This is a genomic window from Bradyrhizobium sp. NBAIM14 (assembly GCF_020193895.1).
Taxonomy (GTDB): domain Bacteria; phylum Pseudomonadota; class Alphaproteobacteria; order Rhizobiales; family Xanthobacteraceae; genus Bradyrhizobium; species Bradyrhizobium yuanmingense.
This window is the reverse complement of record NZ_JADYVQ010000014.1, coordinates 115,344-173,014: the sequence shown is the minus strand read 5'-3', so window position 1 is coordinate 173,014 and position 57,671 is coordinate 115,344. Positions and strand designations below refer to the sequence as shown.

Sequence of the window (57,671 nt, the reverse complement as noted above, 5' to 3'; positions counted from 1 at the left end):
CTGGCGCGAAAGCCAGCAATACGCAGAACGTAAACGCCGGATCGTGTCCCATCGCTGCGGCAAAGAAGAAGACGTAGGCAGAAACAGCGAATATAGACATAAGGGCTGCTTCACTATGTCGTGGATTTCGAGGCGGCGATGGGCTTGTCCTGTATCGGCCTTCTTTGAATGCGGGCATGCTCAGGAGTCAAGATCTTCGGTGAGGAACTGATTGAGCGAGATGATCGCGAAAGAGCAGCCGGAGGATATCTCACGACCGATCGCGCCGGGTCTGTTCGTTCGGGCAGTCTTTGAGCGGACTTGCATGGTGTTGGCTCTCGAGGTCGGCGGCGCAGCGGACTTTGGTCTGACACAGGCCACACACGCGTTGCAGATCGCAGTCTCGATTGCGGCAGCAAGCGCATTCTCGGAAACACCGCCAAGTGCGAGGCGCTTGCTCAAGAGTTCAGGAGAGCCCGGTCTTTGCGCCATGGTTCGAAAGGCGGATACGGACAGACTAAGGTCACGTGCGATCGCATCGATGTCCTGCGAGCTCAACTAAGCCGGTTCGGATGTCTGGGACAGGCCCGCGCGTAACCGGCTGAGGAGATGTCTAAACCGTCAAGGATATGTGTGCAGATTGGACAACCAAGCCTAACCCTTCGAAACAGCCATAGCTGCCGGAGGCAGACTTGTTTTTGACATTGGATCAAACAAGACCGACTTGTGGGAGCAGGTCCTTCGATCCGGATGGCCCTGCCGGTACGATGCTTGGCGGAGCGCTGCAGACCCCATTGAACGGCAGGCGGCAAACCGTCCAGCGAGGTCCGCTTAGGTGTGGTGAGACAACAGGGTGCCCGCCGAATTGACGAAAGCATCACCAGTTGTTCTCTCGAATCGACGGTCGACACGACCCTGTCCGGGATCACGCTTAGATTACAGATTGACCCCACAACTCAATTCGCAGACTTCTCGCCAAACTCAAGCTAACCAGCCTATGCCGGCGGCAATGCAGGCGGGGTTCGAAGCTCGATCACATCGGCGAAGACTGTCCAATCGCGGACACTCTTTTGCTTGCAGAAATCGGTCTCCGCCTGCTGTGCAGCAGCACTTAGCGAGGCGGCATCGATCTTAAACGCTGCCTGACAGGCACGATGTTCGTGACCGGTATCGTCACAAACGGTCTTAATGAACCGAACGTTAAATGAAGGCATGGCCCCCTCTTCTTGTGGGTTTGCTTATCCACCATCCTGCCATTGGCGCCTCAAGAGTATTTGATCTGCCTCAAGCAGCACCCCCAAGAGGTTTGGTTGTCCGCTGCTCCGTCGAGATAAAGTCGAGACTTTGGCAGCGCGGCCCGCGCGCTCCTGTTGTCCCGCAAGCCGCGCTATCTCTATCTGTCTAGCTTTGCAGATCGCACTCTGTTTGAGCCGAGGGACAGCGTCTTCTGGTCTGCTCAAGCCCTCGACCAACAAATTGGGGTGACGATGAATTGGGGAATGTCTCGAAGAGAGGATCGAGAGCAGCATGCGCCGTCACGCCCGAGATGCCGGCTATTGATCTCTATCGATCGCGATCTCGGGGGAGCGTTACAATTTTGCACCTTGAACTCCCATACTCAACCGCTGGCAATATGGAGGCTCGAGACGCCGCGAACCTTACACGCGATATTTGGTGGTCTCACGAGGCATTGCCGCAAACACCAGGTCATTGCGCCAATGACCGGGCAGAGGCATTTCTGAGGCGTGCCGGCGGCCAGGACTATCGACGGCGAGACTACGCGCACGTGATCGCGGGCCAATGAGGCGAACCGCCCCGACCTTCTGACGGTCCGCCCTGCCGCCCCGACAGCAAAGCCGATGATCAGGCTTGTCGCAGCCAACGTTTGATAAGGCCAAGATTCCGGACTTCAGCGCCAAAGATTATCTGGGATCAGCGCCGGCAAGGCTGCCGACAATGCGAAGCGAGCGATCAATTGACTATCTGCTTGCTGGCTATCGCAGCATTGAGGACAGATGCTGTCGTGGCCCATCGCGAGGGATGCGCCTCAAATCAACTCGGCTACACGCTGGCGTGTTGCAGACCAACGCGGGACCCTGGCGGATCGCCCGAGTTGAGACATGTCGCCTGCCAACGCAGGCCTGTCGGGCTCGCAGCAGCCGCTCGAGCTTGGCCGTTTTGGACGCGCATCAGCTCTTTTTGACCTGTATCAATTCTGCGGCGACTGCCTACTGATAGAAGTGAGCTTCCAGTCCAAGGTCACACACATGGCAGACAGAAAGACTTGGCGCCCCATCATCTTTTCATGTCCAGATACCGGCGACCGAGTTCAAGGACTGCTGCCGGACGCACCCGAACCGCGTGCCGATGACCTGCACAGAATAACCTGCGCTGCGTGCGATGGCGTCCACTTCATCGACCTGCGGACGGGCGCGATGATCAGCGCCGAGCGCAACTAGGCCCATCCGAATGGTGTCAAGAAAATTCCCGCGCCTTCCCGTTCTCGATTGGGGATGCCGCTTCGCTCGTAAGGGCGCGGCTGACGTCATCACAACCCAACGCCCCGCGCTGACGTCGTGGGACAAGGAGATTTTCACCAACGGAGGATGTTTCGGCATGACAGACTACGGCGACATTTGTCGCGGCGCCGGCCAGATCGTCGCAGCGCAGTCCAGTTTAACTTCTGCAGAACAGCGATGAATACCAACCGCCGCGGGCTTGAGCTGATTCAGATCGATTCGACCGAAGCCCGGGAGTTGTTTCGCAGCGCCAATCCTAATATTTCGGTTAGCGAGCGGATCATGTCCCGGCACGATAGGTTCAACGGCGCCACGGCCGATAAAATCCCGGCCGCGGCCGACCCCATCGAGAGCACGCGCCGCCTAGGTTATACCGAGTTGAGCCTGTTCGCGCGGCACACCAAGCGATCTCGTCCGTAGTGTTCAGAAGGTTGCCTGAATTTGTCAGCCCGCAGCGATGAACTCCGTCCAGGATCTAGTGGCGACCTGACCTGGGAGCGGCTCGAAACTGCGCCGCCCTTTGATCGGGATCTGGAGATTGCCGTGATCGAGGGTAACACTATTCACCGGGTGGTCTTTCCTTGCCGCCGGATCTTCGACGGCTGGATTAAGGCAAAGACCGGAGAACGCGTCGCCGTGCAGCCGACGCACTGGCGCATCTGGCCCGGATAGCGGCGACCATCCTGCGCAATAGATTGGCGTGAGTTGAGGCCGGGACTGCCTCGGGGTGGCCTCTCGTGGTAAACAATTTAGAGTTGATCAATGAGAGGGCCTGCCAGAAACATGTCGGACCACATCAGGTACGACTATGGGCCTGGCGCGGCAGACGCCGCGTTGGCTCTCGTGCTGCGACGGGCGTTAGTCCGCATCTTCAGGACCGCACGGGCACGATCATCTACCTTCCGGTCGTTTTTCCCGCTTTCGCCGCGGCCGCGGACTGGGGGAGCTTCGCTACCCTGCTCTGCATCAGCGACGGCCGGTTCCAGCCCATTGTCACGTCTAACACGCATGGCATGGGTGTGGGGCTATCGATCTGCTGGACGATCATCGAGCCACGAGGAATCCGGGCGGCGACAGGATCTTTCAGTTCACCGCGCGATTGCGGAGCTTAGTGAAGACACATGACTGGGCGGCGCATTCTCGTGATCGACGATGACGCCGCTATGCGGGACTCGCTCGCGTTTCTGCTTGATGTTAATGGTTTCTACGTAGCAACCTATGAGACGGCGACCGCGTTTCTCAATGACGTCGCAAGCGGTCCGGTTGACTGCATTGTGTCAGACATCTGTCTGCCGGCTATGAGCGGTCTCGAACTCGTCAGAAAAGTGAAAGCCGATCGCGCCGACTGCCCCGTCCTCTTAATAACTGGTCATGGCGACGTATCGCTCGCAGTCGAAGCGATGAAAGCGGGTGCGGTCGACTTCATCGAGAAGCCGTTCGAGGAGGAGGTGCTATTGCGTGCGATCAATAGTGCTTTGGAAGCGCGGCCAACAAAGCCAGCCGACGCAGCGAAACTGCAGGCGGAAGCCCGCCTCGCGGATCTCTCGTCGCGCGAACGCGACGTCCTGCAGGGACTATTAGCCGGCAAGATTAACAAAGTGATAGCCCATGATCTCGGCATCAGTCCGCGGACAGTCGAGGTTTACCGTGCGAACCTGATGGCCAAGACTAATGTCCGCAGCATGTCCGAGTTGATGCGGATCGCCATTACCGCGGGACTCTAGCAGCAGCGCAAAATAGCGTGAATGGCTTATTCATGCATCAAGCTGACGAACGGCGGGTTTCGCGCGCACCGAGCCGATCATGTTTTCGGTGACGCCTGCCGATGCAACACACCCAGGCCGGCCGTTGCGCCAGGTCAATATGTCACGCGAGCCGAGACCTATGATCCGGGCTAGACCCCAACTCGGTCCACATGCGTACTTATCGCATGATCATCAAGCACGTCACCACGCCAGCGTACATCGATCAGGATGCCGTCAACATCGGCCCCGTCACCTCCGCGGCCGACCGATGCTGACGAGGATCAAAGTCAAGGCGCCGAACAAGACTTCCTGCGGCGAGCCGAAAGTGGCGATGGACGACAACGTTTCGGCTGGCTGGAGCTCTTCAGGGGTACGGCAGTGCGCGACCGACGAAGCCAGCATGCAGCTTCGTAATCCGATTTGAGCATGTTTGAGCAACCAAGTGACCGCGCCGCCCCATACACGCCCCGCTCATGGACTTACGTGTAAATACTTAGGGGCTTCTACCTAGGGAAAACATCCAAATTTCCAATTCGTCAGGAGCAGCCAATCTGCGTCGAATCGACGTTGGTAAGATAGGGTCCGCCATGCACGCCCAGGCCGCCAGTTCTAGCGAGACGAGACGCCATCCGACCAGCGTCTTGCGTGGGCGACCTCATCGTCGTGAACCATTTGGCATAATTCCGAGACCGAAGCGTCTCACTCCCAATAGCGAGATCTACCGCGAAGACGAGGCAGCCCAATACCTCTATCAGGTGGTTTCGTGCGCTGTGCGGTCGTGCTGCGTAACGACGGACTGCCCAGGAGCTTTGTGCAACACTTCAGCTAAGTTGATTTACGCCAGCTCAAATTGAAGCGCGCTACTTTTTGCGTCGAATGGCGCGGACAAATCGCAGCCCCGCGAAGGACACCGAATTCGGCTTGGGCAGTCTTGCAAATGGCAGAAATCGCTTCCAGCCTAGATTGTGCCTCCAGGAACACCGCAATGATCATCGATCTTCTGCTTCGAGAGCATCGCAACATTGATCTTCTTCTGGTCGCTCTTCAACGCGAATTGGAGATTTTTGAGAAGGGGATCCGCCCCGATTATGAGGTCATTCGCGCGATTATCAGCTATTTCGAGGTTTACCCCGAGGTGTACCATCATCCACAGGAAGACTTGATTTTTTTCAAGCTCAAGTCTCGCGATCCGGAGGCAGCTGCAATCGTCGGCGATCTCGCGCTTGAACACCAGGAAGTTGTCGACCGTTTGCACCACTTCGCGCGAGCTATTGACGCTATCCTCGCGGATCGTGACCTCTTTCGGCAAGACGTCGGCAATATCATACGCGACTTTATAGTACGCGAGCGGCACCACATGATGTGGGAAGAACGAGATTTCTTTCCCGCCGCTCTGAAGGCTCTCTCGGCTAAGGATTGGACCGAAATCGCTTCCGCCCTCACCAATGATGGAGATCCGCTGTTCAGCGAGACAGCGGCAGCGACTTCCGATGCGCTAAGAGCGCATATTCTGCAATTGGAGCAAGAAGCTGAGGCCGAACGGAGCTCGGTCGCGTTGTCGTCCGCCAAGGCCGGCAATCCGTGACACAGCGCCGAGACGGACGGGCCGTATTGATCGCGGCCGTTTGACAGCAGGAAGTGGACCTCATGCTCATTCTGTCGAAAGAAAATGGGGGTGCTCGCGGGCACGTAGGCTGCCGCCCCCCCAAAATGGCTTCTGCGCAACGTGATCGCTTCCTCGACCCCGGCGCAAACAGCATGGCGGAGCCTAGCTGAGCTCTGGTTCCGGCACCACAATGTAAACCTCGCAGGTCTGTCAGTTGCGCAGTGATATCGCGCGAAACGGACGCCTCTCGTGTCCGCCGACCGATGAGGACGGACGATTGCCGCCGCGCGGGTGCGGCGAAGCACTCCCACTCCTTGAGCCCCGCCCCATACGCTCTGAGACATCCGGCCGCAGCCGGTCCTACTCACTGCACGCGAATGCGAGGCACTGCCAGTCCCGGGTACGTTCAGCACCAACAGCAAGGCGCTGGACGTGGATCGCCACGACCAGTTCTGGCGCAATTGGATTTCAACAACCTATGGGGATCCGCATCGTAAATGATGCTCGTTCCTGACGCGTGACCGCTTCATCGCGATCCTACATACGTGTATGCGGCGTGCAGCATGCCCTCCCATTGGCCTTGGAGCGGCCATAGGCATCGGCGACACTCCGTAATCAGGTCCAGAAACCTCTGTTTGAGATCTATGAGCGGACCATGCGGAGGGTGTCACGAGCTTGATGATGCCGCGGTGCCGATAGGGTGCTCCTCAGCGCCCAAGCCGAAACCCGACTATCGGGTGGAACCGGTCGACCAAGGACTGCCTTAAGCAAGGTTCAAATTTAGCAACCGCTTATGCATTGGATAAGCTTGCGAGATCCATGGAGCCGGGCTTACGTCGCCCTGATCGAACATAAGGCTCCAGGCAGGAAAGCGCACCGAGTTTGCTGTCCTGCGGCGACCGCCCGGCATGCCCCCTCGCTGCTGTCGTAATCGTGCCGACGTGCTCATGAGCGACAAACCTTGGTGTAGATTCTAACTCTCAGGCTATACGGTCGCATACCACGGCATAATTGAGCTACGCTGAGCTTGTGCTTCAACTCGGCTCAGATTTTCGGCGAATGTCCTCCCGTGATCGAACCGGCGGCTGGCCTCCCTCCGCCGATGGAAGTCCGCGCGAATGCGTCAGCGTCGCTCCTCCCAGACTTTCGCCCGGCCCGCTAAGCGGGGCCGGGGATTTTTTTGGGTTCCTAAGGCTCCCGCGCAAATGACCACAAGCGGATCAGCTTTGTCGAAAAGAGACCGAAGCCCGGATCAACGGCCTCGCGGATCGAATGCAGCGCGCAGTTCGCGGGCGGCAGTGACCATGTTCGCTAGCGCTGGCCGAACCTCCTCCCATTTGCGCGTCTTCAGGCCGCAGTCTGGATTGATCCAGAGCTGCGAATCCTGCAGCCGCGTCCGAGCCAACACCATCAGCTCCTTCATTTCGCTCGTCTCGGGAACGCGTGGAGAGTGGATGTCGTACACGCCCGGCCCGATCTGATTTGGATATTCGTAGTTCCTGAACGCGTCGAGTAGTTCCATTTTCGAGCGCGATGTCTCGATCGAGATGACATCCGCGTCCATTGCAGCGATCGCACCAATGATGTCGTTGAACTCCGAGTAGCACATATGCGTATGAATTTGCGTTTGATCGGCGACGCCCGATGAACAGATGCGGAAGCAATCGACGGCCCAGTCGAGATAAGCCGCCCACTCCGATCGACGCAACGGCAATCCTTCGCGGACTGCAGCTTCGTCGATCTGGATCATGGTCGCACCAGCATTCTCGAGATCGCGGACTTCGTCTCGGATCGCGAGCGCAATCTGGCGGCAGACCTCGCTTCTGGGAATATCATCCCGAACAAAGGACCAGTTCAAGATCGTCACCGGTCCGGTCAACATCGCTTTCATCGGCTTCCTTGTTAGTGATTGCGCGTAGCGCCACCAGTCCACGGTGATAGGCTTCGGCCGTGCTACATCGCCAAACAGGATCGGTGGCCTGACGCAGCGCGAGCCGTAGGACTGCACCCATCCGCTCTTGGTAAATACGAAGCCGGCGAGTTGCTCGCCGAAGTACTGCACCATGTCATTGCGCTCAAACTCGCCGTGCACGAGGACGTCAAGACCGATGTCCTCCTGCCAACGTACGGCGCGCGCAGTCTCCTCCTTGAGGAACTTGTCGTATTGCTCGTCGCTTATCGCACCTCGCGCATGCGCCGCACGGGCATTCCGGATCTCTGTGGTCTGCGGAAATGATCCGATCGTCGTGGTAGGAAAAGCCGGTAGTCCGAATCGATTGCTTTGGATCTCGGCCCGACGGGCAAATGGGCTCGCGCGCCGACACATGGTCTGGTCGATCGCTCTCATCCGGACAGCGACATTGGCATCACGGATTTTCGGCGAAGTCCGGCGGACAGTCGCGGCACCTTCCGACTCGGCAAGAGCTAACGCAACATTCTGGTCGCCTGCGAGTGCACGCGCTAGGATCGCAAGCTCCCGCATCTTCTGGACCGAGAAAGCAAGCCAGCTCTTGACGTCGGAAGCGAGCCCGGTCTCGAGTTCAACATCGACCGGCACATGAAGCAGCGAGCAGGATGGGGCGATCTGTACACGATCCTTGCCGAGCTTCGCAATCGCGGGTTCGAGCCGCTGGCGCAGCGACGACAAATTCGACCGCCATACATTCCGACCGTCGACGACACCGAGCGACATGACGAGATCACTTCGGCCGCCAGCGATGATCTGGTGCAACAACTGTGGCGCTCGAACCAGATCGAGGTGCAGCCCGGCAACTGGCAGGCTCAAGGCGGTGTCCAGATTGTCGCCGAGGTCGCCGAAATAGCTGGCAACCATGATCTTGATCGCCGGCCCCTCCTTGGCGAGCCGGTCATAGGCATGTCGCAAAGATTTTCGCGTCCCCTCATCCAGATCAAGAACTAGGCTGGGCTCGTCGAACTGAACCCAATTTGCCCCACGTTTGGCCAATTCCTGCATAACCTCGATATAGGGCGGTATCAGTTCATCCAGCAGTGAGAGTGGCTGGAACGTGGGATCGGGACTCTTGCCGAGCTTTAGGAATGTGACCGGCCCGATCAGGACGGGGCGGGTCTGAAAGCCAAGGGCCTTGGCTTCCTCATACTCCTCGATCGGCTTGCGAGAGCATAGCCTGAAAGTCTGTCCCCTGTGAAACTCGGGGACCATATAGTGATAGTTGGTGTCGAACCACTTGGTCATCTCCTGTGCGGGTGCGCCAAATCCGCGCGGTCCGTGACCGCAACTCGCTTCCTGGTCGTCGCATTGTGAACCGCGGGCCATGGCGAAGTATGTCTTGAGCGAAACGGATTCGGCTTTCGAGGCGTAGATCTCCGGGATGGCGCCAACCATGACACTTGTGTCGAGCACCTGGTCATACAGCGAGAAATCGTTCGATGGAATGACCGTGACGCCGATAGATTTCTGACGGGCCCAATTCGCGGCACGCAGGCCAGCTGCGTCCTCGAGCAGCTGCTGTTCGCTGCTTTTTCCGGCCCAGTAGCTTTCTAGAGCGACTTTGAGCTCGCGCCTTGGACCGATGCGTGGCGTTCCGAGCGTGGCAACAGGGAGGGAGAGAAGAGACATAGCGTTAACCCATGTTGGGGGCAAAGGCCATGGCGGACGCAGGCAGGGGAAGTCGCGGTGCGACGGCTGCTTGGCGCACCACCGGGACACCCCGCCCGTGGACGAATATAGTGTCGGGGCAGGTCTCCTGGCTCGCAGGTCATCGCTGCTGTCCGGCCTTCCCGAAGCCGCGCAGGCTTCAGTGACGTCGTTGGACAGCGGCTCGCCGCTCACAGTTGCGGGGGCAGCGCCGGCATTTTCACCGGCTTCCCTCTTAGCTCCGGATCAAATGGAAACCGGAGAACCTCGACGACTTGGATTATCGGCAAGAGCAGTCTTCCGTCAACCTCTCAGATCATGTCTCAAGCTGATGCTGCGACATCTGCTACGCGAATGACCGCGCATCTCTAGCATTGAGATGATGTAGCAGTGCTCTCCAATCAGCGATACCGCAATGAGCATCGCAGTTGCCCGCGGGTTGCACGCCAGATCGGTGGAAAGGACAAATGCGGCTTGCGCGGTCGGGGCCGCTGCCTCGAGCAGAACGCATTTGTCGCCAGTCCCAGCTTCCCAGCGGTTTTTCGAGCACGCGCGCCATCCAGCCACCTTCTCGACCAACAGGATCAGTGTTGAATAGGCCAAGACACCTGGCTAAGCCAGCAACTTACAACTTACCCGGGCAGCACGTTTGATTTGCGGTGCCAGCCACACCCCAAATGCTCGGCGAAGATCGGCTTGCCGTCGTTCGCCATCGAGTACAAAGCGCGCCTGACTGAGGCTGTTCTCGACTTCCGGAGCGCCGGACGTCGCGAAAGGAGCGCCAAACGCGCCATGGCCCCTTGGCCGAAAGTGCCCGAAGGCATGGCAGCGATCAAAAGCCCACATTCCGGCAACGATAACCGAACCACACGGTTCAATGACGGCAAACGTGCTGCCACTTCTCATCAGGAACTTGGCACCGAGGCGTTCCGCTGTGCCGTCGAACATCCGGTGCGTGACGGGGATGCATAAGCCGTGCTGGAGAGGTTGAACGGAAACATCGAGACATGCGCCAGTCGGAAAGTCGACAAAGAGGACACAAAACCGGTGCGAATTGCCGTCTATTATCTGGCACGAAGAATGCACGTCCTCTGCCTGCCCAGTCCTCCTGCTGGGCATGTCCAGCACAGCAAATTGAGGCTGTCGGTGGCAGTGAAGTTAGCGGCGCGTGACATAGAGGGGAGCGCCTGCTCGCACGGGAAAACCAGTGGTCGCCCCGTCGCGTCGCCGCTAACTTCTTGCGCTCGCGCATAACAGGTTGAAGGTTGCCTGCTCTGGAATGACGTGTGGATGAGACCGGATAGGCCGACGGTTATGAAGAAAACGTCAGGAAGACGCGCGCTATGGCTTTGGCTCGGTCGATCCCTGATCTGCCTGGCCGGGCTGGCTGCGACGAGCAACACTGTTCGCGCTAACGACAGCCCCCTTGTCGAAAGAGTCAAGTCAACGTGGCGAGCGCAAGACGGTGAGACAATAGAACAAGTTATCTCCAACGTCTCGAAGGTGGCACAGTTCGTCCCTCGGATGTGGGGCGTCGCTGAACTTGACCAAAATGAATATGTTTTTGTTTCTTGGACCAGGCACCGGGATGATAAATCAGACGAAGAGTACGTTATCACCTGGAAGGTCGCGCTCGACGGGACGATTGAACTTGCGTCGACCTATGCGAAGCCAATGGAATTGGGCTGGCGCGCCTTCGCGCTCTCGTTGATCGCCAGTGAAGTCAAGGATGGCGAAAGGGACGCAAATCTTGGCTTTCTGCATGACCCGGCCAACTTCAACTTTGTGACGACCATGCAAGGTCGGCTCGGTGATCTTCTGCGGCAGGGCAGCTGCACTATCGTTGATCCTGTTGGAGTGGACTACTTGCCGAAGCAGAATGACAAGCCGACCGAGAAAGGTGATCTGTGGCGCGTTTTGCTTGTGGTGAACTGTAATATCCCAGGGCCCCGCTATTTTACATACAACGGGGTCATCACTTTCGAGAAGAGCGAAGGACAAGATTGGGAGCCGCAATCCTCCTTTGCCAAGCGTATCGCGGCTTTTCCTCCTGGCTCCTGGTTCGCTCGCATGGAGCCAAAGGAACGGGAGGATTAGAAGGGAGCTAAAGGCCTCGGTAAATGATCGCGCAGAGCAAGATCGCGCCGTAGCTCCTGCAGGGCCGAACGCCTCAGAGCAACGGCAAGACTATCAGCTCTAAACTCTCCGGTGTTTACACCTTGAACAGTCGCGAGCTTTCCCGCGGCCTTCAGCCGGCCATCGAGAAAATGGGGCAGCACGATTACCTCCGATTCTTTCTGCGAGGAGTCGAGCTCAGCGGCGCGTGCCGCCTTGCGAGAGGCGGCTTGACCTCGGCGCACCCCACGCAGTGGAAGGACACCATTTGCGAGAGAACCAGCTCTCCATGCCATTCTTCACGGGACTGGGCCTGCAGATGCCTCGGGCCCAAGCCCGATCCGGCGTGCGAACCGCGCATCGCGCGACTGACTGGCACCCGCAAGAGCGTGACCATTCCGAGGCCGAGGTGGCACGCGGGATCGACTGCTGCGACGAAACCGGTTAATAGGGTAATGGGGCAGTGTTAGCGGCCCCGGCTTGACCACCGGTCCTTCGAGTGCCCCCAACGAGGAGCCGGAGCCGTGCGCGAGGCATCGAAGACCGGACTGAGTCGCCCGCTAGATTTCCTCGCACGCATTCGTCTGCGCATCGTAGATCCGGATTTGAAGCATGGGAAAGCGCTTCTTTAGTTCTGCTCCACCTGCCCTGGCGCCGTCTTTGGTTGCGAATTCAGCTCTGAGTCGGCCATCCACTTCAAGCGCGTAAGAAGAGACGGGCAATTCCCGGGGGGCTGAAACCATTTCATTTCCATTGGGTAGTGAGGTGGCTCAGAATGATGTGTAGCTTGAGTCGGCCATACCACACCAGAGCTACCTGCTCGGATGCCGCGATGGGCCTACCCATGTTGTGGATTGACGCCTCGCACCGAATGGCATCAGGACGGCACTCGCGATCGTCCGAACACGCGGGCGGCTTACCCCTCGCCGGTGCGTATACGAAGTAGCCACGGCTCCACATGGTTGTCCTTAAATTTTCCCGGCGCAAACGCATGCCCTCATGCCGTGCTGGGTAACTCTCAACACGTGAGTACGGGGAAGCGCACAACGAAAGAGCGGCCGCCAGTCGCGCCGACCGGGTCATGAAAAATCCTGGCCTTCTCCGAACGGGGCCGCGGCACCACCCGACCATCCCGGCTGGCTCTCAAGAGAGCTCCTGGTTTTCCGCGGTTTGCGCAAACGATACCGATTCACTTGCGCTGCGAGCGTTGAGCTGGACTCCGTGGCGCCTTTCGTCCAAATCTCTGATAGGACGCGAGACCAGATTTCTTTCGAACGTCGGTCTTTCCGTGGCAAGAACTTAAAATGTCATCGCTCTCGCCGAAACCGTCGGCAGCCTTCTGTGTGCCGATGGGGGTTGGCACAAAGCATAGCCAGGTTGCTGTCCTCCACGCCTGACTTCCACTCGACTGTCACAATTCACAGGCGCTTTTCTTCTTCAATCGCGTGAGAAACAGCGTTCCGAGGCTCGGCTTTCTCCCGCATGCCGAGTTGGCGGCTGAGCGATGGGGATCTCCTCCTCAGGCCGAGAGAGGGTGCTGTGCGCGCCCACTGAGTGAGACCGGTGAGGCTCGAAGGATACCGCGATACGCACACCGGAAGAAATCGCTTGAACCTCACGCAGCGTCAGGTCGTAGCTTGGAAATGAGGGCCAAGCTTTCATAAAGCAAACGTCGAAAGATGCGGCCCGATAACGGACATAGTGCGTTTAAGCGTCGAACGCGGCGCCGGATCGCACGTGAACATGAATCAAGACGAAAGGCTATTGTCGGAATGAAACACCGCGTAATGATGGTCGCATTGTTGGCTGTCATCACATCTCCGGTCTGCGCGGCGAAGCTCAGCGGCCCTCCGCGCATCCTCGACGGCAATACGATCGAGCTCGAGAAAACCACGCTTCGGCTCTCAGGCATCGACGCTCCTGAGACTGACCAGATTTGCCTCGACGCCCACGGCCGGAAATGGGCTTGCGGCGTGGCTGCTCGCGACGAGCTTATCAAGCATTCGAACGGACGAACGTGGGATTGTCATACCACAGGAGTTGATGAATACGGCAGGTCGCGTGGCCGTTGCTTCATCGAAGGCGAGGACGTGAACGCCTGGATGGTACGCTCCGGCTGGGCACTATCGTCGCCTTCTGCCAATACGTACGTTATCTATGAGGTTGTGGCGAGCAAAGCCTATGCGGGGCTGTGGTCGGGGGCGTTCATCGCGCCCTGGGACTGGCGTCGCCGCAACAAGGGGACGATCATCATCGGCGCGAGCTCGGTTCCGATCGACGCTCAGGAGCTCCTGCTCGGATCCGCTTTGCTATCGGACCCGCCCTCGTCAGAGTGTCTGATAAAAGGCACCGTGGGCCACAACGGCGAGCGACTTTATCACTTGCCCGGGCAATTCGGTTACGAACAAATCGACATGACGAAGAAGCCCGGTGAACGCTGGCTCTGCAGCGAATCGGAAGCCGAAGCGACCGGGTGGCGCAAAGCCGCGCGATGAGGTGAGATGCATGCATGCAGGCCATTATCCGAATATGTCCTATCTGACCAAGATCGCGCCTTCGCGCCGCTCGCTGTTGCTGTTCGCTGTTTCGGCGGCTTGCCTGCGGCTTGACAACAACATTGTCGATGCGAAGGAAGCAAAAACGCCGCCCAAGCCGGATAACCTGCTCTCGCCGGATGCTGCCCTGAAGCGGCTGATGGAAGGTAACGATCGTTATGTCCATGGCGTATCACGAGGCGACGATTTCAAGCGCGAGCGCTCTGTTTTGGTGGATGGGCAAAATCCATATGCCGCGGTTCTGAGCTGCGCCGATTCTCGCGTGGCGCCTGAACTTGTCTTCGGCAGCGGACTCGGTGATCTGTTTGTCTGCCGCCTCGCCGGCAACTTCGCCAACGATGACACGGTCGCCAGTATGGAATATGCGGTCGCCGTGCTGAATACGCCGCTGATCCTGGTACTTGGCCACGATCATTGCGGTGCGATAGACGCCACGATCAAGTCGCTCCACGACGATAAGCCGCCGCCGGGGCACATTTCATCCCTCATCGCTGCGCTTGCGCCTGCAGTAACAGCATCTCGCCAGAAAACAGGTGACACGTTCGCAGAAGCAACCCGACAAAATGTAGTCGATAATGTCAACAAACTTAGATCGACGGGGCCGATTCTCAACGCGGCAGTTGAGCAGAACAGACTGAAGGTCGTCGGGGGGCTATATCGGCTCGACACCGGCAGGGTCGAATTGCTGAGCTGACGCTGGCACCTTCGCGCGGCCAGCTGGTCGTTTGCCGCCTGATACAGGGCTTCGTCGAGTTCCGCGCAATTCGCTCGTGCATCGGCTGCATCAACTGCACCGAGTACAATCAGCTCCACAATTGTTATAGCTTCGGGAAGCTTTATGGTATGCGCGGCCTCTTAATCCTCCTTGTGTTCTACGCGCTCATGTTGGCAACGCGAGGCCAGCACCAAGAAACACTCATATCGCGGCCAACAGTATTCAAGCCTGCACCTTAATGCGCGAGGCGGGCCGAGGGGGGTCAAGCGGCAGATCGCGGTGCGAGGCATGCAGGGTCTGAGCTCTCGGCCCCCGGAACAAGCGACAATTCCGGCAGACTCTCACTCCCGATCCGGCAAGCCATCTATGGTCCTGCTTATGATCACCAGGCTCAGCCAGGGCCGAAGATCAAATAGAGCAGGATTACGACCGCCATGACTAACCAGCCGACTGACGTAAAGAAATAGCTACTCGCGTAGGCATCGGACGTCTCTCTGCATCAGCCATTTGGGAGACCACAAGTGTCGGAAAGCAGCCTTGTTGCATCTGTCTTGGGCCTAGCTTGGATCAGCATAAACAGAAACTTGTCGCGCGCACGACGATGGCGACCATCGGCTTGAGCGGAGAACAATCTTTTATGCCCGCGCCGGAGTTCGTGAAGCCTGACGGTCAACTATCGACAGACGCGTTGACGTGCCATCTAAAAGGCACTCGTGGCTCTGCGCAGGCGGGTCTTGTCATTGGAAGTTCCGAAGTGGCGCATCGGAAAGGAGCATCTTCGCGGCCGGCGTGCACCTTTGAAGTGCGTTTTTCCAATGCGGACATCAGCTTGATGATCGCGACTCACGCGGTCATCGCACATCGTCCATAGTCTCTTCAACCAACGCATCGTCGACCGGATTGATCAGGCGTTGCTGCCGCTCAGGCTCCGCGACCACGGTAAATTGCGCTGTTGGTAGTCTCAGGAGATCGCAGCGGGCCTGAAACTCCAGCAGGCAAGCCGAGCCCGACTGGTCCGCGGCCGAGGTCCACTTCAGTCGTTCTGCTCCCGCCTTGTTCGGTTGATGACTTCTTGTGCCTGGTATCAGACACGGGAGGCGCGAGCATCCTCCTGGCGCGGCACGGGTCACGTGATCTCGCTCGATTCAGCCACGACCGGCAGACATGATTGGTGGCACGTCGATTGCTGGGGATATGGAAACGAGCCGCAGGCTTGGGGTACCGGTCGCCAAATCAGGTATTCACAACGTGGTTCGCGCCGGCCGAGCCCCAATTGTGACAACCTGTCCGTTGGATAAGACATGACAAAACGAGCGCTGCCATCAGCCGTCCGAAACATAGTGCAGCAGAGGCGGATCGATCTCGCCGCCTCATATCGGTTGCCTTGCCGGTTCAGCCTCAATGGCAACATCGAGGCCACATCTCGATCAGCCTTCCTGGCCCTCAACACCTTTTCTTTGAGCCAATCCGCTCGGGGTGCGGTTTGGACTGGCAACCGCCTGCAATCGCATCACAGCCGATTATCAACTGCGACAGTTTCGACGATCCCTCCGGCTGGGTATCAATCCGGCCGGCTTCGCCATGCGCGGGCAGTCCATATCAATGACACGCGCCGTCGACCGGCTCAACACCCGAGGAAAGTTTATGAACGCTCCACCAGAGAAGATCACTGCAGAAGCCGACGCTATGGCTGCGACCTGGGATAATCTGTCGCCGCTACTGGTCGATATCCGCGCGCGTCGAGACGAGTTCGCCCGAGCGCAGAAGATTCCCGACGAGATCATCGAGGGCTTCAAGCGCGTTGGCGTCTATCGGGCTATGGCGGCCAGGCGATTCGGCGGTGAGGAGCGAACGCCGGCCGATTTTTGTCGCCTGATCGAGCGCATTTCTGAAGCCGACGGCTCCGCCGGTTGGGTCGCCAGCTTCGGCGATGGGGCTCGCTACCTCGCTGCTCTTCCGGACGACACGCTTCGCAAGGTATACGCGAATGGACCTGATGTGGTGTTGGCAGGTGCGGTTTTCCCACTCCAGCCCGCCAGGCGAAGCACCGACGGATTTGTCGTGAACGGCGTATGGCCATTCGCCAGCGGCTCACCGGGCGCGGACCTGATAGGCGTTGGCATCACTGTGGAAGACGATTCGACCGGTGACCTTGTGCGTGTAGCCGTAATGCCGGCCGAGAAGGTGACAATCCGCCCCAATTGGGACGTCATCGGCCTGCAAGGCACCGGCAGCCACGACGTCGTTGTCAACGATGTCATTGTGCCGGAGGAATGGACCTTGATCCGCGGCGGTCCGCCGACACTCGACGGGCCGGTCTATCGTTATCCGTCCGTGGCTTTCGCTGCGCAGGTGCATGCAATTGTCGGCATCGGTATTGCGCGCTCGGCGCTAGACGAGGTGGTCGCCATGGCCGGAAGCCGCGCCTCGATCACTGGAGCGCCCGTGATGGCGGAGCGCGGCTATGTCCAACTGGAGATGGCCAGAGCCGAAGCCATGCTGCGTTCCGCCCGTTCCTTCTTCTATGAGGCCACCGAGGAGCTGTGGAAGGAAGCGCTCAAGGGTGCGGTAAACCGGAGCACGGCGACGCTGATGCGACTCGCCGCAACGAACGCCGCGCGGCAGAGCGCTGAGGTCTGTAGGATTGCGAGCGGTCTCGCTGGAAGTACGTCGCTCTATACCACCAGCAATCTGGCGCGAGCCATGTGCGACAGCTTCGTGGTTGCCCAACACGCAGCTCTAAACGAGGGAACGCTCCAGAGCGCCGGCCGACTCCTGCTCGGAAGTGCAGCACAGCCGGGCTTTCCATGAAGTGGTTCACCCACGTCCCCACACGCTCTGCAGCTACGAATTGCAGAGCCTGCGATATGATGCGGCCTGCGGTTGCAAGGACTTGGCGGCCTGCCGGCCTTGTTTAAAGGACAAGAAAGAGAGAGACCCTTGCGGTCAGGCGCTTCTCAAAAACACCACCGCATCTCCATAGAGCATCCCCTCCCCGCCGCACTTGCCCCATTTCCTCATACGACCGCGGCTATCGGCCCGGAGATCAACCGGCCCGCACATTCCGGACACGCGCCAGCACGCTCCAGAACATCTGCATCGTCAGGCTAAAAGGCCTTGAATCGCACGCGACGTCACGGTGTACCATGAGAAATAGATGACGAGGATGCCCCGAAAATCGGAGCGGACGGCGGCTTCCTGCCATCGGTGAGACGATGATGCCAATGCGGTCGTTGTGTGTGCAGCAGAGGGCCCTCGCGTGCGGGATCGCGCGAACGGGCAACGAGTGCTCGCATGCGAAAAATAACGTACTTCGTCCCAGCCCAGGGGAAGCTGGGTTGCTGCGCTCTGCGGCCGACACATTGACGCCATTCAGCTGCGGATCGTCTCTGTTCGGCAACGCTCACTTTATCACCATGGCTCGACGATCCTCAGGATAACGGACAATACACCCTTCAAGGTTTGTGCGAGCCAGCGTTGAGCCGCATTCGGTCAATATCGTCTGATAGAAAGGAAAAGGCGCGAGATTTCTCCGGTCATTAATCCTTTCGTAATTAGAATTTGCGGTGAACGTTTTGCCGCAAATAACCGTCGACAGTTCTCCCTCTGTCGACGACTGACTTCGGCCCGGCTATCGAAATGAGGCCGGGCTTTTTTTTGCCACCGATCGACGACAGTTTGGACTGTTCTGGCCCGTGGTATCTGATGATTGCGAAGCTTGGGGAGACAGAGACAAACGTCAGAATGATCGAGCGGATAGTTCATCACATCCTGAAGCCGATTGATCCGATCCTAGTGCCCGAGCTGCTCTGGCTGCTCGCCTCCATGGGCCATGGCGACCACCCTCGCGGCCCGGGCACCCACGACTCTGCTCGGAGCGCCTGATCCAGCTCCCGGGCATGAGTATGGAGAAGACTGTCCACGCCATCCTAACCTTCTACCCGCTTGAGATTTCGCCGATCCGCGCGCGTGATGATGCCGGTCGACGATCTCGACCGTGTGCCCGGACGCACGCACGGTGCAGACCGAGATCGAGCGCTGGGTCGGTCGCCCCATCAGTCGCAGCAAACTCTCATGTCCGGATCTTCTCGCGCTAAGGCTTAGGGCTGGCGCGGTGCAGGTGGGTGACAGCACCGGATATGCGTGCTTTCTGATCAGGAAGGGCGTGATCAGCTGAGAGAACAATTCTGCGCAAGATTGCGCAGGACTCTGCACCCAAATTTGAATAGCCTCCGCGCAACAGACCGACTATTGTCGATCCATGTCGCGCGCCTTGTGTGTCTAACTGCTACTATCATCCTGTCGCTGCTGTCGGTCGTCGCGAACGCTGCGCCAATCCAAAAGCGGCCCAAGCCGGTCTGGCAAGGTTACGGCTTCCTGCCCGGCTATCGCCAGCCGCTCAGCAACAGCATTCCGCTCTACGGGCATAAGGACGCGATGCGCCGGCTCTCGCGCGCCGACCGGCGCCACTGGTATATTGACCCGGTTCATCAGTACCACGGTTGGGATGGCGAATGGCACTATTTCGGCCGCCCCGGCTTCCGCCGGCGGCCGCTACAATGGCGGCGGTTTCGGACCGTGCTGGACGCGGACGCCGATCGGGCCGATCTGGAATTGCGGGTGATCGGGCGGCGCGGCTAGGAGAATCTTCGGCCATTGCGCCAGCATTACGTCAAGGCGTTTCCTGACATCCTCGCCGATCTTCGTCATCGCGCCGCAGCCGCACGGGCCGAGCGTGCTCGCAGATTCGATGATCAACTCCGCTTGCGACACATGAGCAGCAAGTAACCGCGATTACGATGGCGGTCTTGATCCGATCCGGCACGAGATCGGCCGCTGATGATCGCGGCCCCCTTCTCCTGCGCCGCACGCTTTGCTGGACAATCGGCTGCTGCAGTTATGCTGGACGCCTCACGGCGACCTTCATATGGCATAAACACATGCTTCAGCTCGCTTTCCGATTGAGACAAGGAACTACGAGAACCAGTTGCTTCGAAGCAGTGCACCAGCTTACCAGAGGTTCAGACCATCAGCTGCCGTTCAGATGATTCCACGCTTCGAGCCCCAGCTGGCAGTGTTGATTCAAACATATGAAACGGCTCGGCCTGCTGGCTGCAAAGTCCTCGGTCGTGCCGGCTCGCCAAATAAATGATTGTCAGAGACCCACCACCCGCCCGACGCCGACGTGATGCGTGTGGTCTGCAATGGCAGCCGGAAACCGGAGTGCCCGCTCGGCTACTGACATCCCCTCGCCTTCATGACGCCAATTGTGCAGCTTTGGGTGGCATGGAGCGCGCTGGTCAGGTCTCCCAGCAATGAATGAGGCGCTCGATACGAGCAGCCACTAGAAGCGCGTATTTTTGAGCAATACATCACCTTCCACTGTGCGCGGATAATGGGCCGCCACTTCGAATGATGGTAGCAAGTCCAGAATGGCTTGCAGGGACAACTGCCCTTCGTAGAGCTCACGGTCGCTATATTCCGTGTAGATGAAGCGCGTGTTGCTCAAGGTCCGCATGCCGCCGGCAATAACATCGGCTTCGGCTCCCTGGACATCCATCCAGATGAAATCGACCGTGTTCAGCTCCGCCTCGCCGCACCAGTCATCCAGCCGCCGCGTTTCAACCGAGACAGGGCGATCGAATCGGACCCAATCATACTCAGTGAGATGATTCTTTGGGCGGCGTATTGAGCCGGAGAGGTCCCATTCCTTCGCATCACCATCTGCATTGCTTGGATGGAAGTCGATCATCCCGTTTCGATCACTGATCGCGATTTCAAGCAGCTTCACCTTATTGAGGGACGAGCCCAGCTTTTTCTTGAAGCGCGCGATCGCTCTGGGGTCCGGCTCAAAGCAGTAGAGCTGAGCTTGCGGGCAGAGGTTGAGAAACTGTTGCGTATCGGTCCCGTCATTGCAGCCGATATCCAGGATGACTGGATTCGGCTTCTGAAGAAGTGAGACGATGTACTGGTGGACTTCTACAGAGGACACAGGTGCTTTTCCCATTGGGCGCGGAGATCGCGTGAATTTCGAGCTTCGAAGCTGCAATCACACGCCAGATGCGCCGGCACAACGTATATCAACGTATATTATTCATATGCCCCTCAGTCCCCTTGATCCATGACGGCTATTTGGATGCCATCGACATAAAAAGGGAAACCTCTCGGACCGACAGGTGCAGCGACTGCCATGGCGGGCCTCTGCTGGGTTCGTACCAGCGTGCAATGACCTTATCGAGCTCGGTCCAGATCAATTCTTGAAGGTCCCGCGCTCAAGATAGTTGGCATAATCGTTATTATGCGCGAGGATCTCATATTGTTCGAACCCGCCCTTCGATGAATCTTGTGCGCCGCACGTTTCCCCGGCTCCTAGATGCTGCTGTAAGACGAACCAATTATGTGCAGCCAGGCCGCCGCCGTCGAAATACGCCGGCGCTTCGATCGGTGTAAGGGCCGCCAAGTTGAGGAACCCTGGGATCAACCGGGTGTTCCGACGAAACGCAATGTCATTTTCGCAACAGCTTGGCGGACTGTGTACCTGAGGGCGTTTGCTTCCGGACAAAGACACGCGCAGACCAGGCAACGATTCAGCAGAACTGCAGGCATGATCGTTCAGCTCATTTTTGGCCTGACTCTTGCTGAAATTGGGCTCGTCACAATGTGACTATCTCCAACTTGTTCAGACGCTCAGGAGACTTGTATGAATTTCCGTCCGCTTCACGACCGCGTCGTGGTCAAGCGCATCGACGCCGATGAGAAGACGGCTGGCGGCATTATCATTCCCGACACAGCCAAGGAAAAGCCTTCGCAGGGCGAAGTCATTGCAATCGGCCCGGGCGGCCGCGATGAGACCGGCAAGCTGATTCCGATCGACATCGAGGTCGGCGACCGCGTGCTGTTCGGCAAGTGGTCCGGCACCGAGGTCAAAATCGACGGCCAGGACCTGCTGATCATGAAGGAGAGCGACGTGATGGGCGTTCTCACCGATGTGTTTTCCACGAAGAAAGCCGCCTAACCCAGCGCTCGCACAGCCCACCCCCTGACGAGCGCCCGGCGGGGCGCGCTGAAGGAAGAGAAAATAAGAACTGAGGAATTCTTTATGTCAGCCAAAGAAGTCAAATTCGGAGTAGACGCGCGGGACCGCATGCTGCGCGGCGTCGACATCCTCGCCAATGCCGTGCAGGTCACGCTCGGTCCGAAGGGCCGCAACGTCGTGCTCGACAAGTCGTTCGGCGCGCCTCGCATCACCAAGGACGGCGTTGCCGTCGCCAAGGACATCGAACTCGACGACAAGTTCGAGAACATGGGCGCCCAAATGGTGCGCGAGGTGGCTTCGAAGGCGGCGGATGCTGCCGGCGACGGCACCACCACCGCGACCGTCCTGGCCGCCGCGATTGTCCGCGAGGGCGCCAAGTCGGTTGCCGCCGGCATGAACCCGATGGACCTCAAGCGCGGTATCGATCTCGCGGTCGAGGCCGTCGTTGCGGACCTGCAGAAGAACTCCAAGAAGGTCACCTCGAACGAGGAGATCGCCCAGGTCGGCACCATTTCGGCCAACGGCGACCAGGAGATCGGCAAGTTCCTCGCCGACGCCATGAAGAAGATCGGCAACGAAGGCGTGATCACGGTCGAAGAGGCCAAGTCGCTGGAGACCGAGCTCGACGTCGTCGAGGGCATGCAGTTCGACCGCGGCTACATCTCGCCCTACTTCGTCACCAACGCCGACAAGATGCGGGTCGAAATGGAGGACCCTTACATCCTGATATACGAGAAGAAGCTCTCCTCGCTGAACGAGCTGCTGCCGCTGCTCGAGGCCGTGGTGCAGAGTGGCAAGCCGCTGGTCATCGTCGCCGAGGACGTCGAAGGCGAGGCCTTGGCCACGCTTGTGGTGAACCGTCTCCGTGGTGGTCTGAAGGTCGCGGCCGTCAAGGCTCCGGGCTTCGGCGATCGCCGCAAGGCCATGCTGCAGGACATCGCGATCCTGACCGGCGGCCAGGCGATCTCGGAAGATCTCGGCATCAAGCTCGAGAACGTCACGCTCAACATGCTCGGTCGCGCCAAGAAGGTGACGATCGACAAGGAGAACACCACGATCGTCAACGGCGCCGGCAAGAAGGCCGACATCGAGGCGCGCGTGGCCCAGATCAAGGCGCAGATCGAGGAGACCACCTCGGAATACGACCGTGAGAAGCTCCAGGAGCGTCTCGCCAAGCTGGCTGGCGGCGTCGCGGTGATCCGCGTCGGCGGCGCGACCGAGGTCGAGGTAAAGGAGCGCAAGGATCGCGTTGATGACGCGATGCACGCGACCCGCGCGGCAGTCGAGGAAGGCATCCTGCCGGGCGGCGGCGTCGCCCTGCTCCGGGCTTCCGAGCAGCTCAAGGGTCTGCGCACCAAGAACGACGACCAGAAGACCGGCGTCGAGATCGTCCGCAAGGCGCTGTCCTGGCCGGCCCGCCAGATCGCGATCAACGCCGGTGAAGACGGTTCGATCGTGGTCGGCAAAGTCCTCGACAACGAGCAGTACTCTTATGGCTTCGATGCGCAGACAGGCGAGTATAGCAACCTTGTCTCCAAAGGCATCATTGACCCGACCAAGGTCGTGCGCATCGCAGTCCAGAACGCCTCCTCGGTGGCGGCGCTGCTGATTACGACGGAAGCGATGGTTGCCGAGCTGCCGAAGAAGGCCGGGGCTGGTCCAGCAATGCCTTCAGGCGCCGGCATGGGCGGTATGGACTTCTGATCCACTCTCTCAAAGTATCGATGACATGAAAAACCCTGGCACGAATGCCAGGGTTTTGCTCGGGCGAGCTTGCAACGTAGCCCTTGCAAGCCGCGCCAAAGGCCCAACCCATCCGCCTATCCGTATGAACGGCGGTAGGGCCCAGACTTAATTTGCTTGTGACTTTTCCTTCGGCGGGGACATGGCCTCGGTCCACGTTAAACGGGTCCAGCACTGCGATGGAAGTGGGCCTGTCGCTATTTCAGTCTCACGAACCTACCTCTGCTGAGTGTTTGAACTCTTCGTCTGGGGCTTATCCGGCGCCGCCTACCCGCTTTCGACCTTCTTGCCTACTTTCCTGTCCTGACGCGTGGTCCCAAGCGCCCAAATACCCTTTCCTGCAGTTTCGCACTTACATCTCATGGCGAGAGCGCTTGTTTGAAACCCCTCAGCGAGAATGCTCATTGTCAAGAGCCACAAGATGTCCCGTGGAAGTGCCATGATTTAGCGTGCGCTTCATTTTTGTCCTCGCGGATGGGCTCCGCTTCGCCTACCGGGCCCTGAACTCCGCCGCAGGGTCCTACCATGATATCTGTTTTAGAGAGAGTGTGTGTCAGCAGGTTGCGCAATTGAGGCTGTTGAGCATACGGCCAGGCAAATCACGGGGAATGACTTTTGAGGATGCAGCGGGACCGAAACTATGGACTACCCAGAAGTCGAGTTTTACGACTCTGAACACTTTGGCGGGCTGGTTGCGCCACGTGGGTTCGCAGCAAAATCGGCGATCTATTGCCGATTGCCCTCCGGGAGCATTCTTTGTTGTAGAATTTGCGCCAAATCCCCACGTTTCCTGCGCGTCTGCATGGCTGAGGAACTGATCGGCGCTGAGATCGGCCCGGAAGCGGTAGGCGCAATAAACCCCCGCCCCCGACAACGTGCTTATACTGCGCTTGCATCCACACTATACCAATGTGTAGCCAAGCTAGCCACACGGATGAATTGGCCCGAAGCGGGGCCGGGATCATTGTGGGCCTTATGGCTATGTATACTCAGGTTACCGCCCAATCCGGTGAGGCGCAGGAACGCACAGCTGAGGGCCGTGCAGCTGCACTACACTCCAGTTTGATCGCTGACCTCAGTCAGCTGAACTTCGCAGACGCTGATGACCGCCGAGCATTCCCTCCAACCCTACACAGCAACTTGGCAAGGCATGGACTGTTCGGGCTCACCACACCAGGAGAGCACGGCGGATTAGCTCTTCCCTTGCAAGAGGCCATCGACCTCATCTCCGCCACTGCATCCTTCGACGTCTCCGCTGCCTCCACCCTCGTCATCCATAACTTCCTAGCCTTGCCCTGCATCGAAGCGGCACCGCACATCCCCGAACAAAAGCATATCATTCGGCGTGCAACACGCGGCGATCTCTGCGCTTTCGCTTTGACCGAGCCTGGAGCTGGCTCTGCCCCGAGGCATATAGAAGCTTCGGCTCTCATGCGCGAAGATAAAGTTCGGATCTCTGGCCGCAAGATCTGGATCGGCCTCGCTGACTGGGCTCGCTGGATCGTTTGCTTTGCTCGCGCGTCTGGTCCCGATGCGAAAGGTCGGCTCGTTGGTGTACTCGTTGACAGGCAGGCTCCAGGGCTAAAGGTCACGCACGAGCATCGCACACTCGGTCTACGTGGCATTATTCAGAATACTCTGGAGTTTCAGGATGTCGAGGTGCCGCGTGCTTACGTGCTCTCTCGCGATCAAGACGGCTGGGGCGCGGCGTCATCTAGTATGAACCGCGGCCGCATCGGTGTGGCTGCTATGGGTCTTGGAGCGCTTGAGCGCGCTATCCAGCTCGCAGCCTCTTATGCAAGCCATCGTCGACTCGGTAAACTGCGTATGATCGAGAACAGCTACATCGAGCAGTTATTTGGGCAGATGGTGCTGCGGCGGGAAGTCGTGAAGGCGATGCTGGCAGCATCCTGCCGACTTGTTTCAGCGCAGGGCGCGCCCAACGTCCACCTTGCGTCGGCAACGAAGGTTTTGTCCTCGGAATGGTGCGGTCTTGTCGCTGATCAATGCGTCCAGCTGTTAGGTGGCCGTGGTTACGATGAGGGAACGCCTTTAGCTAAAATCTATCGAGACGCTCGCATCCTCCGCATCTTCGAAGGTCCGACTGAGGCGCTCTTATCACACCTCGGCCGCTGCCTCCTCTCTAAAGCCACCCGTGATGAAATAGCCGATCTGTTTCGGTCAGTTGGTGCGGCTTCAGTCCATGCTGCTGCAATTGAGGAACTCTCTGGGCTCGATGAGACAGACGGTGCCGTGCTGATCTATGCGGGTTGGCTCACCACATTGGGCTTGGCAAAAGCTGTCATGTCTGCTGGTTGCTTCTCTATCTCAGATTGCGCCGCAGCAGCGGCTGACCTGGTCAGTTCCGAGCTAGCAACTCTCCGTACTCGCGCGCCGGCACGGCAATCTGTCGAAGTCCGCAATCGGGCCAGTCGGACTCTGACCATCTTCCTTCAAGACGCGGCTTGTTCTATTCGCTCACCTGTTCTCACTGACGATTACCTTAAGCTAGTGCAGTATGTCTGAGAACTAGCGGATGCCGGACCTCTTTCCACCTGGTGGTCCCGCGCGCGACTATGCAACTCCGGAAAGCCGAAGCATCCCTCAGCACTGCCACGTCTAAATCCGGCAGACTCTGCTATGAGGGTAACCTAATCTCGCTCCGGGCAGCGCGCCGACACAACAAAGGCTTTCGCGTTCAGGAGGACCTGACACCGCTCCTCGACCCGCTGTCGCTCCACAAGAGTGGGCGGCTCGATGAACTTATTCAGCATGATCCCGAGGCTGCTCGAACGCAGTGGCGGATGTCGCCGGCCAACTCCGTCCCAAGCTACCCAAGCTCGCGGGTCCCTTGACGAGACTGAGACCGATGTGCTCGCTTACATACGTTCCCGCCCCAGCACCGAAGGAACTGCCTCCATCAGCCCGATCGAGGCCTCAACGGCGAGATCAGTCGGCGGACCGAGGTAGTTGGCATCTTCCCAATCAGGACGCCATCGTCCGCCTCATCGGTGCAATTCCTGCCCGAGCAAAACGACGAATGGGCCGTCCAGCGCGCCCGTTACATGACGCTGGAAGCCATCGCAACGTTGAGCGATGATCCCACCGTCAAGCCTACCGGCGATCGCCAACTGACCTCCCGGCTCCAGCCGCTGGACGCCGTGACCCGCCGCCCGTTGCACTATGACATGGGACACGATCGCATCGTATCATCTACGTGACAGCCGGCCAGTATGTCGAGAAAGAGGGGTCCGTGAAAGGCAAGCGTAGATCGGATCCCGTTTTGACTGGCGCTTCACGGCTATTTTGGCCCGCGTGAAGCGCTTATGCGCCTTCCATTTTCCGGACAATGCGGAGACAGCGGCCTCGAGCGCTATCCGGTCGATGAAGCGGCGATCGAATCTCTCTGGGCCGCACGGACGCATATGTCCGTGCTCGGGACGAGAGGGGTCACCTATGACATCGAGGTATTCCGACATAGTCCGGCACACCGCCGACATCAGGACAACGACCGGCGGCATCGAGTAAGAGTGGAAGGCCGTTCGTTCGCCTGTTGTCGGATCACTTTTCGCGCTTGATCGGATGGGCCCAGCTGTCGTCGAAGTCGCAGAGATAATGGATCGTCTTTCGTGAATGATGTCGCAGAGCCGCGCCTTGCAAACATCGATGGGCTTCTGATGACACTTTCTGCGGCACATGGCACATGCGAGTTTCACGACCTCTTTGAAGAGATCGGCTTGTGTCTATGCTTGACCATACCCTTAAGTCGGACGTCCGCTGGACAGACGCGTGGGTTCCAGACAGGAGCATCGACCCACACCGGCCGCTTTCGTTTTATGGATCGCGTCGGGTTCGTCAGCTTTCGGAAAGCTAGTCCGTGTACAATGCCGTTGAAGTTAGCGGCGCGTGGTAGGGACAGCGCTTGCTCCGTGTATGCGTGGGGCTTTTGGGCGCCGAGTCACGTTTCTGCTAACTTCAACCAGTGCGGGCGTGGCAGGGACAGCGTCTGATCCATCCAGCCCGACCAGCGCCGAGTCGCGCCCGCGCTGCTTCCGGTGTGAGACTGGGATCATATCTAAACCACGGGGCGACGTCTTCCAGATCAAGCTAATAGCCAGCTTGCGCGCATTCCGCGGAGAGGGCTCCGGGTCGCATGTCACCTGGCATTGTTCGGGAAGTGTCAAATGACCTTCCAGCCCAGCTCGATGCAAAGTTTGACCGTCAGGCTTGGAACGAACCTGCGTCGGTTCCGGGGCTGAGGTCTTCTCCAGAGCCGAACGTCAGCGGAAGTGCAGCGACGAGGACAAGGCGCGGATCGTTGCGGAGCTCGTGGCGAGCGTCGACTCGGTCGTGCGCTGGTGCGACGGCATGCATTGTCGTCCACAGCAGCTGTTTGCCTGGCGAGGTCAGTAGAGAAGTGGCCGGCGACGATTCCGAAGCCGCCGAAATACAGCTTGTGCCGCCTGTGTTGGATGCGTGATGCTCGCCCTTGGCCCTGAGCGCAAGGACGAAAAGCGCCGAACCCCACGCGAGGAGCTTAACCAGCTTTCATGCAAGCTCTAACGGGCCAACGGTCCTGCTTCAGTGCAAGCGAAGCCCATTCAGTCTTTGACGCGCGAGGGCACGAGCTCATGAACCCGAGTGACCGGCCAGCCTCTCTCTGAATATTCTCCCCCTCGCTGCACTACTTCCAGAGAGCTTCCGTCGAGCGTGCCGCTCCAACGTCCAAAGGGCGCCGGTGAGCTCCGCTACCACGTCGGGCGCACGTTCAGGGTGCCACAATCCGTCTTCCGTGCCGTGGTGTTGCACTGTCGGACGCGACGCGGCTGTCCGGCATTAATCGCGAAAGCATCCGCGCGTGGGATCGGCAAGGTCCGTTTTGGAACCTCCGCAACACTCACGTCATCCTCTGTGTGACGACCATCGATATATCAAGTCCGTTCGGCGGGTTGCGGTAGCGGTCGGCAAGACTTTTGAACAACTCACCCATCTGATCTGACCGAACTGTAAACTCTCCATAGTTAGGATCAAAGAGGGTCGTCATTCCATTCGATGTAGACGTTGCGATCATGTGGGCGTCACCTTCGGCGAATCGCAAGCTGACCAAATAGATCGATGGATCGTGGGTGACCTCGCTCACGATCTGGTCAATGCGCGAAGACGTACCAAACCTATATCGCTTTTGTTCGGCGGACGGCTCTAGGCCAGCTTCGCGTAACATCGTGCTTCTTGCCTGAGGATTGTGAGAACTTTCCGCCGTCTTGAGGCGTTCATACCGCTGCTGCAGCATTGCGGCTGAGCTGTGAGTTTCAGTACCCGGGCGCAGCGCCCTCATGCGGGATGAAGGACTGCTTGGGAGATTGCGGATCCACTCCGCTGCCAATCCAACGCAGATGCCGTTGACATTGGCCTCGGACAATTCAGCAGTCCTGTAACCGAACAGAGGAGGGATAGGCCTCGCTGGAGAGGATGGACTTGAGCTGGAGGACAGAGAGGTTATGCTGGAATCTGAGGTGCTTGGACTGTAAATGTTTGCATCGGAGGTATGTGGCCTGCTGCAGCAGAGCCCCATTTTGTCGGGCAATTCCCCAGGTGACGAGCTCTCCCGTCGAGCGAGATCCATCAGTGTTTGCGCAAATTCGCTGCTGTCTGCCGTCTGACTCGGTTCGTTAGTTTGATTAGGGCGTGTGGATTGACCACTAACTCGATTATACATGGCGGCTCGCCTGCCTCTTCAGCGTACGTTTCCTCAGAGCGAGGGCGGGCTGCTTACGCCCTGCCTGCGAATGCTATTGCGGCAAGCTGACGACGAGCTGACAACCAAATAGGCTTGGAGAAGCTACCGCCCGAGTTGGCTATTTGGCGACTCGACCGTCTCTGCTCATCAGCCCCGCTTCAGATGAGGAGTAGTGCCGACGAGCTACCGGCTCTTGCAGAGCGACCGGTAGGCCTAGCTTGAGTAATTCCGCATGCCGTCAGGGTGACCGGTCCCCGGCTCGTGGCGTAGGCGGTGCCTGGACAGCGCCTTCGCGCAAACTGAATTCGGCCTTCGCTTTGGCTTCGGTCTCAGCATTTCGCGTTATGCCATTCGGTCGGCACATGCTTTTCGCTTCGTCGGATCGTCCAGTGATTGACTCGTGACAAGTCGTCTGCCCGGTGAGACGTCGTTGTTGCTGCCGAACCGGCGTTCAGCACGGTGCTGCAAACACTGGTTTGAATGCCACCAAGACCCGAACTCCAATTCGTTCCTTCGATAATAATTGGTCCCAAGCGCATACGAGACATCTCTTGAACCGGATCAGTGCACCATCAGCAGCTCCTTTGAAAACAGCGATTTCAGGCTCAGCACCCCTGCACAGTGCAACAGGCGATCGGCGACTATATCCGCTTGCGACGCCGCGTTCCGGCGGCGCCGAACCGGTGCTTCTGCACCCGCTCGGCCTCATCTTCCGCTCAGATATCCTTTTAACTCAGCTCATCATGCTGTCGCGCTCATCTGGGCGAACAACATTGCGGCTTCTGATGGCCCTAGCCCAACGATGCCCACAAAGCTCGGCGGCGGCATTGGGATGCCGCGATGAGTGGGTCTCCACAGGTGCAGGCAATATCGGCTGTTATTCACATACTGCGAATGTGGCGGATGCAATTGCATGACACACTCCTCTTCATCCCAGAACAGGTCTTTGACAAAGCACATCTCGTCCCAATTCGGACAGCGCCGCGGCGTCGAGACAGCGACATGCTCCCAGCCAGGACGGACGAATCCACTTATCTTTAGTTCACACCCGCAAGGCCCCTGCACGAGGAACACGCCGCAAGGGCCTGATCCCGGAACGGTAGCGAACCGGCCGTGTTGCACGCGGCCGGCCTCCAGCTTCTCTATCATCTGCGCCCGCACGCCCGCTCCTTTGCCTCTCGGATGGCCTTGAACTCGACGCAGATGACGTTGTCTTGCAACTCGTCAACCGGCTCGATCCTCGGCCCAGCGCTCCTATACCCCTTTTCAGCGCACCATCTGAGAAAGCCGCAGATGTTCATCATCACTCGTTCTCCTGTTATAGTCTTCTAACACTCGCATTGTGGGCGAAGGTCGCTCTCAAGGGCCACTGATTGCCTGAGCATGCGCGATAGCCGATCTGCGCGATGGCGAATCAGTCCGCCGATTGCACATTCCCGCTTGTAAGGCAGCTGTGCCATCAAGCCCCTCTCATGCGAATCATCCTACTTATCGATGCCAGCCAGTATTGGTCGCACGTCGCCGAACAGATCGCGCATCAGCAACAGCAATGTCCGCCATCGCTCTTGCCCGCTTCAAGCAAGCGTTAGCGCCCATTCATGTTTCATGGTGACCTTCTTCACAAGAACTTGTCGGCTCTTGGCCGTCACCTCCTCTTCAATGAATTGGTCGTCATCATGGCATGCTCCCTATGGTGGCGTTTGACATCCACATTCTATGATGCGCAAAACCACTGCTGGCACCAGTTGATGCTTCGCGGCGATCTTACTGCTTGGTGAGATCGTAGTACTTGACCATTCGCAGCTTTCGGTCGAGTCTGAACGGTGCCAATGCGCCATCTACGTAAGCTCGATTGAATTGTACGGGACCAAATCAAAACGGGCCTGCACCAGAGCCGCTGACGCCGAGCACGAACTGTTTTCGAGCTGATAGCATCCAGCGGATCGCCTGCCATCTCGGTGTCTCCTCGTAAGGTGATGGTCAGAAACAATGATTAATCGATCTCTATGAGTGCGACCGCCGGCCGTCTTCCCGCACTACTACGATACAGCTCTTACGCATTTCTCACGGTATGACGCTCGCGAAGCGCTCACGCTTTTGCTGCTAATGCGGGTGTTGTCTTTCAGACATGGACGTCGCGAATCCGACCTTGGACAGCGGTTCCGTGTCGCCAACGCCCGACAGAGGCGTTTTTGCTTACATCAAAGCGGTGCCGACACTTCTCCGTCGTGGCATGTAGATTGCTGTGGCAACGGAACGCCGACCTTAAATGCACCGACGATACGACGAGCATACCATCGGCCGGATGCTCGCCGCGCTCAGACAAACGATTCTGACACTCTCCTTATGAAAGAGGACCGCGAACTTATGAGTAGTACGAGGCATGCAAAACCCGGCATTTTTCCGTGGACCAGCGCGACGTCTGATGAAATGACGCATTGGCGCGCACCAAAGCAACAACCGATCAAGCATTACGGCGCCGATTGTCGCTCCCGGCAGGTGCAAAGGAGGTGGAACCTTTGGCTGCTGGCTGCACTCCTCATAAATGCGCTGCTTTGGGCCGGTATCTACTGGATCATCGCAGCGCTCTTCTGAAATAATCTCGCGGATGCCAAAGGCGCGAGGAGCTTACCGACACCTCTCGCATGCCGCGGCCGCACCGTATGCGCACCATCAATCGGACGTGGAGACCTCTTCACAGACTTGGTTCCAGTGACACACTTCGCGCGACTACCTGGAAATCCGTCCCTCCGACCAGCGCAAAGTAAATATTGAGCGATGCCGCAGAACTCTCGAATTTGCCAAACTGATATGCCATTGCAGCCGCGACGAAGTGCCAAACACTGACCTGTAACAGCTCAACATGTCCCCGCGCGGATGTCATCCGGGCTTCCGCTTTAACTGGGACGCATTGACTCAAATTGAGGTCTGGATCCCGCATTTTTCGTCATATGAGAATTAGCTTTCGAGAAGCTGACTAAACAAGTAGACTTGAAGGAGCGTTGGGCAGGCGGCCTGCTCCGCCTTCACCTACGTGTCGCGATCAGGAGCGCGCCACAGGACCGTCAGGATGCCTTGGCCCACGGTGCCCCTCAACGTCCCTTCCAGGCACTGACTTGCAGCTGAGCGACATTTTGCGCGGACCATTAGGTCGGGTAGCGATCAACGGGCTGGGGGCCTTTTTGATGATCCGCAGCGACGCTTTACAGCTCTTCCTCAGGCCACGTATCGTCCTCGTTTTTGTGCATCCGCCACACGTGGGCACGCCGAGCCAGCTTGTCGTATTCCACGGCAATTTTAAGCAGCCTGTCTTTGGCTTTTCCGTCAGCGAGCGCTTCCGCTTTCTTTCGCGTTGCTTCCGCACGGCCTCGCCAGTGGTCGGGCTGGTAGAGTTTACTTTTCGGATTCATGCCGAGAGCATGCAATTGGCAGATCAAAGAAATGCGACACCGGCGCTCCGTATAATCACGTAACAGCGACGCTCGTGGCCTCGGTTGCCGAAGCGGGCAGTCGCCATGCACAGCTGCTATTCTGAAACACCAAAGTGCGCCTTGCAGCCGAGGCTCGTACGAAGAATCCACAGCCCCGACATGCTCAGACGATGGGATGCACAAGGGGCTTGAATCGGACCTAGCGTTAGATTGTACGATCCTGGACAAGTGGGAACCACCTCCGACAATCCAGCGGTCCGGACAATCATGAGAATTGCGAATGTTTCAAACATCTAAACTCACCTGGCGCGACTCGATCAGGACGATAAGATCTTCCAGGCGCATCGTTGTCCGCGCTTCGTCGGAGCTGTTCCTGTCGCGGCTGGACGAAGTCGCGCGTTTCGAGATCTGCACGGCAGGCGCTTCCATCACCGTAGCCTCACCGGAACGGACGCAAGACGGAGGCTCCGCCTCAGATACCCCACCCAACGAACACGGGCGCGACTACACCAAACACAGTCTCGGCCCGCGCCATCATGGTTCGCTCTGAACGATCGAATGCATCATCAACCGTGGCTTGAGCGCACCTGGCTTTTGCCCGATCTCTCTGCCTCGCGATAGTTGGCCCGGGCCCTTCCCGTCGCCGGCTACCGCGTCAATAGTCGCCTGGCGGATAGGCTCAGCCAGAGTACCTGAGCACATGTCACGCCCAAGCAATGCCTCGCGACATCCAAGCATGCACAACCGCACAATCACCGGAAGCTCCGAAATGATCACTTGTTTGGCCAGCTCACCCGCCAGTGCTTCCCCTCTTCGCGGAGCTCCACCACTAGGGCAGGTGCCGTTTCGTCGTGCCGGACAGATGACCAGCACCGTACAGTCAGACCGCAAAAGTGAAAGGACGAGCTTGCCGGCACCGCACTTAAGCAGTTCCGGCTTGTTTCGCGGTTGACAGGTCATGTTGGCGCTTCGCGCAGGAAGAACAATACCGCAGCCCGACCGACCTAAAGGGATATCATGACTCAAAATCAACGAACTCAGCTGCCTTCGCGCCTCACACTCTACTACTGCGCCGTCGCTCTTGCCGTCGCAATGACAGCTCTAATACCCAGGCTGGTCAACGCGCGCGATCAAGCGCCGACCGCAGAGGAGAAAGAGGCTTGCATGGAGGACGTGTTCCGCCTTTGTAGCAGCCACATACCAGATCGCACCGCTATCACTGCCTGCCTCAGATCCAAGCAGGCGAGCCTCAGTCAGCAATGTCGCTACGTGATCTCCGTGCGCGACACTGGCAAAAAAAGCAGCGACTCGAAGTGAAGATGTGCTGCCTGTTCGTTTGCCTCATCCACAGAAGTGGTCCAAGCCTGACCTGCAGGACGGTCACCCGAGGTCAGATGACGAGCATGGCCCCCTACAATTGACCGACGCTCTGGTTCAATCGCGCTTGTCCGGATAGGCGAATGCATAAATTACCCTTCGATACCGTTCTGATCGCCAATAGGGGTGAGATAGCCGCACGTATCATCAAAACCTTGAACAAGCTTGGGCTTCGGTCTGCAATTGCCTACCATGAGGTTGACGCGGGAACCCCGGCCGTCTCAATGGCCGACCTGGCTATTCCGATCAGCGGCCGCACGCCGATCGCAAGCTATCTGGATATCGAGCAGATCATCGCTGCCGCCCGCAAGGCGAACGCCGGCGCGATACATCCCGGTTATGGAATGCTTTCCGAGAATGCGGAATTCGCCAGTAGAGTGACAAAGGCCGGTATTGTATTCATCGGACCCGCTCCAGAAACGATCGAGCTAATGGGCGATAAGATCCGCGCCCGTGAGTTCGTTCAAAGCAACGGCTTTCCAGTCGCACCCTGCGCCATCGAGGAAGATGATCCGGCCACATTCGTTTCGAGAGCGCGGGCTATTGGAGTTCCTTTGCTCGTGAAGCCATCATCTGGCGGTGGCGGCAAGGGAATGCGGATTGTACGCGACCTCGCTACGTTGGAGGCAGCCATTGAGCAGGCGAGCAGTGAAGCGCGTCGCTACTTTGGAGATGGCCGACTTTATGTTGAACGATATATCGAAAGACCGCGACACATTGAAGTACAGGTGCTCGGTGACGCCTTCGGTAACTTGGTCCATCTCTTCGAGCGCGAATGCTCGGTGCAGCGCCGTTTCCAGAAGATCATCGAGGAAACGCCCTCGCCAGCGCTATCACCAGAATTGCGGACCCGGATTTGCGAAACCGCCGTCGGCATCGCCCGTGCAGCGAACTATCAGAATGCAGGAACGGTCGAGTTCATTTTCAGCGGCGGAGAGTTTTACTTTCTAGAAATGAATACACGCCTTCAGGTCGAACATCCGGTGACCGAGATGATCACCGGCGTCGATCTGATCGCCGAACAAGTCTATGCGGCAGCGGGCCGAAAACTTGCACTTTCGCAGTCCGACATTCTTTCAAATGGGCATGCAATCGAGCTCAGGCTTTGCGCCGAGGCTCCCGAACGCGGATACGTCCCGACCACCGGCAAAGTACTTCTTCTCGAGTATCCGGATGGCGCACGAATCGACAGCGGCATCATGCAAGGCCAGCACATCACGGCGGCATTCGATCCCATGCTCGCCAAGATCATTGTGCATTCACCGAGCCGCATAGAGGCTGCTCTGAAAGCCTACCGCGCCGTTCGCGAACTGGTTCTACTTGGGTGCGAGACCAACGCGAGCTTGCTCGCACGGATTCTTTGCGACGAGGCATTTCTTGGCGGTCAGTTCCATACGGGATACCTAGAAGAAAATCCACATCTCGCCGCCGACAACTTTGCTGCCGAAATGTCTGCGTTCCTGGCATCTGCGGCTCTCCTGACAAGACCGGTCCGCGAGTCGGCCGATGCCGTGCCCGAGTTTCACGCAGCGCTCGGTAGTTGGAGAAATTGACGTGTATCACTCATTCGAGGTCGACGGCGTATATCATGAATTGTGGCTTTCACCCAACCAGCAAGACTACAGGCTCCATCTTCGAGACCAGGTGATTACCCCTGTCGCGTTCAGCCATTGCAATGACAGTAGCGGCATCTTGACCATTGCGGGCCAGAGCGAACCGGTCAGGTTCGCCATCGAGGGGGAGCTAATTCACCTCCACATCCGCGGCAGGACGCGCATTTTGCGCTACAACGACCCGTTGCGAGCGTGCGCATCCGGCAATAACGAGACTCACGCTTTGGAGGCCCGGGCGCCGATGCCCGGCTTTGTTGTTGCGATCACAGTTTCGTCCGGTCAATCGGTCTCGGCGGGAATGGCACTGATGACGATTGAAAGCATGAAGCTGGAAACGATCATACGCTCACCACAGGATGGCATCGTCCATCGAATTCACGTCAAGGAAGGTGAGAGCTTCGAGCACGACGCTGTGCTGGTCACGCTCTCTAAAGAAGGGCGCTGAAATGCAGCGGATCGGTTCCGTGGCGAACGTGAACTCGCAGGAATTTCGTCGCAACGACCTGCACAACAGACAACTTGCCGCCGAATTGAAAGAGCGCCAACGCGTTGCCCGCTTCCACAGGCCTGAGCGGGACTTCGAGCGGCTGCGTCGGCAGAATAAACTTTTTGTTCGTGAGCGGCTCGCGGCCTTGCTCGATCCGGAAACTCCGTTCCTAGAGCTTTCGACGCTGGCCGCTAACAAGGCATACGACGGCGAGGTGCCCGGCGCCGCCCAGGTTGTCGGCATCGGCATTGTGGCGGGGCGAGAGGTTATTGTTCATGCCGACGATGCCAGCGTGAAGAGCGGCGCATGGTATCCACTCTCGGTCAAGAAGATCGTGCGGACACTGGATATAGCCATCGAAAACCGTCTGCCGGTGGTTCACCTGTGCGACTGTGCCGGCGGATTTCTGCCTTTGCAGGCGGAATTCTTTGCTGATCGCTACCATGCCGGTCGAATTCTCCGCAATCAATCCGTTCTCTCGAAGATGGGGGTGCCGCAGGTCGCCATCGTCATGGGCCACTGCACCGCGGCAGGGGCCTACGTCCCTGCGCTTAGTGAATACAACATTATCGTCGAAGGCACTGGAGCGATTTTTCTCGGCGGCCCTCCGGTCGTGAAGGCTGCCACCGGCGAACAAGTGTCCGCCGACGAACTTGGCGGCGCTCTCATGCATACCAGCGTGTCGGGCACCTGTGATTACTTTGCAAGCTCCGAAATCCATGCGATTGCGATTGCCCGCGACGTCGTTGCTAGCTTCCACCAACCGGCGAAGACCTCGATCGATCGAGCGGCCCCCGAGCCGCCCGCCTATAGTGCGTCCGAACTCTACGGTATCATTCCAAAGGACGCGCGAGCGCAGTTCGACATGCGAGAGATCATCGCTCGTCTGGTCGATGGCAGCCGATTTCAAGAATACCAGCCGCGGTATGCGACATCACTCGTGTGCGGCTTTGCGCGGCTTTATGGATATCAAATCGGGATCATTGCCAATAATGGCGTGCTGTTCGGCGACAGCGCGCTAAAGGGGGCTCATTTCATTCAACTGTGCGACAAGAACCGGACGCCCCTGCTCTTCCTGCAGAACGTAACTGGCTTTATGGTTGGCCGCGAATATGAACGGCGTGGGATCACCAAGGACGGCGCCAAGCTGATCATGGCGGTGGCCGGAGCGTCCGTGCCGAAGTTTACGATCGTTTGCAATAGCTCGCACGGCGCAGGAACTTACGCTATGTCGGGACGCGCGTTTGATCCTCGATTCGTGTTCAGCTGGCCGAATTCTCAGATATCTGCGATGGGCGCCGAGCAGGCCGCCGGAGTTCTCACACACGTCAAGGCGAGACAATTGGCTCGCGCCGGAGGGCGCCTCTCGGAGCAGGAATTGGCAGCCATTCGAGCACCAATTCTTGAAGAATATCGCGAGCGGTCAAGTGCCTATTATGCGACCTCGGAAATCTGGGACGACGGCATTCTTGATCCTGTCGATACCAGAACTGCCCTCGCAATCGCATTGAGCGCTTCGCTCAATGCGCCGATCGATGCGCCGCAATACGGCGTATTCCGACTGTAAGGCAGGACCGAACACGGCTGGCTCACCGCTTCATGCGCGCGGATCAACGGGACGCGTCGATCGCTCTATGAAGGCCGTCCTGCGCACCTTCATTTACAATCAGGTGGCGTTATTTTGTAGAGCCCAGCTGAGATCGGGCTCCATCTCCCCAGCACCAATACTCGCGAAGCAGGTAGAGGAAGCCGCTTCAATGCTCCACGACGGCGGCGCCCGACGCTAAAAGGCTTTGGCGGTGATCCGGTCGGAACACCGCGGTAAAGAGGCCGCTGCGGGCGTGGCAAGCGGGCGCGAGAGAGTGCCATCGGTCCTGGCATCAAGAAACTACAGTGTTCTACTGGCCGACGACCTCCTCTCGACGGCACGAAATGGAGAGCTTGACCCTCACGTAGCGTCAGGTTGTAGCCTCGCCGAGGGCGCCCACACTCAACCGACTGCCGCCTCAAACGTCGCGGAAGAGATCGAGGTTTGAACAAGGAACGTGTAAAGTTCGATGGAAGAGCTTAGATCGATCATTGGCAAAGTTGCCAGCGGCGCCACTCTGACGCGCGAGGAAACTGCGTCAGCCTTCGACAGCGTGATGTCGGGTTACGCGACTCCCTCGCAAATCGGTGGCTTGTTGATGGGGATGCGGGTCCGGGGCGAGACGGTCGAAGAAGTCACCGGGGCCGCCTCCGCGATGCGGAATAGAATGCTGCGCGTGGAGGCGGCATGCGACCCCGTCGGTATCGCTGGCACGAACGACACCCCTATATATTCGGTCAACGTGTCGACGTGTGCTTCCTTCATCGTCGCCGGGGTCGGCATTCCTGTCGCCAAGCATGCCAACCGCGCTGCATCTTCGGGTTCAAGCACCGCAGACGTGTTGGCGCGCCTCGGCGTGAAGGTCGATCTCAAGCCTGAAGCTATTGCACGTTGTGTACAGGAAGCCAACATCGGCTTCATGTTTGCCTCGGCCCATTATCCGGCGATGCAGCGCGTCGGCCAGATCCGGACAGCACTTGGAATCCACACGATCTTCAATCTAATCGAGCCTCTGTCCAATCCGGCCAGGGTCAAGCGGCAGATCGTTGGGGTATTATCTCCCGAATGGGTCCAGCCTCTGGCGTACGTCTTGAAGAACCTCGGTGCCGAGTCGGTATGGGTTGTTCATGGCTCGGACGGGCTCGACGAAATAACCCTTACCGGTCCAACCTTTGTTGCTGCTCTTGAGGCGGGTATAGTCCGCACCTTCGAAGTGACGCCGGAAGAAGCCGGGCTCCCCCGCTGCCGCGACGCGCTGGAGAGCGGCGATGCAGAGGCTAATGCCGTTGCGCTGCAAAATGTGCTTGATGGCGTACCAGGTCGATTTCGCGACGCTGCGCTTTTGAACGCGGCAGCGGCATTGGTCGTGGCCGGGCGGGCCTCGACCCTGCGGGAAGGCGTAGCACTTGGACAAGAATCACTTGATGGCGGCGCCGCAGCCGCTCGACTGAAGCGCCTGATCGCGGTTTCGAACGCGTGACAGCCGAGCTGGCCGATGTTCCAGTATTCCGACCAAGACTGTTGCTCACGAGCGCGAAAGTATTGCAGGCGTGAATGCGCGTCACTTCTGCGGGATTTCAAGGAGCGTGCGCCGCCTGCGCTCGCCCTCATCAAAGCAAGTCGCGCTGAGCACGCGGCCCGAGCGCCAACTTTTTTTCGACGAGAGTTTGTTGCAACCAGAGTTGCCGAGGTGAGGACCCACGAGGAAGCGCGCTGCGCGCCAAAGGAGAGAATCGATGATGTCCTGGCTGAAGGTTGAAGCACAAGGATCTATTGCAGTGTTAGAACACATCATTCGGAAGTTCCGAGAATTGATCGATACAGATGGCTCGATCCCGCCGGAGTTGCGGGGAGCGCTGCACGCGACGCTGGATAAGCATCTTCTCGAGGCAAAAAAACGTATTCTCCTAAAGGCGCTTTAGGTACGCCGATGCCGTCTACATGCGGAGAAACTCTGGTAGGCGCGCGCCGGTACCGAAATCGGCATCATCCCCTCCGCCCGGCGGCCCAGCGAGGTTCCAGCCCAGCTGGTCGGATCGCGACCACAACTCTGCGTGCACTGGCGCGTCGGCGGCCGCTCAGCGCGGTTCTGCTTGAGAAGGGTCCTATTGAAACTCCTGGCGGCGGCAATTCTCAGTTCTGCCGCTGCAATCGCCGATCCCGATAACAAGGTGAGATACTGCACGTCCGTCTGGTCATGACTTCAGCTAATCCAGAGGACATCGAAGTCATAGCCGAGCTCGACCTGAGCTTGCTCGTCACGTAATTCCGACACCGGATACCTTATTAGGGGCCGCCCAATACGGATAAAAGTCGGAATCGGGTACAAGTCCAGAGGCAGATCATGAGCCACCAGTTTGAAATGCCGTCTATCCGACCGACAGAGTTCCGTCAGACCATGCGCAATCTGGCCAGCGGGTGTCGCCATCGTGACGAGCGGAACGGCAGCCGGACGACGTGGACTGGCGGTGAGTTCTTTGACGTCCATCTGCATGGAGCCGCCGTGCCGTTGGCGGTCGGGAGGGGCCCAAGGGTGTTCACCGCTTCGATACAGCGCCCACCGCTATTGCCGAACGCATTTTGCGCGCTCGAATGCGTTTTGTATGACCACAAGGTGCTTGGCACACATACCATCTTTATCGGATGAATTTATCGCGACCCGACAAGGCCGTGGCAATCCATTGATCAACTTCCGGGGCGCGGAACCCTACTGCTTGACTGAGCGCGGTGGCATCGATCCCTGGCCGCTTCCAGCGACAGTCGTCGAACAATCGACCGGGCTGCAACTGTTTCACTGATTAGAGCTCGTATTGAGAGGTCCGTCCCCTCAGCTCCGGCGATTTCGGCGCTTCGCCGCTCGTACGATGCTGCCGCTGGCCGGCGACCTTCCGCGTTGAGAGGCGTGGGGGTCACCTGGTCAGGACAATGCGATTTGCGCGGATCTCGCAGGAAGGTCCTGATCAGAATAATTACAGCTCACCAGAACGACCAACTCCAGAAGGGCCTTCTTCTTAGGTCCGCATAATCCCGTCGAAAACTACCAGCTTTGGTAGCTCAAGTTAAGATCGACAGGCGCGTACATCGTTGCCGCAGCAAGATCGGATCCAGAGGCACGCCTGGGTCACAACGGCTGGCGACCCTTTAGATGTTCGGCCTCGATTCTGATGTGAGTACATGGTTGATGTCATGATCTTGCAGAACGATAACAATCGAATTCAAAGGCGTCAGACAACTATGTCCAGCAACGCGTTCGAAATCGCCCCGATTCTCGAGGGCATTCGCCGCTGGGTCATGATCGAATCTCCGACGGAGCGGCCGGATCAGATCAACAAACTGGCTGATGTCGTCGCAGCAGGCTATCGCGACCTGCCCGCCAGCGTCGAGCGCGTTGCGGGGCATGACGGCTGCGGCGATCATTTGGTTATCCGCTCTTCTTGGGGGCAGGGCGTACCGGGCCTTCTAATCTTGAGCCATCTCGACACCGTCCATCCGATGGGATCCATCGAACGGCTACCCTTCAAGATCGACGGCGACAGTGCGTTCGGCCCCGGCATCTACGACATGAAGGGCGGCGCCTACCTCGCCTATCACGCATTCCGGCAGATCTGCGCCGATGACGCACGCCCGCCGCTCGGCATCACCCAGCTCTACGTCTCGGACGAAGAGATTGGCAGCCCAACCTCGCGCGCGCTGATCGAGGCCGAGGGCCGCAAGGCCAAATACGTGCTCGTGACCGAGCCGGCGCGCGACGGCGGCAAGGTCATCACCGGGCGCAAGGGCGTTGCGCGCTTCGAGGTATTCATAAAGGGTGCGGCCGCGCATGCCGGCACGCGCCCCGAGGACGGCCGCAGCGCGATTCGGGAACTCGGCCATGTGATCCAGACGCTGGAGGCGATGAACGATCTCACGCGCGGTATCACCGTCAATGTCGGCGTCGTCCGCGGCGGCACCAGGCCAAACGTGATCGCGGAACTGGCCTACGCGCAAGTCGACATGCGCGTCCCGACCATGGCCCATGCCGACGAGCTGGTGCCGAAGATTCTGGGCATCAGCTCGCGCACCGAGGGCGTCAAGGTGAAGTTATCAGGCGAATTGAACCGTCCGCCATATGAGAAGACCAGCGCCGGCGCCGCGCTTTACGCACACGCCAAACAGCTTGCTGCCGAGCTTGGATTCGAGCTGCTCGACGCGTTCAGCGGCGGCGGCTCCGATAGCAATTTCACCGCGCCGCATACCGCGACCCTTGACGGCCTTGGCGTCGATGGCAAGGGCGCGCATACGCATTATGAGCAACTCTACATCTCGTCGATTGAACCTCGCGCGCGGCTGCTGTACCGCCTCTATCAGACACTGCGATAATCGCGAAGTCAGTGACCACGAGGTACGTTGGATGACGCCCGCCGGCACATTCGCGGGATCGTTTCTCCAACGCCGCAAGGGCTATAGGCTGGTGCCCCTATCAGGCCGACCTCATCGAAAACTATCGGTCGGCCGCATTTGGCATCGCACGGTCGGCGCCAGATAGACGTGACTGAGCTATTCAATGACGGCGCAGCGGACTTCACGCGCGCAATCGGCTGCAAGGGCAGCGAGCGCCTGGTCGAAGGGCAAGCGTTTCCGGCAATGGGCTCATCGGCAGGCGACCCTGATCTCGACGGGAGGCGAACTTTCTTGGCTCACATCGCAGCGCTGAATGCTTGCGACAGCACACCGGCCGGCGGCCCTTTTCCGGCAGCCTGAGAGCTTGGCCATGTTGTCACAGGCTCCCAAAAAGGGCTTGAATCTCACGTAACGTTAAGTTGTACGGTCTTGAGGTTAGCACCTATCTCGGTCTGTCGCCGGGATTGTGAAGGATTGAGAATGTCTCAGCTGGTCAGATCCAAGCCCCCATGGTCGGTCGTGATCCTCATCCCCGATGCTGGGTCGGTCGGAAGGGCTATGCAGCGAGTGCCGGTTGCGGAGCTACTGCTCGCACGTAGCTTTGAATGGTTCGGCATTCCGGAACCGAGACTATGTGACTGTGCTGGGCCGGGCCACGAGACAGGCGTTGAGGTCAGGATTGATGGACGTAGACCTCCATCCGAAGCCCCTGCGGAGGGTCGCTGCTTCCTGAATCTGAACCAAACCCCTCCTCTGGCGCGACACCGCGCCAAAATCAGTTGGCCGAACCGGCTTTCCGCTCTGTTCAAACTGCTTTCCCATGGCTGGCAAGGCAGACGGCGGGCCTGCGCAGGTTTTCAAAGAGCCTGAGCTGCAAGTGCCGCTCCGCGCAACCACCCGGCATCGCAGATATTTGCATTCTGGAGCAGCAAGTTGAAAGCGCCCGACGACGTCAAGAAGGTCCTGTTAATCGACCATATTGAAGGCCAATGCCGTTGCATCATCGGCTTCAAAGATGGAGATGCCAGAGCGGCCTATATGTGCGGCGAGCCTGTATATCAAAGACGCGGCAAGAAACTATCTTCGTGGTGTGCCTATCACTACCGACAGATGCACACGACCGCCGCCGAGCAGAGAGTGAGTGATCAATCGCCCGAGATCCCTCAAGCAATATCCATTGTTCGCAACCCATGACATCCATCAAGAAGGCCTAGGCCGTGTGATCATAGCCTGTACAAAGGCAAACCGAAGCATGTGATCGGAGCCTCGCCAAGCAATTCCGGGTTGCGGCTGAAGCGCATCGGGACAAACGTAATTTGCGAGCCTAAGGCGCATGGATAACAAGTTGGATCTCTGCACACTGATCGAGCGAAACGCTGCGTATACTCCCGGCAAAACCGCGATCCATTTCGAAGGGCAGAGTCTCAGCTACGCCAGCCTCAATCGACGGATCGAGCGGATCGCTCGCGCCTTCAAGAGCCAGCTCGGCGTCCAAAGGGGAGACCGGATCGCGATCCTCAGCCTCAACAGGCCTGATTATCTGGCGCTGCTCTATGCGTGCGCGAGGCTCGGCGCAATCCTCGTACCATTGAATTGGCGTCTTGCGGCCGCCGAGCACGCTTTCATTTTGTCGGACTCCGGGGCAAAAGTGCTCGTTCTTGAGCAGTGCTTCGGCGCAGCTTTGCCTGTCCTGACGAAGCAAGTGCGCCATGCCTCTCTTGTCGGGTTGGACTTTACGCCTCTCGGCGGCTGCAAGTTGGACGATCTCCTGGAGGGAGACTGTGGCGACGGACGCAATCCTCGCGCGGACCCGTCTTGCCCGCTTCTGATCGTCTATACTTCGGGCACCACAGGGCGACCGAAAGGCGCCGTGCTGCGTCAGGAAGCGTTGCTGTGGAACGGCATCATGAGTCAGCACATGCATGACCTCACCTCGGCCGATCACACGCTGGCTGTTTTGCCGTTCTTCCACGTTGGTGGCTTGAACATCCAGACGACGCCGACTTTGCATCACGGCGCGACGGTGAGTATCCACACCCGCTTTGGGGCGGAGACCATGCTTGATGCGTTCGAGCGTGACCGGCCGAGCCTGGCAGCCCTGGTGCCAGCCATGATGCAAGCCCTGGCCAGCAATGGTCGATGGGAAAGCACCGACCTATCCTCGCTCAGAGCAATCTGTACCGGATCGACGATGGTGCCTCAGCACCTTGTCGAGCGCTTTGTCGCGCGCGGCGTTCCAGTCCTGCAGGTTTACGGTTCAACGGAGACCTGCCCGATCGCTGTGTATACGAAGCTCGGCGGAAATCTCGTGCCTGAGGGCTCAAGCGGCTTGGCAGGTCTCTGCTGCGAAGCGGCGATCCTGGATGATTCGGGCCGCAAGTTGCCGCCCGGTAACCCAGGCGAAATCGCAGTCCGTGGACCCAACGTTTTCTGCGGATATTGGGGCAATCAACAGGCAACGCGTGAGGCTCTGAGCAATGGTTGGTATCGCACTGGGGACATTGGCCGCTGCGACGCAGTTGGATATATTTGGGTCCACGACCGCAAGAAAAACCTGATCATTTCGGGCGGAGAGAATATCTATCCGGCAGAAGTAGAGCGTGTGCTTGCGGACCATCCGGATGTCGCGGAATGCGCCGTGGTCGGTCGACCCGATGCGCGCTGGGAAGAAGTACCGGTCGCTTATGTGATCAAGCGACCGGGCGCCCGGGTCGAGGCGGAAGCGCTGACGGCACATGTCCAGTCACAGCTCGCCCGTTTTAAGGTGCCGCGCGAAATCATTTTCACACAAGAACTACCGAAAACCGCGTTGGGCAAGATCCAGCATTTTTTGCTGAAGGATCGCCACGTGATCAGCCCGAAAGGAGCTATCAATTGAGATCGGCAGATTGGAGGCGCGCCGTACTCTCCCGCTACATCGCAGGTGATATCGAGACGGCGCAAAATCAACCTTCGCTCAGTGCCTCACCACGGCGCAGCAAGTTCAACATTGTGGCCTGACGATCCCTGTCTGATCGCGTCCAGATGCCCGGAGGTCGCGGATGCCGCGGATCTTGATCATGAATGCCGGTACGGCTCAAATGTCGGGCGCCGATCTGACACCAGCTCAACTTTCGCTGGCCGCCAACTCGGCATACCGTTCAGCGTGGTTTGCCCAGCACGGCGACCTAATAGTCTCCCCGGTAGTCATCCCGGCGGATCTGCTATCCTTCATTGGCGCGACGCTCGATTTCGACGCATCGAGTCTTTTTCTCCTTGTACCTGAAGGCGGCCGCCAATCGCCGGTCCTTGATGACTGCACATTGCTGTCCAAGACTGTCGTTGAGCGGATCAACCGACATATTCGTCAGAAATCAAACTGGCGATTGCATCCCTGCTACTCTACTGAAGGCGTCGCACGCCTGGCGACCATGCTGGGCATACCGCAGACCGGCGACGACTTCGCTCTGCAGCGAGGGCCTGATCTGTTGAACCGCAAGAGCCACTTCCGTCAATTGGCGACAAGCGTCGCACTTCCGCTGCCCAATGGATCTGTCACGACGGACTCAAACGAACTATTCAGAGCGGTCACTTCCCTCAGATCCGAGACCGGCAGAGTCATTGTAAAGCTGGACAATGGAGCCGGTGGGGTCGGAAATGTCATCCTGACCGGCAAAGAAAGCGATCCACTACCTGGGGCAAGAGATACCCGGCGAATTTCATGGCCGTCGTTTGATCCTGACGCGCTTTGGTCTGAGATGACAACAGCGTCGTGTAGGACGCTGGTCGTGGAGTCGTACCACCTGGCCCGGTCTTTGTTCTATCTCGAGTATGAAATCGAGGATGATGGTTCAATCGTTTTCATCAACAGTGGAAACATACGTCTGCGTAAAAGCACAGATCGATCCGAAAGAGCTCTGATCTGGACAGGACTTGAGCTTCCAAGTGACCTGACGAACGAGCAATGGTTGACCGCCCAGGCACACGCCTACCGATTTGTGGCACTTGCGCGAGACCTGGGATATCGCGGAATGATCAACATTGACGCCATTTTCGCGAATCACGGTCGGTTGCTGTTTAATGAAGCGAACGGCCGCTGGGGTGGCGGCTCGGTGTTACACAGTATTGCGGTCCGGCTGCTGGGCTTCGACTATTCCGGTTGCAAGGTTATTTTATCCGTGAGAAATGTTCGATCACGATCCCTCCAAACAGCGCATGATCGTTTCGGCAAGGAAGGATTTCTATTCGACCGCACACGCAAGGAGGGCGTGATCCCGCTTGCTGCCGACGAAGAGGCTGGCACGGTGGAGTGCCTTGTGATCGCGCGCGACAGGCCCGCGGCCCGCGATCTGCAGCACCGCCTACTGAGAATTGCTTGATTGAGACCATCGACCATATCTTGGACCGTTCAATTGATCCGAACTTGCCCCTGCTTTCGATCGCGCCTTGAAACCCGTACCTGAGGATGTGACGTGAATGTCTGCTCCGTCTCGCTCTGGCTCTGTCAGCCCTAATCGCGGCTACCCTTAAGTCGCTCGTGAAGTGCGTGCCGATCGGCGGTAAGCCTCCGAGAAGAGACGCCTTGCAGCGGACTGGCCTGATAGCTGGGAAGATCAGTGCGCTGAATCGACTTGAGGTGGTGGAAACAGGCCGGCGGCGGCGCTGGTCTGAGAGGATAAGGCTCGGATTGCTTTGGAAAGCATGTCCGAGCCACGCCTGGTTGCGGCGACAGCGCGGCGATATGGCTTGTCGCGTTCTCTGCTGGTGACTTGGCGAAGGGCCGCCGCGGCAGACCGGACCAAATCCGAGGCTGGCTTTGTCAGGGCAGTTGTGGCCGAGGGTGGGGCATCGCCCCGGTGGCGGCCTCATCGGAGAGCGCGACAGCACATTGGACGGAGCATCGGATTGAGATAGAGCTGGCTGGCGAGCGGCGCGTCATTGTCGATGCGGGGCTCGACGTTGAGGCGCTTCGTCGGACTATCGAGGCTCCGGATCCGGGATGATTCCAATCCCTACGGGAGTTCGGGTGTGGCTGGCGACGGGCCACACCGACATGCGCAAAGGCTTCGTCTCAATTTCGTTGCAGGTCCAAGAGGTGCTGCGCCGTGATCCCCTGAGCGGTCGTTTGTTCTGCTTCCGCGGGCGCCGGGGCGATCTATTGAAGGTGATCTGGCATAATGGCCAGGGAGCATGCCTGTTTACAAAGAAGTTGGAGAGAGGTCGTCTTATATGGCCGTCGCTGGCGGACGGCGTGGTGTCGATCTCGCAGGCACAGATGAGCTATCTTTTGTCCGGCATCGATTGGCGCAATCCCCAGGAGTCCTTGTGTCCAACCAGCGTGGGCTGAGAGTTTGTCGTTTGAATCTGGCGGCGAACATGATTCCATTTGGTCATGGACTCCGCCGGCGACGGACTGCCGCCCGATCTCGCTGCCGCGCATGCAATGATCCTGGCCGAGCGTGCGGCCAGGCTTGCGGCGGGGGGCCAAACTTGCTGAAGCGGCCAATGCCCAAGCAAAGCAATCGAGCAGCAAGCGCTGATCTCCCACCTCAAGCTCGAGATTGAGAAGCTGCGGCGGACATTTTATGGGACGCGCTCGGAGCGGTCGGCGCGACTGCTCGATCAATTGGAGCTGGAACTTGAGGAGCTCAGGCGGCCGCAACTGAAGATCTACAAAGGAAGCGCCAATCAGATCATGGCCTTCAAGATGGACGTTTCGGTGCTGTCCAGGCCAACGAAACCGCTGACCCGCTCTACTCTCCGAACTACCTGAACCTTAAGCTTGCGGAGTGATCCGCTCAAAACGCGCGGCCCTGAGAGCGGGCCGCGAGTTAGACCACCGCACCCGTATAGCTTTCGAGCAGTCCGCACCCGTTTGTTCGGGCGGCATTCGCACACAATCAACATCCACAACAGCACGACCGCTAGGGGGTCCGTCAGGCCAATCCAAGTGGGACCGCACAGAAGTTCAACGAGAAGGGGCGGCATGGTAGCAAACGCTTTTCTCCATCGGCCTCATTCATCAATGATACTCAGCCACCCCGGGCTCCAAGCGCCCACAGGCAAGCGACCGTGATTGCGGTGAAAACGAACACAGCGCCAATTGCTAGCGCAATTTCCATCGTCGGCTTCCTTCTATTGCGCGGACCACCCACCAGACGGTGTAAAGGAATTCCTCCGCCAATCGACTATCTGGGCACCATTGTCCGTCACTCTCACGGAGAAGTGGGTTGAGGTGCAATAATCAAGGCCGCTGTAGAGTCGTGGGCACTTGGGCGCCGGTAGCCAATGCGGCTCCGCACCGAAGTGATATATACTCGGTAGCGCACCGGCCATGGGACATTCACTTTCGAAGTCGTAACCGTTTGTTATGCTCCCGGTTACGCGGACTCTGATTCTGTTGTACCTGCGGCCTTCATGTTCGTACACGCTGAGGACTTCACGACCGAACGCATGAGCGAACGCGATAGCCGCTGAAGCCGCTCGAATACGCTGCTCCATGTTGCCTCGCGAGCAATAGCGGGGCGGACCCGAAATGGCACTGAAACATGTCAGGCCCGCCCCAGCATCACAGCCCCTGCAAGACCGGTGACGCTCACTGCACCCAAGCAAGCAACGTGCCTTTTTTCAAAAGGCTGCTTTACCTCGCCTGGCTGTGTGTACTTGTCGAGTTTGTCCTATTTTGTTCTGTCCCATAGTCCATTAGGACGCAAAATGTTTGCAACCCGACATTCGCGTGTCAACATTGAACTCAAGCGCAGGTAAGCTCGCAATCGCACAGAAGGGCGATCGCATCGCTCCGGAAGTAGCGCTGACGCTTGCAATCTACACCCTGCCGATCCCAAGCAGCGATGGGAATTACTCAAGAGTCCAGGTTTTATTCTGAGTATCGCCGACAATAAGCTGTGCATCGACAACAAAATCGCGTCACGAAAGATGGCAATCCTACTTGGCTCTACCAATTCAACGGGGCAGTTGCTCAGCAGTGGAATTTTGTACCCTAATGGAGCTTAGGGTTCCAGAGTGACTGCCTCAAGGGGCGCGACGATTCGCGGCGCGCACAAACCGAATTCCGCTGATTACTCGCAAAGTGCGTCTGGTACGATCATCCTGCAGGCGCAAATCCGAGTCGTAAGGCAAGCACGAAAATGAGTTCATGGGACGGACTTAGCACTGGCCAGTTCTTGGCGCGAGTAGCGTTTTCACTCGCTGTAACGTCCGCCGTCGTCGCCGTGACTTTCTTCGTAATCCGCTACATGGCGGGCTTTCATCGATGATCACAGCAGGCGCAGTGATCAAACATCGCGCTCTGCCGGACAAACCGATAATACGCGCAGCAAAACCACGAAAGAAGGCGATGGAATGCCGAATTTAGGCGCCCATGCGGGATTTGTTGCATTAGTCGGTTTTCATTGAGCATTGAGCGCTACGATTTCATCGCTGAACGAGTGGCCTCACGAGGCAATCTAGGCGGCCTGGAAGGAACACAACGGGAGTCTTTTGGCTATTTGCTGCACAGGAGCAGAACATCGGTAACCATTTGTACCGTATGGGCAGGTTCGGCGGATGAGGTGCTCGATGTGCAGCGGCTTCGTCTGGCCGCTCGCCCCTCGGGACAATCGTCTAATCAGCGCTCGCTTCGCGTCTACCACAAAGTACTCCGCAATTAGGCCGTTCTGCTGCCGGGCCATGCCGGCCGCTTGCAGACGGGAGCCGAGAGGTGCTGCGAGCTGCTCTGCGACGGTGTTGTTGTGAGACCCAGCGGAGTCATAGTGATAGGCAACAGGGGCGGCGGGCACGCGGCGATCAACCAGCAGCAGCGACCAGTCGGCGCCGCCGCCAGTAACACCACCATCGTTCACAGTCACGAACAGGAAGTTGGCGGTACCTTTGTCATCCTGATCATTGACAATCTGCCGGAAGGTTTGTGCGTCGTCGCTCCGGCTCCGGATTAAGCGCACCAGCTGGGCTTGCTCGGGTTGAACGAATCGGGTCTGGGCGATGAGATCCGGATCGTTCCTGTGCAACTCGTCCACGAGGGCGTGGTCGGCCGGGCGTCTGCCGACGGGGAGACCGACAAGTTCTCTTTGCTGGCCCGCGCTGCCCGACTCATGGAGCTTCCCTCGAGTTGAGGTAAAGTCCATCCGTTCTCTCTTTCGAAATGAATACTCAGGACTCGGCTAATGCAGGACGATCGAGCAAAACACCGCGCGCGATTAGGGGCTTCAGACGAGACTTCTCTTCTGATGGACCCTGCAAAGGCCCAGTCCCCGCACATCCGTCGCAAATTAGCCCGAGCATTCGGCTGTTTGCTAGGTGTGTAGCTGTCGAGAACCTGACGACAACAGGGCCTTCCCGCGCGCGGCGCGATTACACCATCACGCGCCGACACGCCTCTCGGTTCGAGGCAGCGACGATGACTTACCACAACTACCCTGAGCAAACCTTTGCTCGGATTACGCGTGGTGGCCTTTATACAGGCAGCAAAGCTAGCTGTGGCTTCTGACCTGCATTGTGGCAGCCTTTGCGAGCGACAGTCTGACCACAAGATGGCCAAGCTACCAATCTCTCCTGAGAGCTCACCCGTTACCCAACTCATTCGAAGCCATTTCAGCCACCTCATTCAAGGGCCCTTGGTAGAGCTTTCGATGATCCGGCGGTTCGCGCCGCTGCGCTTTGAACAGAAGTAGACCAGCGATCGGCGCTCGCCGGTCAGCACAGGCATCACCTCATGCCGGAGCTTACATGTGGTGACAAGTACCGTACCAAATGGCGGTTGGAACACCTGCTGTTCGTACCCGCTTGGATATACCACGAACTGACCCCCCTCAAAGTCTCTCGCCAGCTGCACAATCACCGAGTACTCGAAATCCGGGTCGCTCGCAGCATCCAGATGAATGCCAACAAAGGAGCCAGGGGGCATCCGATGCATTTGGCATCGGCGAATCACGTAATCTGACGTGGCTCCCAAAATCTTTCTTAGCGCGAAGGTGCGGTCTTTCCTTTCAAGTAGTTCCATGATCTCCCTTGGAGCTGCACCACTCGCGTCGCTAGGAGCGCGGCCGGGCGGGTCTATCCTCACGCGTTTGACGAAAACATTGTGCGAGTCGCCGGCATCTCCCTCCCTCACTTCTTCTTCGGGAATCTCAGCCTGCAGCTGATCGATCTTGGCCAAGTCATCTTGGGTGAACAATACCTGGGGGCCAATCACGACCGTACCCTTCACCAACAGCTCTATGCGGTATTTTGTCAAAGCCTCTTCTGAAAGCAGACGGGATTTATGATTCATTGCGCGCGCCATTCGAGTTCACTCCAGGGTTTTATCTTCGACGCAGGGCTCCAGGTCCTGGTGCATCGAGCGGAATGCTTGGTCCCAATGCTCGCCATCGAAGTCGCTTATTGTTATGCGTTCGATGGTCCTGTTATCCAGACATCGAATATTTACGCTGAATCCGGACGGGTTCGACCGCGGCCTATAGAATGGCTTTACGCCACAAACCCGGCAAAACGTGTGCCGAGCGATGTTCTTGTTGAACTGGTACGCCGTGAGGAATTCTTCGCCGCACTCAATGCCAAGCTTTTTGCCAGGTACGAGCAAGTGCAGAAATCCAGACATTTGACAGATTGAGCAATTGCATCGAACTGCAGAGAGCTCTCGCGGCGCTTGGACGTAGAACTTGACAGAACCACAATGACAACGGCCATGGTGTTCGATCTCCGACCGATCATCATGAAGTGAGACAATTCGGAGCAGATCGCGGCACCACTGTAAGCTGAGCCGATAGGCTCGATCGAATTCATCCAAAAAGCGATCGTTACGGTCAGCCGGGACAAGTTCGCCAATCAGCCGGCTTGTCATTTCTCCGTGATACTTCTCCGCGGGATCTTCTCCGCCGACATGGCTGCGGAAGTACTCAAGATCGTCAGGCCGCGCCTTAAAGGTTTTGACCAGAGTGGTCCATAGCGACTGGATCATATCTGCAGCGTGTAGCTCAAAAGCGACCATGTAGGCGCAACGCACCAAAGGATCTTTGGATGACAATCCGGCATAGAGAGAATGCAGGTACCGCTTCGTCGTGGCGCTGTAGTTGGGCCGTATTGCTCTGCCGAGTAGTTGCGACGCATCCTTTCTAAACAGGTTCGAGTGGAAGTTTTCAGTCACCAGAATATCGGGTAGCGCCGCCTTTCCGCCCTGGAGAATTTGGCCATAACCACCCGTCTCATCCCAACAGATGAAATTTGCGACCACGCTGGTCAGTTCAACGTCCCTCGCAAGATCTCGATTGTGATTCATTGCATCGAATATGAGATCCTTTTGCGACCCCGCCTGCAGGTACGGGAACGCCTGTGACATCGCCAGATATTCAGGCAGCAGGCTAGCGACCTGGTCCTGGGACATCTCCGCAGCGAACGGGTGCGGGCCGAACAGGGCTCGCGCTTGCTCGGTCAAATACTCGCAGCATATCTGCGGAGGCTGACCGGGTGTAAATCGAGACGCTTGAGATGCCATTTGACCCCTGGCGATGAGGAGAGAACGGTCCTTGACGGAGCAACTTCGTATCCGGGCCAACTATTGGCTACCGCCATTTCGTTGGTTTCGATGAGCTTGTGATCGCGTTTACCATCCAGGCGAAATTCTTGGTGGCCAGCTTCGCGGTAGCAGACAGCGGCATGTTCAGTCCTGTTCGCGCGCATGGAAGGGAACGCGTTCATCAGCTGAGCGGCGGCGATCCAGACGAATTCCGGTGCACGAAAAGTCCGATGCCGCGAATTCCCGACACGGCCAGCATTCGCTTGCAGAGCCATGGCGAGATTTGCGCCGCGCAGGCCCTCTCGATTTCTGCTCCTGCCAGTTGGTCGAACCGCTATGATCTTCGTACAGCATTACAAGGACTATCCGCATCCACCTGACTCTTGGGGCCTTCGCCCGCAAGCCGCGCGAATGCCGGCTGCTGGCCGGCACGAGCTTTTCAAAGAGACCGCCGCTAGGTTTCGCGCTTCGCGAGCACCGCCCCGCCGCTTTCTTGCATGCTTACAGCAATCACCGTGCCAACTCTTGCACTCACCCCACAGGTTCTGAATACATTGAAACAAAGCGCTGGCGACCGATTTCTCATTGCAAGTGTATTAAACCTGATGGCGCTTGCACGGCCGTCAAAAACCAACCGGCGAAGAGCCAGCCGCCACTCACAATGGGTATAGGGCTGTTGAATCGCGGAGATTGGTCCAAAGGTGCCACATAGGTGGGCTTCGCACTTTCAACAGCGGGACAGTGCTTTGGGCGTTCGGGCGCTAGTATGGTGGTCCCGGTCGCGGACGTATTCCGTCCTTGCTCGTGACAACTACGCGCGAAACAGTCGCCTCAACGCCGTCGAACACGACCATGCAGTGGGATCTGGACGCATGCGCAGCCCTTTGTCGATCTGCCTGACAATCGCGGCCAACTCCGGACATCGATCGAGGCCATAACGTGGTCTACGGAACATGCGGTCCCAGGTGATCGCGAGCAATCGAGAACGGCATGCACCCCGAATGCGCTGGTCGCGGGCCCCGATGCCTAGCTACATCTTGCGCGCTCACTTGACTCGGGTGCCTCTTGGCGTTGGCACATCCTTGGACCGTTTCAATCTGTTGTTGCCAGGACTCTCCAGATCAAGCGTCACGGACAAGTGCCTTAAGATCGGCTTCGAGCTTCGGTTCACGCTTGAAAATCGCGTCTATCAGCGCTTGCGCCGGTTGTTCGGCGGCCTCAACCAACGCCGCCTTCTCAGCCCGCGCAGAGGGGGCGAACACTCGCTTGACGACGGTCGGCGATCCCTTGAGGCCGCATTTGGAGACGTCTTCGATACCGGCATCGTGCGCGCTCCATTTCACAATTTTAGCACGCGCGGCACGCAAGGCATCCACCATCGCGCCGCGCCGAATCTGATTCGTTGCCTCCAGCATGGTGATGAGACAGGGCAGCCTCGTGTGCAGCACCTGGACACCACCTTCGGAGCGTCGTTCCGCTTCAATTGTATGGTTGGCGAGATCTAAGGATCTGACCTTCGCAACGTAAGTTAGCTGCATTACGCCCAGCCGCTTTGCGATGCCGGGCCCAACCTGCGCCGTATCGCCGTCGATGGTCTGCTTTCCCGTGAAGATGAGCTTTGTCGGGCCATATTCCTTATCAATTTTTCGGATGGCTGTTGCAAGTGCATACGTTGTTGCCAGGGTGTCGGAGCCCGCAAAGCAGCGATCGGTGAGTAGGACGGCGCGATCGGCGCCATAAGTCAGCGCCTTTCGCAAAGACTCTTCCGCCGATGGCGGTCCCATTGTAAGCACGGTAATTTCGCCGCCGAACCGATCGCGCAGCTCGAGCGCGGCCTCGAGCGCGAAGAGGTCATATGGGTTGATGATGGTCGGCACTCCCTGACGCATGATTGTGTTGGTCACGGGGTGCACGCGGATCTGCGCCGAGTCCGGAACCTGTTTGATGCAGACGACATTGTGCACGGTGTTGCTCCAACAATTGCGACAGCTGCGAAGAGCAGAGCAAGTGTTGTACCATCACCCGCCCCTTTGGAATCGGCTTGCTATCACACAGGCTTAGATCGGGTGATGCGCCCCTCTAGCTCGCTCTTCCCAACGAACAATGCCAACATAAGTCAGGGCTGCGACAGCGCTGTTCCGCACGGCGCGCCAGCTGAGTGAGGCCAGCCCTTTGACAGATTACCGTCGCTAATCACCAGCGGGCGGCGGACCGATTGACGTTTTTTGAGCATTGCCGCTCACTAAAGCGCGATGAGATTAAGATGAATCATCATCGCGCTTTAGATCTTTGTTTGAGCATGATCTTTTCGGAAAACGCTTCACACTTTTCCGGGGATCGGCGGATAGGCATCATAGCTTGTTAGAGGTGAGCAACCGACGATTCGCGATTGCATGGCCCACAGGTGACGCTCGGTATGTCATGGCGCGCGAGTCCATCTCTCACCGAACCAGGTAAACCCGCCTTTCGACAGCAGTCCCGCAAGCGGGCGGGTGGTTTCGCTCGGGGCCAAGTTGCCGCCGAGGGCGGACCATTCCGTTCAGATTGCGATGAGATTGCCTATCGGAGATCGTCCTCATATAGCTATTTGGGAGTAGCAGTTCCGGCCGATGTCGTCGTTCAGAACCGCTTTATCTCGATTCCATATTTCCTCAGCGCGTAGCCAATCTGGCGCGGCGTTAGTCCGAGCAGGCGCGCTGCTTTTGCCTGCACCCAGCCAGATTTTTCCATGGCCGCAACGACCCGTTCGCGATCGGCCATCTTCGCGCCACTAACGAGAACTGTGCCGGGAGGCCCCAGTGAGGCCAGTTCGTCGCCGACAGACTGGACCGGCTGGCTCGCTTCAGCTAGCGGAATGATGGGCTTTGCCGGCACCGCTGGCATGGGTACGGGCTGCTCTTTCCTCTCGTCCGACGTGCTTTTCCACAGCATCGCGGAAAGGCACTGGCCGTGGCAGCATGCAAAGTCACTTCTCACGATCGATGATCCGGCGCACAGCGTCGCTGTTCGCTCGATGCAGTTTTCAAGTTCGCGGACATTTCCCGGAAAGCCGCAGTTCATCAGTACATCGATCGCACTCGGCTCCAACGTCAGAGTACGGCCGTTCTCGTTATTGAAATTTCTGAGGAACTCCCTGGCAAGCGGAGGAATATCACTGCGTCTTTCGCGTAGCGGTGGCAACAGCAAGGGAACTACGCTGATGCGATAGTAAAGGTCCGCCCGGAACTCGCTCCTTGCGACAGCCTCTTCAAGGTTCTTGTTGGTCGCAGCTATCACTCGGACATCGACCTTAATAGTCTGGTTGCTCCCGACGCGCTCGAACTCCTGCTCTTGCAAAACGCGCAGCAACTTCGCCTGGAACGGAGCTGAGATCTCGCCGATCTCGTCAAGAAAAAGCGTTCCCTTGTCAGCAAGTTCGAAGCGTCCCTTGCGCGAGCTGAACGCACCGGTAAAGGCGCCTTTCTCATGACCAAATAATTCGGATTCTAGGACGGTCTCAGGAAGCGCCGCGCAATTCAGCTTAACGAACGGGCGCTTGGCGCGGGACGATGATTCGTGAATGGCCTTGGCTACGAGTTCCTTTCCAGTTCCGGATTCACCACGCAGCAGAACCGTGCTGTTCGATCTGGCTACAACCGCAATCTTCTCGAGCAGCCCGCGCAGCGCCGGACTGTCGCCAATGATCCCATGGGCGTGTAGCTTCTTGCGCTCCCGAGAGGGTTGCCTCAGCTCTAGTACTTCCTTTTGTAGCCGGTCTTTCTCCGCCATCAGTCGTTCGCGATCGCAGGCGAACAAGCGGTGTAACTTCACTGTTTGACCCACCAGGTTGGCGATCATGGCGAGCAGTCGCGCATCGTACTCGAGCCGGAGACTCGACCTATCGTCCCGAATGCGGTCGACCGTCAGCGTGCCCTCGACCTTACGGTCAATGCGAATGGGAACCCCGATGAACGACACTGGCATATTATCGGAGGCGCCGAGCACTTCCCGGTCGGCAGCGCTGAATACCGGCTCGGCGGCCACGTTCTCGGCGACAAGGGGCCTGTCCGTCGCGATGATCTGGTCGATTGCGTTCCGCGGCAGTCGCATCCGGTAACGTTCGTCGCTGCCTTCGTTCCAGCCGGCGCCCACCGTAATATCCGGCATGCCGTCCTCACCGAACAGTGAGACGATGCCGTGTCGCATCTGCACAAACGATTGCAGAAGACCAACAACGTTGGCCAACGTGACTTCGAGCCGACAAGGAGCGGCAAGAATTTTCGATATTTCGAAGATGCCGGTGAGCGCGCTCTCACGCAACGGCTCCCCCGGGGGCTTACCCTCCGGCTCAGGTTGCGAGGCAGATCTTTCGTGTGAGAAAGGGATATCCAGCATGAGGCGGCCTCCGTTGTCTTGATCGTCCTCCCTGGTACCTTGTCCTGGTTGGCGAGCTTCGTTTTGCATGTCACTCTCGATCTAACGCCAAGTGTTGACGAGATGACATAGAACCGTGACACCTTTTCATGGCACGACGATAAACTTACAGTGTGCCTTCATTCATTTTTGCGGATTGCGTGCGCATCGTCAGCGGAGTCCATAAGCGCCGCTGCTGCAGCTCAAGTTAGCTGTGTCGCCAAGGCCGGCCGATTCACAGATGTTGCCCACCATTGACCGGCACCTCGGCCCCCGTGACATAGCTCGCCGCATCCGAGCACAGGAAGAAGATGACCTTGGCCACTTCATCCGGGGTTCCCACTCTGCGTAGCGGGATACTTGGCACGAGACGCGCTTCTGTGTCGGGCGATAACATGTCCGTCCTGATTTCGCCGGGCGCGATCGCATTCACACGAATGCCATGCGGCGCATAATCGTGCGCCATTTCGCGTGTGAGGCTCGCAAGCGCAGCTTTCGACGTCGCATAGGCACTGCCGGCAAACGGG

The 57,671-nt window shown here is 58.3% G+C and carries 39 protein-coding genes, 3 pseudogenes and 1 riboswitch (1 of these 43 only partly in view); of the genes and pseudogenes, 28 read left to right on the top strand and 14 right to left on the bottom strand.

The genetic code is table 11. The annotated features are described in order from the left end of the window. The first annotated feature begins 211 nt into the window (after nt 1–211). Nucleotides 212–541 carry a hypothetical protein gene (locus I6F28_RS27115; RefSeq protein ID WP_225130906.1) on the top strand — a complete coding sequence of 110 codons (330 nt, stop codon included), beginning with the start codon at nt 212–214 and terminating at the stop codon, nt 539–541. Between the two features lie 433 nt (nt 542–974). Here the strand turns inward: I6F28_RS27115 and I6F28_RS27110 are convergent, their stop codons facing one another. Then, on the bottom strand, nt 975–1,193 hold the full coding sequence (locus tag I6F28_RS27110; protein WP_225130907.1) for a hypothetical protein: 219 nt from the start codon (nt 1,191–1,193) through the stop codon (nt 975–977). 906 nt (nt 1,194–2,099) lie between these two features. Here I6F28_RS27110 and I6F28_RS27105 point away from each other — a divergent pair. From I6F28_RS27105 to I6F28_RS27090, 4 genes are all read left to right on the top strand, one after another. Then, nucleotides 2,100–2,438: a hypothetical protein gene (locus I6F28_RS27105; RefSeq protein WP_225130909.1), complete on the top strand. Its 339-nt coding sequence runs from the start codon at nt 2,100–2,102 to the stop codon at nt 2,436–2,438. Between the two features lie 237 nt (nt 2,439–2,675). After that, a complete protein-coding gene (locus tag I6F28_RS27100) occupies nt 2,676–2,918 on the top strand; it encodes a hypothetical protein (protein ID WP_225130911.1) in 243 nt (80 codons plus the stop codon). A gap of 701 nt (nt 2,919–3,619) precedes the next feature. Beyond that, nucleotides 3,620–4,222 carry a response regulator FixJ gene (gene fixJ, locus I6F28_RS27095; protein WP_225130913.1) on the top strand — a complete coding sequence of 201 codons (603 nt, stop codon included), beginning with the start codon at nt 3,620–3,622 and terminating at the stop codon, nt 4,220–4,222. Nucleotides 4,223–5,228: 1,006 nt separating this feature from the next. Continuing rightward, complete coding sequence (locus tag I6F28_RS27090) at nt 5,229–5,828, top strand: hemerythrin domain-containing protein (protein WP_225130916.1); 600 nt, start codon at nt 5,229–5,231, stop codon at nt 5,826–5,828. Between the two features lie 1,273 nt (nt 5,829–7,101). Here the strand turns inward: I6F28_RS27090 and metE are convergent. Next, a complete protein-coding gene (metE, locus tag I6F28_RS27085) occupies nt 7,102–9,447 on the bottom strand; it encodes a 5-methyltetrahydropteroyltriglutamate--homocysteine S-methyltransferase (protein ID WP_225142063.1) in 2,346 nt (781 codons plus the stop codon). Between the two features lie 100 nt (nt 9,448–9,547). Continuing rightward, nucleotides 9,548–9,750, bottom strand: a riboswitch (cobalamin riboswitch). 411 nt (nt 9,751–10,161) lie between these two features. Between metE and I6F28_RS27080 the strand changes: the two genes are divergently transcribed. The 6 genes and pseudogenes from I6F28_RS27080 (at nt 10,162) to I6F28_RS27055 (ending at nt 19,474) form a co-directional block, all read left to right on the top strand. Beyond that, the gene (locus I6F28_RS27080) at nt 10,162–10,437 is read left to right on the top strand and encodes a hypothetical protein (RefSeq protein ID WP_225130920.1); all 276 of its coding nucleotides are present in this window, start codon (nt 10,162–10,164) and stop codon (nt 10,435–10,437) included. A gap of 342 nt (nt 10,438–10,779) precedes the next feature. Continuing rightward, complete coding sequence (locus I6F28_RS27075; RefSeq protein ID WP_225130922.1) at nt 10,780–11,562, top strand: nodulate formation efficiency C protein; 783 nt, start codon at nt 10,780–10,782, stop codon at nt 11,560–11,562. A 1,805-nt stretch (nt 11,563–13,367) separates the two neighbouring features. Then, entirely contained in the window at nt 13,368–14,075 is a 708-nt protein-coding gene (locus I6F28_RS27070; protein ID WP_225142062.1) for a thermonuclease family protein, read from the top strand. A 10-nt stretch (nt 14,076–14,085) separates the two neighbouring features. After that, nucleotides 14,086–14,829, top strand: a complete 744-nt coding sequence (locus tag I6F28_RS27065; protein WP_225142061.1) for a carbonic anhydrase — start codon at nt 14,086–14,088, stop codon at nt 14,827–14,829. Between the two features lie 1,623 nt (nt 14,830–16,452). Beyond that, a complete protein-coding gene (locus I6F28_RS27060; protein ID WP_225130945.1) occupies nt 16,453–17,661 on the top strand; it encodes an acyl-CoA dehydrogenase family protein in 1,209 nt (402 codons plus the stop codon). 1,446 nt (nt 17,662–19,107) lie between these two features. Next, a pseudogene (locus I6F28_RS27055) lies at nt 19,108–19,474 on the top strand (hypothetical protein). Nucleotides 19,475–20,194: 720 nt separating this feature from the next. Here I6F28_RS27055 and I6F28_RS27050 read toward each other — a convergent pair. Beyond that, on the bottom strand, nt 20,195–20,842 hold the full coding sequence (locus tag I6F28_RS27050; RefSeq protein ID WP_345944121.1) for an FkbM family methyltransferase: 648 nt from the start codon (nt 20,840–20,842) through the stop codon (nt 20,195–20,197). Between the two features lie 258 nt (nt 20,843–21,100). Beyond that, nucleotides 21,101–21,310 (bottom strand): hypothetical protein, encoded by a 210-nt coding sequence (locus I6F28_RS27045; protein ID WP_225130948.1) that lies wholly within the window; start codon nt 21,308–21,310, stop codon nt 21,101–21,103. A gap of 240 nt (nt 21,311–21,550) precedes the next feature. On the opposite strand from I6F28_RS27045, the gene I6F28_RS27040 reads away from it, so the two are divergent. From I6F28_RS27040 to I6F28_RS27025, 4 genes and pseudogenes are all read left to right on the top strand, one after another. Then, nucleotides 21,551–21,865, top strand: a complete 315-nt coding sequence (locus tag I6F28_RS27040; protein WP_128932171.1) for a co-chaperone GroES — start codon at nt 21,551–21,553, stop codon at nt 21,863–21,865. Between the two features lie 84 nt (nt 21,866–21,949). Next, complete coding sequence (gene groL / locus I6F28_RS27035) at nt 21,950–23,590, top strand: chaperonin GroEL (RefSeq protein ID WP_225142060.1); 1,641 nt, start codon at nt 21,950–21,952, stop codon at nt 23,588–23,590. 948 nt (nt 23,591–24,538) lie between these two features. Then, nucleotides 24,539–26,155, top strand: coding sequence for an acyl-CoA dehydrogenase family protein (locus tag I6F28_RS27030; RefSeq protein WP_346656751.1), 1,617 nt, complete (start codon nt 24,539–24,541; stop codon nt 26,153–26,155). 242 nt (nt 26,156–26,397) lie between these two features. After that, nucleotides 26,398–26,764, top strand: a pseudogene (locus tag I6F28_RS27025) (transposase); the annotation flags it as partial. A gap of 1,762 nt (nt 26,765–28,526) precedes the next feature. Here the strand turns inward: I6F28_RS27025 and I6F28_RS27015 are convergent. Continuing rightward, entirely contained in the window at nt 28,527–29,201 is a 675-nt protein-coding gene (locus I6F28_RS27015; protein ID WP_225142082.1) for a YopT-type cysteine protease domain-containing protein, read from the bottom strand. Nucleotides 29,202–30,107: 906 nt separating this feature from the next. After that, nucleotides 30,108–30,326 (bottom strand): DUF7694 domain-containing protein, encoded by a 219-nt coding sequence (locus I6F28_RS37885; RefSeq protein WP_051380690.1) that lies wholly within the window; start codon nt 30,324–30,326, stop codon nt 30,108–30,110. A 2,156-nt stretch (nt 30,327–32,482) separates the two neighbouring features. On the opposite strand from I6F28_RS37885, the gene I6F28_RS27005 reads away from it, so the two are divergent. Next, nucleotides 32,483–32,839 carry a hypothetical protein gene (locus I6F28_RS27005; RefSeq protein ID WP_225142056.1) on the top strand — a complete coding sequence of 119 codons (357 nt, stop codon included), beginning with the start codon at nt 32,483–32,485 and terminating at the stop codon, nt 32,837–32,839. A gap of 243 nt (nt 32,840–33,082) precedes the next feature. Here the strand turns inward: I6F28_RS27005 and I6F28_RS27000 are convergent, their stop codons facing one another. Next, nucleotides 33,083–33,226, bottom strand: a complete 144-nt coding sequence (locus tag I6F28_RS27000) for a hypothetical protein (RefSeq protein ID WP_225142055.1) — start codon at nt 33,224–33,226, stop codon at nt 33,083–33,085. Nucleotides 33,227–34,257: 1,031 nt separating this feature from the next. Between I6F28_RS27000 and I6F28_RS26995 the strand changes: the two genes are divergently transcribed. The 5 genes from I6F28_RS26995 (at nt 34,258) to I6F28_RS26975 (ending at nt 39,784) form a co-directional block, all read left to right on the top strand. Next, on the top strand, nt 34,258–35,727 hold the full coding sequence (locus I6F28_RS26995; RefSeq protein ID WP_225142054.1) for an acetyl-CoA carboxylase biotin carboxylase subunit: 1,470 nt from the start codon (nt 34,258–34,260) through the stop codon (nt 35,725–35,727). 1 nt (nt 35,728) lies between these two features. Further along, on the top strand, nt 35,729–36,232 hold the full coding sequence (locus tag I6F28_RS37640) for an acyl-CoA carboxylase biotin carboxyl carrier protein subunit (protein ID WP_225142053.1): 504 nt from the start codon (nt 35,729–35,731) through the stop codon (nt 36,230–36,232). Nucleotide 36,233: 1 nt separating this feature from the next. Continuing rightward, nucleotides 36,234–37,841 carry an acyl-CoA carboxylase subunit beta gene (locus I6F28_RS26985; protein ID WP_225142052.1) on the top strand — a complete coding sequence of 536 codons (1,608 nt, stop codon included), beginning with the start codon at nt 36,234–36,236 and terminating at the stop codon, nt 37,839–37,841. A 490-nt stretch (nt 37,842–38,331) separates the two neighbouring features. Beyond that, complete coding sequence (trpD, locus tag I6F28_RS26980; RefSeq protein WP_225130979.1) at nt 38,332–39,342, top strand: anthranilate phosphoribosyltransferase; 1,011 nt, start codon at nt 38,332–38,334, stop codon at nt 39,340–39,342. Nucleotides 39,343–39,598: 256 nt separating this feature from the next. After that, on the top strand, nt 39,599–39,784 hold the full coding sequence (locus I6F28_RS26975; RefSeq protein WP_225130980.1) for a hypothetical protein: 186 nt from the start codon (nt 39,599–39,601) through the stop codon (nt 39,782–39,784). 281 nt (nt 39,785–40,065) lie between these two features. Here the strand turns inward: I6F28_RS26975 and I6F28_RS26970 are convergent, their stop codons facing one another. After that, nucleotides 40,066–40,356 (bottom strand): hypothetical protein, encoded by a 291-nt coding sequence (locus tag I6F28_RS26970; protein ID WP_225130982.1) that lies wholly within the window; start codon nt 40,354–40,356, stop codon nt 40,066–40,068. A gap of 740 nt (nt 40,357–41,096) precedes the next feature. Here I6F28_RS26970 and I6F28_RS26965 point away from each other — a divergent pair. The 6 genes and pseudogenes from I6F28_RS26965 to I6F28_RS37880 form a co-directional block, all read left to right on the top strand. Further along, nucleotides 41,097–42,221 (top strand): M20 family metallopeptidase, encoded by a 1,125-nt coding sequence (locus I6F28_RS26965; RefSeq protein WP_225142051.1) that lies wholly within the window; start codon nt 41,097–41,099, stop codon nt 42,219–42,221. Nucleotides 42,222–43,175: 954 nt separating this feature from the next. Then, nucleotides 43,176–43,436 carry a hypothetical protein gene (locus I6F28_RS26960; RefSeq protein ID WP_225142049.1) on the top strand — a complete coding sequence of 87 codons (261 nt, stop codon included), beginning with the start codon at nt 43,176–43,178 and terminating at the stop codon, nt 43,434–43,436. Between the two features lie 151 nt (nt 43,437–43,587). After that, the gene (locus I6F28_RS26955) at nt 43,588–45,120 is read left to right on the top strand and encodes a class I adenylate-forming enzyme family protein (protein ID WP_225142081.1); all 1,533 of its coding nucleotides are present in this window, start codon (nt 43,588–43,590) and stop codon (nt 45,118–45,120) included. Between the two features lie 163 nt (nt 45,121–45,283). Then, on the top strand, nt 45,284–46,600 hold the full coding sequence (locus I6F28_RS26950; protein WP_225142047.1) for a preATP grasp domain-containing protein: 1,317 nt from the start codon (nt 45,284–45,286) through the stop codon (nt 46,598–46,600). A 647-nt stretch (nt 46,601–47,247) separates the two neighbouring features. Further along, the gene (gene tnpB, locus I6F28_RS26945) at nt 47,248–47,568 is read left to right on the top strand and encodes an IS66 family insertion sequence element accessory protein TnpB (protein WP_346656750.1); all 321 of its coding nucleotides are present in this window, start codon (nt 47,248–47,250) and stop codon (nt 47,566–47,568) included. 112 nt (nt 47,569–47,680) lie between these two features. Next, nucleotides 47,681–47,891: pseudogene (locus I6F28_RS37880) on the top strand (IS66 family transposase); the annotation flags it as partial. A 1,796-nt stretch (nt 47,892–49,687) separates the two neighbouring features. Here I6F28_RS37880 and I6F28_RS26935 read toward each other — a convergent pair. The 3 genes from I6F28_RS26935 to I6F28_RS26925 all read right to left on the bottom strand — a co-directional run bounded on the left by I6F28_RS26935 (nt 49,688) and on the right by I6F28_RS26925 (nt 52,671). Further along, nucleotides 49,688–50,365 (bottom strand): hypothetical protein, encoded by a 678-nt coding sequence (locus tag I6F28_RS26935; RefSeq protein ID WP_225142043.1) that lies wholly within the window; start codon nt 50,363–50,365, stop codon nt 49,688–49,690. Nucleotides 50,366–50,844: 479 nt separating this feature from the next. Continuing rightward, nucleotides 50,845–51,522: a 2OG-Fe(II) oxygenase gene (locus I6F28_RS26930; RefSeq protein ID WP_225142042.1), complete on the bottom strand. Its 678-nt coding sequence runs from the start codon at nt 51,520–51,522 to the stop codon at nt 50,845–50,847. Between the two features lie 6 nt (nt 51,523–51,528). Next, nucleotides 51,529–52,671 carry a GFA family protein gene (locus I6F28_RS26925; RefSeq protein ID WP_225142040.1) on the bottom strand — a complete coding sequence of 381 codons (1,143 nt, stop codon included), beginning with the start codon at nt 52,669–52,671 and terminating at the stop codon, nt 51,529–51,531. 158 nt (nt 52,672–52,829) lie between these two features. Between I6F28_RS26925 and I6F28_RS26920 the strand changes: the two genes are divergently transcribed. Next, the gene (locus I6F28_RS26920) at nt 52,830–53,132 is read left to right on the top strand and encodes a hypothetical protein (protein WP_225129667.1); all 303 of its coding nucleotides are present in this window, start codon (nt 52,830–52,832) and stop codon (nt 53,130–53,132) included. Nucleotides 53,133–53,873: 741 nt separating this feature from the next. Here the strand turns inward: I6F28_RS26920 and I6F28_RS26915 are convergent. From I6F28_RS26915 to I6F28_RS26905, 3 genes are all read right to left on the bottom strand, one after another. After that, entirely contained in the window at nt 53,874–54,716 is an 843-nt protein-coding gene (locus I6F28_RS26915) for an electron transfer flavoprotein subunit beta/FixA family protein (protein ID WP_225129669.1), read from the bottom strand. Nucleotides 54,717–55,371: 655 nt separating this feature from the next. Beyond that, entirely contained in the window at nt 55,372–57,195 is a 1,824-nt protein-coding gene (nifA, locus tag I6F28_RS26910; protein ID WP_225142038.1) for a nif-specific transcriptional activator NifA, read from the bottom strand. Nucleotides 57,196–57,379: 184 nt separating this feature from the next. Beyond that, nucleotides 57,380–57,671 carry the final stretch of an SDR family NAD(P)-dependent oxidoreductase gene (locus I6F28_RS26905; protein ID WP_225142036.1) on the bottom strand. Its footprint extends 545 nt past the window's final position, so the window shows 292 of its 837 coding nt (coding positions 546–837); its start codon lies off the right edge, out of view; the stop codon is at nt 57,380–57,382.

Excerpts from the sequence above, each read along its gene's own strand:
- I6F28_RS27110 (WP_225130907.1), bottom strand. The coding sequence starts at position 1,193 with ATGCCTTCATTTAACGTTCGGTTCATTAAGACCGTTTGTGACGATACC.
- I6F28_RS27105 (WP_225130909.1), top strand. The coding sequence starts at position 2,100 with ATGTCGCCTGCCAACGCAGGCCTGTCGGGCTCGCAGCAGCCGCTCGAG.
- I6F28_RS27100 (WP_225130911.1), top strand. The coding sequence starts at position 2,676 with ATGAATACCAACCGCCGCGGGCTTGAGCTGATTCAGATCGATTCGACC.
- fixJ (WP_225130913.1), top strand. The coding sequence starts at position 3,620 with ATGACTGGGCGGCGCATTCTCGTGATCGACGATGACGCCGCTATGCGG.
- I6F28_RS27090 (WP_225130916.1), top strand. The coding sequence starts at position 5,229 with ATGATCATCGATCTTCTGCTTCGAGAGCATCGCAACATTGATCTTCTT.
- metE (WP_225142063.1), bottom strand. The coding sequence starts at position 9,447 with ATGTCTCTTCTCTCCCTCCCTGTTGCCACGCTCGGAACGCCACGCATC.
- I6F28_RS27075 (WP_225130922.1), top strand. The coding sequence starts at position 10,780 with ATGAAGAAAACGTCAGGAAGACGCGCGCTATGGCTTTGGCTCGGTCGA.
- I6F28_RS27070 (WP_225142062.1), top strand. The coding sequence starts at position 13,368 with ATGATGGTCGCATTGTTGGCTGTCATCACATCTCCGGTCTGCGCGGCG.
- I6F28_RS27065 (WP_225142061.1), top strand. The coding sequence starts at position 14,086 with ATGCATGCAGGCCATTATCCGAATATGTCCTATCTGACCAAGATCGCG.
- I6F28_RS27060 (WP_225130945.1), top strand. The coding sequence starts at position 16,453 with ATGACACGCGCCGTCGACCGGCTCAACACCCGAGGAAAGTTTATGAAC.
- I6F28_RS27040 (WP_128932171.1), top strand. The coding sequence starts at position 21,551 with ATGAATTTCCGTCCGCTTCACGACCGCGTCGTGGTCAAGCGCATCGAC.
- groL (WP_225142060.1), top strand. The coding sequence starts at position 21,950 with ATGTCAGCCAAAGAAGTCAAATTCGGAGTAGACGCGCGGGACCGCATG.
- I6F28_RS27030 (WP_346656751.1), top strand. The coding sequence starts at position 24,539 with ATGTGTAGCCAAGCTAGCCACACGGATGAATTGGCCCGAAGCGGGGCC.
- I6F28_RS27015 (WP_225142082.1), bottom strand. The coding sequence starts at position 29,201 with ATGGGGCTCTGCTGCAGCAGGCCACATACCTCCGATGCAAACATTTAC.
- I6F28_RS37885 (WP_051380690.1), bottom strand. The coding sequence starts at position 30,326 with ATGTGCTTTGTCAAAGACCTGTTCTGGGATGAAGAGGAGTGTGTCATG.
- I6F28_RS27000 (WP_225142055.1), bottom strand. The coding sequence starts at position 33,226 with ATGGAAGCGCCTGCCGTGCAGATCTCGAAACGCGCGACTTCGTCCAGC.
- I6F28_RS26995 (WP_225142054.1), top strand. The coding sequence starts at position 34,258 with ATGCATAAATTACCCTTCGATACCGTTCTGATCGCCAATAGGGGTGAG.
- I6F28_RS26985 (WP_225142052.1), top strand. The coding sequence starts at position 36,234 with ATGCAGCGGATCGGTTCCGTGGCGAACGTGAACTCGCAGGAATTTCGT.
- trpD (WP_225130979.1), top strand. The coding sequence starts at position 38,332 with ATGGAAGAGCTTAGATCGATCATTGGCAAAGTTGCCAGCGGCGCCACT.
- I6F28_RS26975 (WP_225130980.1), top strand. The coding sequence starts at position 39,599 with ATGATGTCCTGGCTGAAGGTTGAAGCACAAGGATCTATTGCAGTGTTA.
- I6F28_RS26970 (WP_225130982.1), bottom strand. The coding sequence starts at position 40,356 with ATGCAGATGGACGTCAAAGAACTCACCGCCAGTCCACGTCGTCCGGCT.
- I6F28_RS26965 (WP_225142051.1), top strand. The coding sequence starts at position 41,097 with ATGTCCAGCAACGCGTTCGAAATCGCCCCGATTCTCGAGGGCATTCGC.
- I6F28_RS26950 (WP_225142047.1), top strand. The coding sequence starts at position 45,284 with ATGCCGCGGATCTTGATCATGAATGCCGGTACGGCTCAAATGTCGGGC.
- I6F28_RS26935 (WP_225142043.1), bottom strand. The coding sequence starts at position 50,365 with ATGGACTTTACCTCAACTCGAGGGAAGCTCCATGAGTCGGGCAGCGCG.
- I6F28_RS26930 (WP_225142042.1), bottom strand. The coding sequence starts at position 51,522 with ATGGCGCGCGCAATGAATCATAAATCCCGTCTGCTTTCAGAAGAGGCT.
- nifA (WP_225142038.1), bottom strand. The coding sequence starts at position 57,195 with ATGCAAAACGAAGCTCGCCAACCAGGACAAGGTACCAGGGAGGACGAT.